Annotated in this window: 47 protein-coding genes, 1 tRNA gene and 1 pseudogene (1 of these 49 cut by a window edge); 24 read left to right on the top strand and 25 right to left on the bottom strand. The window is 62.4% G+C overall.

From position 1 onward, the window contains the following. Positions 1 to 328: 328 nt before the first annotated feature. Both M2367_RS08050 and M2367_RS08045 read left to right on the top strand, forming a co-directional pair. Entirely contained in the window at positions 329 to 1894 is a 1566-nt protein-coding gene (locus tag M2367_RS08050) for an ATP-binding cassette domain-containing protein (RefSeq protein ID WP_259236377.1), read from the top strand. A gap of 97 nt (positions 1895 to 1991) precedes the next feature. Then, a complete protein-coding gene (locus M2367_RS08045; RefSeq protein WP_259236376.1) occupies positions 1992 to 2423 on the top strand; it encodes a hypothetical protein in 432 nt (143 codons plus the stop codon). A 661-nt stretch (positions 2424 to 3084) separates the two neighbouring features. On the opposite strand, the gene M2367_RS08040 is transcribed toward M2367_RS08045, so the two are convergent. Then, the gene (locus M2367_RS08040) at positions 3085 to 5109 is read right to left on the bottom strand and encodes a BCCT family transporter (RefSeq protein WP_259236375.1); all 2025 of its coding nucleotides are present in this window, start codon (positions 5107 to 5109) and stop codon (positions 3085 to 3087) included. A 228-nt stretch (positions 5110 to 5337) separates the two neighbouring features. Beyond that, the gene (locus tag M2367_RS08035) at positions 5338 to 6228 is read right to left on the bottom strand and encodes a LysR substrate-binding domain-containing protein (protein WP_259236374.1); all 891 of its coding nucleotides are present in this window, start codon (positions 6226 to 6228) and stop codon (positions 5338 to 5340) included. 103 nt (positions 6229 to 6331) lie between these two features. Between M2367_RS08035 and M2367_RS08030 the strand changes: the two genes are divergently transcribed. Both M2367_RS08030 and M2367_RS08025 read left to right on the top strand, forming a co-directional pair. Then, entirely contained in the window at positions 6332 to 7312 is a 981-nt protein-coding gene (locus M2367_RS08030; protein WP_259236373.1) for a TDT family transporter, read from the top strand. Between the two features lie 310 nt (positions 7313 to 7622). Beyond that, positions 7623 to 8003, top strand: a pseudogene (locus M2367_RS08025) (hypothetical protein); the annotation flags it as partial. A 244-nt stretch (positions 8004 to 8247) separates the two neighbouring features. On the opposite strand, the gene M2367_RS08020 reads toward M2367_RS08025, so the two are convergent. Both M2367_RS08020 and M2367_RS08015 read right to left on the bottom strand, forming a co-directional pair. Then, complete coding sequence (locus M2367_RS08020; RefSeq protein ID WP_259236372.1) at positions 8248 to 9255, bottom strand: DUF481 domain-containing protein; 1008 nt, start codon at positions 9253 to 9255, stop codon at positions 8248 to 8250. 20 nt (positions 9256 to 9275) lie between these two features. Further along, positions 9276 to 10187, bottom strand: coding sequence for a L,D-transpeptidase family protein (locus tag M2367_RS08015; protein ID WP_259236371.1), 912 nt, complete (start codon positions 10185 to 10187; stop codon positions 9276 to 9278). 277 nt (positions 10188 to 10464) lie between these two features. On the opposite strand from M2367_RS08015, the gene M2367_RS08010 reads away from it, so the two are divergent. After that, positions 10465 to 10554: transfer RNA gene (locus M2367_RS08010), tRNA-Ser, on the top strand. Between the two features lie 463 nt (positions 10555 to 11017). Then, entirely contained in the window at positions 11018 to 11260 is a 243-nt protein-coding gene (locus M2367_RS08005) for a DUF6719 family protein (protein WP_224432480.1), read from the top strand. 140 nt (positions 11261 to 11400) lie between these two features. Here M2367_RS08005 and prpF read toward each other — a convergent pair whose 3' ends face one another. The 6 genes from prpF to prpB all read right to left on the bottom strand — a co-directional run bounded on the left by prpF (position 11401) and on the right by prpB (position 17968). Further along, positions 11401 to 12603, bottom strand: a complete 1203-nt coding sequence (gene prpF, locus M2367_RS08000; RefSeq protein WP_224432481.1) for a 2-methylaconitate cis-trans isomerase PrpF — start codon at positions 12601 to 12603, stop codon at positions 11401 to 11403. A 155-nt stretch (positions 12604 to 12758) separates the two neighbouring features. Then, positions 12759 to 15389, bottom strand: a complete 2631-nt coding sequence (acnD, locus tag M2367_RS07995) for a Fe/S-dependent 2-methylisocitrate dehydratase AcnD (protein ID WP_259236370.1) — start codon at positions 15387 to 15389, stop codon at positions 12759 to 12761. Continuing rightward, positions 15389 to 15541, bottom strand: coding sequence for a hypothetical protein (locus M2367_RS07990; protein WP_259236369.1), 153 nt, complete (start codon positions 15539 to 15541; stop codon positions 15389 to 15391). The genes acnD and M2367_RS07990 overlap by 1 nt, the downstream gene beginning before the upstream one ends. A 150-nt stretch (positions 15542 to 15691) precedes the next feature. Next, positions 15692 to 15844: a hypothetical protein gene (locus M2367_RS07985; protein ID WP_259236368.1), complete on the bottom strand. Its 153-nt coding sequence runs from the start codon at positions 15842 to 15844 to the stop codon at positions 15692 to 15694. Next, the gene (prpC, locus tag M2367_RS07980; RefSeq protein ID WP_042042694.1) at positions 15844 to 17004 is read right to left on the bottom strand and encodes a 2-methylcitrate synthase; all 1161 of its coding nucleotides are present in this window, start codon (positions 17002 to 17004) and stop codon (positions 15844 to 15846) included. Before prpC ends, M2367_RS07985 begins: the two co-directional genes overlap by 1 nt. 64 nt (positions 17005 to 17068) lie before the next feature. Then, positions 17069 to 17968 carry a methylisocitrate lyase gene (gene prpB / locus M2367_RS07975; RefSeq protein WP_259236367.1) on the bottom strand — a complete coding sequence of 300 codons (900 nt, stop codon included), beginning with the start codon at positions 17966 to 17968 and terminating at the stop codon, positions 17069 to 17071. A 426-nt stretch (positions 17969 to 18394) separates the two neighbouring features. Here prpB and M2367_RS07970 point away from each other — a divergent pair, with 426 nt between their 5' ends. After that, entirely contained in the window at positions 18395 to 18736 is a 342-nt protein-coding gene (locus M2367_RS07970; protein ID WP_259236366.1) for a hypothetical protein, read from the top strand. 85 nt (positions 18737 to 18821) lie between these two features. Here M2367_RS07970 and M2367_RS07965 read toward each other — a convergent pair whose 3' ends face one another. From M2367_RS07965 to recN, 5 genes are all read right to left on the bottom strand, one after another. Beyond that, positions 18822 to 20219: an efflux transporter outer membrane subunit gene (locus M2367_RS07965; protein WP_259236365.1), complete on the bottom strand. Its 1398-nt coding sequence runs from the start codon at positions 20217 to 20219 to the stop codon at positions 18822 to 18824. Positions 20220 to 20230: 11 nt separating this feature from the next. Further along, positions 20231 to 22189, bottom strand: coding sequence for a MacB family efflux pump subunit (locus M2367_RS07960; protein ID WP_157014027.1), 1959 nt, complete (start codon positions 22187 to 22189; stop codon positions 20231 to 20233). Continuing rightward, positions 22189 to 23352 carry an efflux RND transporter periplasmic adaptor subunit gene (locus tag M2367_RS07955; protein WP_259236364.1) on the bottom strand — a complete coding sequence of 388 codons (1164 nt, stop codon included), beginning with the start codon at positions 23350 to 23352 and terminating at the stop codon, positions 22189 to 22191. Before M2367_RS07955 ends, M2367_RS07960 begins: the two co-directional genes overlap by 1 nt. A gap of 279 nt (positions 23353 to 23631) precedes the next feature. Continuing rightward, positions 23632 to 24528, bottom strand: a complete 897-nt coding sequence (locus M2367_RS07950) for a DHHA2 domain-containing protein (protein ID WP_224432487.1) — start codon at positions 24526 to 24528, stop codon at positions 23632 to 23634. A gap of 405 nt (positions 24529 to 24933) precedes the next feature. Next, positions 24934 to 26598 (bottom strand): DNA repair protein RecN, encoded by a 1665-nt coding sequence (recN, locus tag M2367_RS07945; protein WP_042042687.1) that lies wholly within the window; start codon positions 26596 to 26598, stop codon positions 24934 to 24936. Between the two features lie 295 nt (positions 26599 to 26893). Between recN and M2367_RS07940 the strand changes: the two genes are divergently transcribed. Then, positions 26894 to 28069, top strand: coding sequence for a diguanylate cyclase (locus M2367_RS07940; RefSeq protein ID WP_224432488.1), 1176 nt, complete (start codon positions 26894 to 26896; stop codon positions 28067 to 28069). A gap of 39 nt (positions 28070 to 28108) precedes the next feature. On the opposite strand, the gene nadK is transcribed toward M2367_RS07940, so the two are convergent. Then, a complete protein-coding gene (nadK, locus tag M2367_RS07935; protein WP_042042704.1) occupies positions 28109 to 28993 on the bottom strand; it encodes an NAD(+) kinase in 885 nt (294 codons plus the stop codon). 393 nt (positions 28994 to 29386) lie between these two features. Between nadK and grpE the strand changes: the two genes are divergently transcribed. The 11 genes from grpE (at position 29387) to M2367_RS07880 (ending at position 42541) form a co-directional block, all read left to right on the top strand. After that, complete coding sequence (gene grpE / locus M2367_RS07930) at positions 29387 to 29962, top strand: nucleotide exchange factor GrpE (protein WP_042042685.1); 576 nt, start codon at positions 29387 to 29389, stop codon at positions 29960 to 29962. A 270-nt stretch (positions 29963 to 30232) separates the two neighbouring features. After that, positions 30233 to 32158: a molecular chaperone DnaK gene (dnaK, locus tag M2367_RS07925; protein ID WP_259236363.1), complete on the top strand. Its 1926-nt coding sequence runs from the start codon at positions 30233 to 30235 to the stop codon at positions 32156 to 32158. Positions 32159 to 32271: 113 nt separating this feature from the next. Beyond that, complete coding sequence (gene dnaJ, locus M2367_RS07920) at positions 32272 to 33414, top strand: molecular chaperone DnaJ (RefSeq protein WP_042042683.1); 1143 nt, start codon at positions 32272 to 32274, stop codon at positions 33412 to 33414. A 265-nt stretch (positions 33415 to 33679) separates the two neighbouring features. Next, positions 33680 to 35170, top strand: a complete 1491-nt coding sequence (locus M2367_RS07915; RefSeq protein ID WP_259236362.1) for a carbohydrate porin — start codon at positions 33680 to 33682, stop codon at positions 35168 to 35170. A gap of 115 nt (positions 35171 to 35285) precedes the next feature. Continuing rightward, positions 35286 to 36242 (top strand): aminoimidazole riboside kinase, encoded by a 957-nt coding sequence (locus M2367_RS07910; protein WP_259236361.1) that lies wholly within the window; start codon positions 35286 to 35288, stop codon positions 36240 to 36242. An 82-nt stretch (positions 36243 to 36324) separates the two neighbouring features. Then, complete coding sequence (locus M2367_RS07905) at positions 36325 to 37689, top strand: sucrose-specific PTS transporter subunit IIBC (RefSeq protein WP_224432491.1); 1365 nt, start codon at positions 36325 to 36327, stop codon at positions 37687 to 37689. After that, a complete protein-coding gene (locus M2367_RS07900) occupies positions 37689 to 39104 on the top strand; it encodes a sucrose-6-phosphate hydrolase (protein WP_259236360.1) in 1416 nt (471 codons plus the stop codon). The genes M2367_RS07905 and M2367_RS07900 overlap by 1 nt, the downstream gene beginning before the upstream one ends. A gap of 27 nt (positions 39105 to 39131) precedes the next feature. Beyond that, positions 39132 to 40142: a substrate-binding domain-containing protein gene (locus M2367_RS07895; RefSeq protein WP_259236359.1), complete on the top strand. Its 1011-nt coding sequence runs from the start codon at positions 39132 to 39134 to the stop codon at positions 40140 to 40142. A gap of 423 nt (positions 40143 to 40565) precedes the next feature. Then, positions 40566 to 40979, top strand: a complete 414-nt coding sequence (locus M2367_RS07890; protein WP_259236358.1) for a YeeE/YedE family protein — start codon at positions 40566 to 40568, stop codon at positions 40977 to 40979. Between the two features lie 12 nt (positions 40980 to 40991). Beyond that, positions 40992 to 41426 carry a DUF6691 family protein gene (locus M2367_RS07885; protein WP_259236357.1) on the top strand — a complete coding sequence of 145 codons (435 nt, stop codon included), beginning with the start codon at positions 40992 to 40994 and terminating at the stop codon, positions 41424 to 41426. A gap of 101 nt (positions 41427 to 41527) precedes the next feature. Beyond that, positions 41528 to 42541 carry a lipoate--protein ligase gene (locus tag M2367_RS07880; protein WP_259236356.1) on the top strand — a complete coding sequence of 338 codons (1014 nt, stop codon included), beginning with the start codon at positions 41528 to 41530 and terminating at the stop codon, positions 42539 to 42541. 171 nt (positions 42542 to 42712) lie between these two features. On the opposite strand, the gene M2367_RS07875 is transcribed toward M2367_RS07880, so the two are convergent. From M2367_RS07875 to M2367_RS07845, 7 genes are all read right to left on the bottom strand, one after another. Further along, positions 42713 to 43075: a copper-binding protein gene (locus M2367_RS07875; RefSeq protein ID WP_259236355.1), complete on the bottom strand. Its 363-nt coding sequence runs from the start codon at positions 43073 to 43075 to the stop codon at positions 42713 to 42715. 17 nt (positions 43076 to 43092) lie between these two features. Then, the gene (locus M2367_RS07870; protein ID WP_259236354.1) at positions 43093 to 46239 is read right to left on the bottom strand and encodes an efflux RND transporter permease subunit; all 3147 of its coding nucleotides are present in this window, start codon (positions 46237 to 46239) and stop codon (positions 43093 to 43095) included. Between the two features lie 153 nt (positions 46240 to 46392). Further along, positions 46393 to 47919 (bottom strand): efflux RND transporter periplasmic adaptor subunit, encoded by a 1527-nt coding sequence (locus M2367_RS07865; protein WP_259236353.1) that lies wholly within the window; start codon positions 47917 to 47919, stop codon positions 46393 to 46395. Between the two features lie 264 nt (positions 47920 to 48183). Next, a complete protein-coding gene (locus tag M2367_RS07860; protein WP_259236352.1) occupies positions 48184 to 48666 on the bottom strand; it encodes a hypothetical protein in 483 nt (160 codons plus the stop codon). Between the two features lie 184 nt (positions 48667 to 48850). Then, positions 48851 to 49657: an exodeoxyribonuclease III gene (gene xthA / locus M2367_RS07855; RefSeq protein ID WP_259236351.1), complete on the bottom strand. Its 807-nt coding sequence runs from the start codon at positions 49655 to 49657 to the stop codon at positions 48851 to 48853. Positions 49658 to 49736: 79 nt separating this feature from the next. Further along, positions 49737 to 51401, bottom strand: a complete 1665-nt coding sequence (locus M2367_RS07850; protein ID WP_259236350.1) for a tetratricopeptide repeat-containing response regulator — start codon at positions 51399 to 51401, stop codon at positions 49737 to 49739. 122 nt (positions 51402 to 51523) lie between these two features. Then, positions 51524 to 52564, bottom strand: coding sequence for an FAD:protein FMN transferase (locus tag M2367_RS07845; protein WP_259236349.1), 1041 nt, complete (start codon positions 52562 to 52564; stop codon positions 51524 to 51526). Positions 52565 to 52869: 305 nt separating this feature from the next. Between M2367_RS07845 and azu the strand changes: the two genes are divergently transcribed. Then, the gene (gene azu, locus M2367_RS07840; protein ID WP_259236348.1) at positions 52870 to 53310 is read left to right on the top strand and encodes an azurin; all 441 of its coding nucleotides are present in this window, start codon (positions 52870 to 52872) and stop codon (positions 53308 to 53310) included. 186 nt (positions 53311 to 53496) lie between these two features. After that, positions 53497 to 53700, top strand: a complete 204-nt coding sequence (locus M2367_RS07835; protein WP_224432503.1) for a hypothetical protein — start codon at positions 53497 to 53499, stop codon at positions 53698 to 53700. A gap of 15 nt (positions 53701 to 53715) precedes the next feature. On the opposite strand, the gene M2367_RS07830 is transcribed toward M2367_RS07835, so the two are convergent. Continuing rightward, on the bottom strand, positions 53716 to 54240 hold the full coding sequence (locus M2367_RS07830) for a HutD family protein (RefSeq protein ID WP_396021395.1): 525 nt from the start codon (positions 54238 to 54240) through the stop codon (positions 53716 to 53718). Between the two features lie 352 nt (positions 54241 to 54592). Between M2367_RS07830 and M2367_RS07825 the strand changes: the two genes are divergently transcribed. Next, positions 54593 to 54925 (top strand): DUF3634 family protein, encoded by a 333-nt coding sequence (locus M2367_RS07825; protein WP_224432505.1) that lies wholly within the window; start codon positions 54593 to 54595, stop codon positions 54923 to 54925. A gap of 157 nt (positions 54926 to 55082) precedes the next feature. On the opposite strand, the gene M2367_RS07820 is transcribed toward M2367_RS07825, so the two are convergent. Next, entirely contained in the window at positions 55083 to 56180 is a 1098-nt protein-coding gene (locus M2367_RS07820; protein ID WP_259236346.1) for an ElyC/SanA/YdcF family protein, read from the bottom strand. A 229-nt stretch (positions 56181 to 56409) separates the two neighbouring features. Between M2367_RS07820 and M2367_RS07815 the strand changes: the two genes are divergently transcribed. Both M2367_RS07815 and M2367_RS07810 read left to right on the top strand, forming a co-directional pair. Further along, a complete protein-coding gene (locus M2367_RS07815; RefSeq protein ID WP_042040273.1) occupies positions 56410 to 57381 on the top strand; it encodes a nucleoside hydrolase in 972 nt (323 codons plus the stop codon). A 52-nt stretch (positions 57382 to 57433) separates the two neighbouring features. After that, positions 57434 to 57671 carry the 5' portion of a DUF805 domain-containing protein gene (locus tag M2367_RS07810; RefSeq protein ID WP_259236345.1) on the top strand. The gene runs 131 nt beyond the window's last position, so 238 of the gene's 369 nt are visible here — the first part of the coding sequence; its start codon is at positions 57434 to 57436; the stop codon falls past the right edge of the window.

The following is a 57671-nucleotide window of genomic DNA, read 5'->3' as shown; positions in this document are numbered from 1 at the left end:
ATCCTTGACTCGTTCGCGCCCATAGCTAGCCCTTGGATCGGGGGCTCCGGCTCGCGCTCCAGGCTAGTCGCCGTGGCGCACGGGTTGATCTTGTTGGGGCATTTGGTTACCGTTACCGCTCTTCTGATCCCAAGAGTACTTCCTCCGATGCGCATTTAACCTGTCCGCACCCTCCAGTTTTCTGCCCCTCTTCATTGAGGCCGGGTGCGTCTTTACCGTGACAGGTTGATGTTGATCCCTCATTGCATTTCTTGTTTGCAGGCGCTGCGTCCCTGTCATTTGGCTTCACTCTCGGCTCGTTGCTCCAGCATCGGCCTCAGGAGTTCAGATGACCCAACTCTCATGTCATATCAAACAGTTGCAACTGCCCTATCTGCCAGGCATTGCACCCCTCACGTTTTCCCTGCCACGGGCACCCTGCGCCCTGATAGGTCGTAACGGCATAGGCAAGAGTCTGCTGCTGGAACTGCTGGCGGGCCAGCGTGCCCCAGCTTCGGGCAAGATAGAGTGGGCCCAGCCCGTCGCCTGGTTACCCCAGTTTGTCCCCGCGAGCGATAGCTCTGTGGCTGACTTCATTGGTTGGGGGGAGGCTCTGGGGGCACTTGGGCGCATCGAGCAGGGCAGTATCGACAGCCGGGACTTCGACCTGCTGGCCGATCGCTGGACATTGCGAGACGATCTCGCCGCCCTCTTGGCCGAGGCGGGGCTCAGGGTCGATGCCAAGCAGCCTCTCAACCAGTTGAGCGGCGGCCAGCTCACCCGACTAAGGCTGCTGGCACTCTTTGCCGAGCCCGAACACTTCCTGTTGCTGGATGAACCGGACAATCACCTCGATGGCGCGGGGATAGCGTGGCTGGCGCGGCGACTGGCCAACCATAGCGGCGGCTACCTGCTGGTGAGCCACGACCGGCGCTTGCTCAATCAGGCCAAGCAACTGCTTGAGTTAAGCGAGCAGGGGCTGCAAAGCGCCCAGCTCTCGTTTCAGGCCTTCTTGCAACAGCAGGCACAGGAGCAGGCCGCCAGAAGTGCGCGCCTGACGCAGGCGGTACGCAATGAGAAGGCGGCCGCTCTGGCGCTGCAGAGGGCGCGCGAACAAGCTGCGCAGCGCGCCAGTCAGGGCCGCCGGGATCGCGGCTCTCAGGCCAAAATCCTGTTGGATTTCAACAAGGATCAGGCGGGGAAATCCCTCGGCAAGGTATTGGATCGCCATGAGCGCGGTCATAAGCAGCAACTGGGGCTTAAGGAGGATGCGGCCGCCGCATTGGCGGCGGTACAGCCCCTGCGGTTGCAGTGGCAGGGGAGGGGCGAACCCGGCAAACAGGGCAGTGCCCAGCCCCTGGTGATCATGGCAGCCAGCCATCCTCGCTGGCACCGCCAGCGGGTCAGCTTGGTGCTGCAGCGGGGGGATCGCTGTCTGCTCAGCGGCCGCAATGGGGCGGGCAAATCCAGCCTGCTCAAGATGCTGCGCGGGGAGCTGGCGCCCGAGTCGGGTGCTTTCAGGCTAACTGGCCCCATGGCTTGTCTGGATCAGGGCTTGAGCCTGATTGCGCGGGATCTCAGCCCCCTTGCCAACCTGTTGGCAGTGGCGCCTGGGCTGGCCGAAAGCGATGCGAGAACACGGCTGGCGGGCATAGCCCTTCGCGGGGAGCGCGCCCTGCAACCGACCCACCAGTTGAGCGGTGGTGAGCGGCTGAAGCTGGGCCTCTTGATGGTATTGGCACAGCAACCTGAGCTGCTGCTCCTCGATGAGCCGGACAGTCACCTGGATAACGCCTCTCGCCAACTACTCACTCAGGTGCTGGCCGATTATCCGGGCACATTGCTGCTTGTCTCCCACGATCCCGAGTTTGTGGCCGGGGTGGGGATTGGGCGGACATATATGTTGGGTGGATAGGGAAAGAGGTAGGTGTACAAGGAGAATCTCATTTAATCTAGATGGTGGGGTTAAATGACTCCTCGTCAAAAGCCTAAATTTCAAGTGAGATAATACTATGCCTTATGTTGCACTGGAGTTTGATCACAAGATTGCTCAGCCCGCGATTCAGTGGATTGTGGTGAAGTGTTCGGGAGTCGGTGAAAAGTGTGGTGGCCCCATCGCATTATCACCCCGCCATGATGTTGCGTACTTTATGGATCCAGTTACAGCGAGCCGGGATGCGAAATTATTTGCTGATTACAAAAATACCGCACTAATAGTGAATGACATATTGCAGGCTATTGAGGAACGGCGTCAGCCGATGAGGCACTATGCCTATCAGTGGGATCATCAGATTTTTTCATCGACATTGAAATGGGGTGTGCTGGAATGGTCTGGTGATGAGACACAAAAATCTTCAAGGATAGACGTTGCTTATTTCGTTGACCTAGATAGCGCAGAGCCTGACTCTAAAGTATTTGCATTTTTACGTGACCAAAATGGATGACGATTTTCAGAATATTCGTCTTTATCTGACACTGGCTCTTGGCCGGTGTCAGACAATAAATAAGGAAAACACGAATAAGTCATTGATGGGATTTCATTAGCATATCTTGGCATCAGGGACGAGTTCTATAGTGAGTCACCCGCTGATATTTGTTGACGGTTAATTACAAGGACCACGCCGTCAGGCCGACAAAGAAATTTCCTATCTCGCATGGTACAGTAACTACTCTGGTCTAGGATGCTGGCCGCCATTGAATTTATTTAACCCAAGTTTGAAACGATAGGCGCCCCTGCCCGTTAGATACCATGTCGCGTATTCATTGAATTTTGCCAAGGGGAACAGTGACAGTAATCAGCAGTTGAAAATACATCGCCAAGAGAGAACATATCCCATGAATATATTGTCATCCTGTTTGGTGCGCTCAGCTCTGGCAACCCTGTTGGTTCACGTAAATAGCTCGGTATTGACTGGCTTGGCGTGGAGTTCATCGGCAAGGCGCCATGCTGTGTGATGAAAGCCCAGCAATAAACATCCCCCTTGATGGGGGATGTTTATTGCTCAAGTGTGGTGCCAATTAAATCAGTGTCACCCGTTCAACAGGCCTTCAAGGTGACAGGCGTTGCCACACTTTCCAACCAATTTTTTCACTGAGCCAGAATCATCAGCCCCCTGACTCTGGCGGGCTGTGCTCCGGTGCCGCGCTCAGCAGATCCTGTCCTTCGTCCTGACTCAGCATCAGATAGCGTTCGTACTGACGCAGCACATCGGCGCTCAGCTCGTCCCGGGTCAGGTACTGAATGTCGTAACCGGCACGGCCATCGGCAAAGAAGGTGATGGGCTCGAAGATGCGGGCCTCGGGGTCGTGGTTGTGGGTCGCCTCCAGGGGGTTGAAGGCGGGGGCGGGCCTGGCCTCGATGCGCACCCCGTAACAGAAGTCGCGTCTACCTTCTTGAGGGACCAGCAGGTGGCACTGCTCCGGATCATCCTGCACGACCCGGCTGGTGAGCCCGCGGGCATTGAACTCGCTGCACAGGGTGGTCAGGGCGGGCAGGGCGACTTCGCCGAGGAAGTTGCGGGCCTCCTTCTCGCTGGAGGGGCGCAGCAGGTGATCCATGCGGGTGCGCCACTGTTTGCCATTCCAAAAATCGGTGGCAGGGGAGAGGCGCCGCGCCGAGTGCTCTTTATCCGCGATGAGACCGCGCACCAGGCCAAGGCAGAGCAGTACGATGATGAAGGCAAACGGCAGGGCGGCGATCAGCGTCATGGATTGCAGCGCCGCCAGCCCCCCGGTTGCCATCAGGGTACCGGCGGTGACCCCGAGCAGCAGGGCCCAGAACAGGCGTTGCCAGATGGGGGAGCGCTCCTTGCCCTGGGTGGCGATGTTGTCGATGACGAAGGCCCCCGAGTCGGCGGAGGTGACGAAGAAGACGCTGATCAGGATCACCGCCAGGGCCGAGGTGATGTCGGCGCCCGGCAGCAGATCGAAGAAGTTGAACAGCAGGGTATCGACGTTGCCGACCGAGTCGATGAGAGCCTGGCCCCCCTCCTGCTGACTGGCCCAGATGGCAGCGTTGCCGAATATCGTCATCCACAGCAGGTTGAAGGCGGTGGGCACGAACAGCACACCGAGGATGAACTCGCGCAGGGTACGGCCGCGGGAGATGCGGGCGATGAACAGGCCGACGAAAGGAGACCAGGAGATCCACCAGGCCCAGTAGAGCAGGGTCCAGTTGCCGAACCAGCCCGCCTGGTTGGGCTCGCTGTAGGTGAAGGTGCGGAAGGTGAGCTGGGTCAGGGAGGAGACATAGTTGCCAATATTCTCGGAGAGGGCCCCCAACAGGTACTGGGTGGGACCGGCCACCAGCACGAACAGCAGCAGCACGATGGCGAGGAACAGGTTCAGCTCGGAGAGGCGCTTGACCCCCTTGTCGAGGCCGGTGACCGCAGACAGACCGGCCAGGGCGATGACGATCCCGATGAGGCCAAAGCGGAACAGATCCCCCGAGGTGTCCATCCCGGTGAGCCGGGCGATCCCCGCCGACAGCTGCAGTACCCCGTAACCGAGGGTGGTGGCGATACCGAAGATGGTGCCCACCAGGGCGAAGACGTCTACCGTATGGCCGAGCGGCCCGTGGATCTTCTCCTTGAAGATGGGGTAGAGGCCGGAGCGGATGGTCAGCGGCAAATTATAGCGAAAGCCGAAATAGGCCAGTACCAGGCCGACGATGGCGTAGATGGCCCAGGCGTGAAAGCCCCAGTGGAAGAAGGTGGTGACCATGGCCTCGCGGGCGGCGCCCGGCGTGAGCGGGGTCGCCTGGGGTGGGGAGACGAAGTGGGTCATGGGTTCGCCCACCCCGAAATACATGAGCCCTATCCCCATACCGGCGGCAAACAGCATGGCGAGCCAGGAGGTGAAGCTGAACTCGGGACGGGCGTCGTCAGGCCCGAGCCGGATGTTGCCGTAGCTGCTGAAGGCCAGCACCAGCAGCAGGATCAGGAACATGCCGACCACCAGCACGTAGAACCAGCTGAAGTGCTCGGCTATCCAGCGCTGACCGTCACCGAAGAAGCGGGCGGCAGATTCGGGGGCCAGGGAGCAGACCGCCAGCAGTGCCACGATAAACAGCAGGCTGGGGATGAAAATAGGCCACGACAGGGTACAACGGGGTGGACGGGGTGCGTTCATGGGAGACCTTTGGGTAGAGGGACTCAGATACTATAAAGCCATTGTTCACTTAAGAGACAAATTTAAAGCGAGGCATGCCGGGCAGCTTGGGCCCGGATCCCCGGTTTTTCCGACCGGGAGCTGTGCTGGCTGGCGTCGCCCCTGTGCCTCGCTGTCTCTGCAATCCGCACGCATCACGACGCGGCCTCACGGACAATCCCCGCGTTGCCTATGGTGCGCTTGCCCGACTCAGGGAGCGGGCAGGGTCTGGGCGCGGCAGAAGGCGAGGAAGCGGCGCAGGGCCGCGGAGTGGAACTTCTGCTTGTGCCAGACGAGGGAGAGCTGGCGAGGGAAGGTCTGGCTCGGGGTGAGCGCCACCAGGCGGCCGCTGTGCAGGCGATCGGAGACAGCGAGGCGGGAGATAAAGGAGATGCCGAGCCCCTTCTCCACCGCCAGCATCACCGCCTCCAGGGTGTTGAGCTCGAGCCCCGCCTGCCAGCGCGGCAGCCTGGGCAGGATCTGCTGCTCGAACTGCTCGCGGCTCCCTGACTGGGGCTCGCGCAGTACCCAGGTTTCGCCTGCGAGCAGGCGAAGAGGCAGCTCCAGCTGCCCGGCCAGGGGGTGCTGGGGCGGGGCTATGATCAGCATCTCGTCTTCGAGCCAGGGCCCGCTCACCAGATCCGGGTGATGGTTCTCCCCCTCGATGAGGGCCAGATCCAGCTCGAAGTGGGCGAGGGAGTGGCACAACAGGTGGGTGTTGGCGATGGTCACCCTGGGGGCGGATCCCAGCTCCTGGGCACCCCCCGCCAGCAGGCTGGGCAGCAGGTAGTTGCCTATGGTCTGGCTGGCCCCCAGGCGCAGCTGGCCGCTCGGCTCGGCGTCCGGGCCAAACAGCTGCTCTATCTCCTGCATCCGGGTCAGCAGCTCCTCGGCGGCCGGTTGCAGCAGGCGCCCCTCGTTGTTGAGCTGAAGCCTCGGATGCACCCGATCGAACAGCGGGGTGGCGAGCTGGCGCTCCAGCTCCTGCAACGACTGGGAGACGGCCCCCTTGCTGAGGCAGAGCTCGCTGGCCGCGCCCCCCAGGTTGCCGTGGCGGGCTATGGTGGCGAACACCTTGAGTTGTTGCAGGGTCAGCTTCATGTCGTTTAATTTTCCTAAACGCTTAGTTCAATTCATTTAGATATCGTAAACGATAGACCCTCTTTATCCTATGTACATCGTCATCAACAAGAGGGTACCAGTCATGATCGCACGCACCCGTCGCTCCCTTGCCGCCGCCCCGACCCCCATGGCCGGGCTGGCACTCGGGATCGCCAGCCTCGGCTGGTGTTGGGAAAATGCCGGTCAGTTCGATGGCCGCCTGCAACTGCTGGGGGCCGCCATTGCCGCCGTGCTGCTCCTCATCCTCACCTTCAAGTTCCTGCTGCACCCGCGTCTGCTGTGGCAGGATCTCGCCCACCCCGTGGTGGGCAGCGTGGTGCCCACCTATGCCATGGGGACCATGGTGGTCTCCAAGGCGGTGGGGCTGCTGGCCCCGACCCTGGGCCAGGGGCTCTGGCTGTTTGCGGTGATCATTCACCTGCTGTTCCTCGCCACCTTCGTCTGGCACAGGGCCAAGGCGTTTGAAATTCACCACATGGTGCCGAGCTGGTTCGTGCCACCGGTGGGGATCATCGTGGCCGACGTCGCCTACCCGGGTGGCCCCTTCGCCGCCCTGGCCAATGGCCTGCTCTGGTTCGGCATGGCCTGCTACGCCCTGATGCTGCCGCTGATGCTCTATCGCCTCATCTTCAGCCACGAGGTGCCGGATGCCGCCAAGCCCACCATCGCCATCCTGGCGGCGCCTGCCAGCCTCTCCTTGGCCGGCTACCTCACCGTGAGCCAGGATCCGTCGCTGCTGCTGGTGGCCGTGCTGCTGGGGATAGCCCTGCTGATGACTGGCATCATCTACCTGGCCTTCATCAAGCTGCTGCGTCTGCCGTTCTCGCCGGGCTATGCCGCCTTCACCTTCCCCCTGGTGATAGGCGCCACCGCCCTGTTCAAGGTGGGTCACCTGCTGTCGCAGTGGCCAGAGGCTGCCCACTATGCGGCGCAGATCAACCAGCTGGCCTATCTGGAACTCGGTGCGGCGACCCTGATCGTCGGTTATGTGGCGCTGCGCTACCTGATGTTCTTCCTGCCCCTCGGTCAGACTGGGGGCTTGGGTCACCCCGTGCGCCGCTAAGCGTCCGGCTCGCCTGCCAGCAACAGACCCCGCTCCGCGGGGTCTGCTTCATTCTGGGGCCTGCACGACGTCAGCGCCCTTGATGGGGTGCCAGGTATTTTCCCCACGTGAGTATGTTTTCGATCCCTGGCGAGATAAGGCGGCCTCTTGTCGCACGGCGTGTCCGGCTTTCGTTGAGCAAGGCAGTTGACCATGACGGCTTTGGTTGTAATGCGGCGGGGCGACTATAGTGCACCCTGATGAGGGTGCCTCGTTTGGCCCGCTCGAAGAGGTAAAAACCATATTGGGATCAACAGTAGGAGGTTGTCATATGAAAGGTATTGCCATCCTGGTGACGGTGTTTTTGATGGGGGTGGGGGTCGCGCACAGCGCCACCATGACGGCGCAGCAGCTGTGCGAGAGTCAGGCTGCCGAGAAGAAGTTGAGCGGCGCGGCCAAGACCAGCTTCGTCGGCAAGTGCGTCAAGACAGCCCCGGCCACTGATAGCGCCAAGGCGAGTCAGTGCGAGAAAGCGGCGGCCGACAAGAAGCTGGCCGGTGCGGCCAAGAACAGCTTTATCCAAAAATGCGTGAAAACCGATGCCACAGCCGACAAGGCAAGCCAATGTGAGAAAGCGGCGGCCGACAAGAAGCTGGCCGGTGCGGCCAAGAACAGCTTTATCCAGAAATGCGTGAAAACAGATGCCACGGCCGACAAGGCAAGCCAATGCGAGAAAGCGGCGGCCGACAAGAAGCTGGCGGGGGCGGCCAAGAACAGCTTTATCCAAAAATGCGTCAAGACCGGCTAAGGGTGTGCAAGCGGGGCGCTCCCTGGGGTGCCAGCTAATACCGATGTGTGATGTTCAGGGGGCCCATGGCCCCCTGCTTTATTCGCCGTCATTCGCAGCCTCAGGGATTGTTGTCTCCGTTGGGGCTGGCGTGCTCGCCCGCAGGGGCCTAGAAGCTGGCCCCCAGGCTGATGTATTGGCGCCACTCCTTGCCATCTATGGTGATGCGCCCATCCGGGGTATTGAACCAGGCATCGTCCCAGTCCAGCTCGCTCGACCAGGAGAGGCGGACGTTGTCGTTGAAGTAGTAGCGCATGCCGATGCTGCCATTGACGCTCTGGTTGAGGGTAAAGAGGGGAGAGTCCTGATCCAGGTACTTGATGTAGGTGCCCTTGCTAAACAGCTCTATCCGCTCCTCCCAGACAGGCTGACGATAGTCCCAGCCGAGGCTGGCGAAGGGGTAGGAGGCATGGGGGGAACCGAACAGCTCCTCTACGACCTCGTTGCCATCGCGCCAGTAGGCGTAGCGCACGCCGCCCTGGGTGATGAGTTCGAGGCGGCGCTTCTTATCATTCCAGAACCGGTAGCCGGGGCCCGAACCCAAGTCGAGGGAGAGATAGTCGGTCTCTATCATGTCGTACTCGTAGTCCACCGAGCTGCGCCAGAACCAGCTCTGATCGAAGAAGATATCGACAATGGGTTTGAGTTGGTAGTCGTGGCTGTCGGTCTTGCCATCGGTGGTTTCGTAGTTGTACTCCCCCTCCAGGGTGTAACGCCAATCCATGTTGGCGAGCTCGAATGCGCCCTTGAGGTTGACGTCATTGCTCTGGCTGGTGTTGCTCTTGAGCTTGATGTTGACGTCGCCGTTGCCCGTCATATGCCAGGCATTTTCGGCAATGCCGAGGGGGTTGAAGTCGATGCCCCCCTTGGCGGTGGGTTTGGGTTTGTAGGGCTTGTCGAGCCGCCAGCGCATGATGGCGCTGCGCGCTATGGTCAGCGGTTCACCATAGGGCAGTTTGATGCGCACCATCTTGTCGGTCATCTCCTCTATCTTGCCGCTCAGCCGATCGCCGTTGTGCATCCAGAGAATATCGGCGGCCCAGAGTGGCGCCGCGGCCAGCAGGGCGCAGAGGCAGAGCAGGCGCGGCAAGGCGCGCAGGAAAGAGCAGGGGTTCATCATGGTGTCCTATCTGGCACTTAACCGCCGACGAGCAGGGGCATGCCGCTTTTACGCTCCAGCGCCAGGCTGGCTTGACCCGCATCCACCTCGGGGGCATCGATAAAGCCTTTGACCGCCGGGCTCAGCACCAGGGGGGCACCTTGCTCAAGCTCTTGCTCGGTGCGGGACAGGGGGGAGTGCACCTCCAGCCAGCGGCTGCCATCTGGCTCTATGGCGGTCTTGACCGGTTGATTGATGACCCTGACCTGGGTGCCCAACGGCACCTGCTTGAACAGGGATTCGATGTCGGCGGGTCGCAGCCGGATACAGCCGGCACTGACCCTCAGCCCGACGCCGAAATCCTTGTTGGTGCCGTGGATCAGGTAGTCCTGCTTGCCATAACCGAGCCGCATGGCGAACTTGCCCAACGGATTGTCCGGGCCCGGCGGCACCACGGCGGGCAAGTCGATGCCCTTTTGCTCCAGCCAGGATTTGCGCACCATGGGCCCCGGCGTCCAGGTTGGATTGGGGTTCTTGGCAATGACGGTGGTGGTCATCTCCGGGGTCTCGCGGCCTATGTCACCTATGCCAATGGGCAGTACCACCACGTCATCCGCACCCTTGGGGAAGTAATAGAGGCGCAGCTCCGGCAAATTGATGACGATGCCCTCTCGCGGCACATCCGGCAGCAGTATCTGAGTGGGCAGGATCAAACGGGTACCCGGTTTGGGCAGGTAGGGATCGACCCCGGGATTGGCCTCAAGCAGTGCCAGGAAGCCAATCTGAGTGTGAGCCCCGATCAGTTCCAGGTGTTCACCCTGCTGCACTATGTAGTCTTCGGGGGCGCCAATGAGGCGGCTGTTGGCCGCAGGCAGCGGATAACTGGTGGCCAGTGCTGAGCCCGCCCAGCAAGTGGTGAGGAGCGGTAGCAGAATACGCAAGTTGAACATGAGCAATCCAGGTCGTCGAAACGGATCCCCTCAGGGAGGGCGAAAGAGGCGAAATTGTTAACCAATCGGCCCGGGAATACCAGCCCGGCGGCAGCGACGCACCGATCTTCATCCGCCGGGATAAACAACAGGGAGCCAGGCGGAGCAAGAAAGCAACAGGGGAGGAGACCCATGATGAGGCCCGTCATGATGCTTGATGGATTTCTATACAGTCAGTTGATATTTAAAGAGATTGAGATTGATTTCCTGGGTGGGGCTGAGTCAGAATAGCCCCTATGGAGAGATGCCGGAGTGGCCGAACGGGATTGACTCGAAATCAATTGTGGTAGCAATACCACCCAGGGTTCGAATCCCTGTTTCTCCGCCATCTATCAAGCCCAACCTACTCAGTAGGTTGGGCTTTTCGTTATCTGTCTCTGCGCAGATGCCATCCAGATGAACGGCGCTGGACAGCTCATCGCCCCGTGTATCCTGTTGAGGGTGCTCGGTAATTTGGACATATCTGAACCCATGACATACAGGGCCCTGAAACGGCGCATCAACAATGCAAGTGGCTGGCTAATGGGTGGCAATTCAAGGTGACCGAGCCAGCTCGAGTGGACGAGCCTGTGTGAAGACTGCGACTGTTTATCGGGATCATCTATCCAGCAAGACGCCCAGTTTGCTCATCAAGGCGATGGAGCCAAGGATGCGCCTCCCTGTGTCTGAAATCGTCGGAGCGGCGCCGGGAGCGGGTTTCGATCTATGGGCTCCGGTGGCTACACTGCCTGAGTGCATGGGGCCTGTGCGTGAGTTGGCGCAGGGCCGGGATCACACAGAGGGAGCGACAGATGGTAATGAGATGGCAGAGCGCGGGGTTGCTGATGGTGAGCCTGATGTCGGGTTGTACCACCCTTGTCCCAGCCCCCATCGAGTATCTGAAACAGGATCCTCCTCCTGGCGGCGTGCCGCCTGGGAAGCTGGTCTATGTGGACGATGGCAAGTGTCCGGATGGCCAGGTCAAAAAGCTTCGCGGCGGCGATGGGAGCAAGAATCTTCCTCGCCACGTCGAGTGTGTGCCGCGCCCGCAGTAGCCAGTACGCTGGCTATGGATCAACAGGGGAAAGCCTTGTCAGCAGTCATCGGCCATCGGCATATAAGTTGATGGGATCAATCCCCAATGAAAAGGCCCAGGCAACTGCCCGGGCCTTTTTGTATTTATAGGGGCAGGGCGCTAGAAGGCATCGCCCGGCACCCGCACCCAGCCCTCCATCAGGATGCGGGCTGAGCGCGACATCACCGCCTTGGTGACCGTCCACTCGCCATTCACCTGCCGCGCCTCTGCCCCCACCCGCAGGGTGCCTGAAGGGTGGCCGAAGCGCACCGCCTCACGCTCACCGCCACCGGCGACCAGGTTCACCAGGGTGCCGGGAATGGCCGCCGCTGTGCCGATGGCCACGGCGCAGGTGCCCATCATGGCGTGGTGCAGCTTGCCCATGGAGAGTGCCCGCACCAGCAGGTCGATCTCGCCAGCCATCACCGTCTTGCCACTGGAGGAGAGGTACTCCTTCGATTTGGCGACGAAGGCCACCTTGGGGGTGTGCTGGCGGGTGGCCGCCTCCTCCGGCGTCTTGATGAGCCCCATGCGCAGGGCGCCGGCGATACGGATGGCCTCGAAGCGCGCCAGCGCCTCGGGATCGCCGTTGATCGCCTCGCGCAGCTCGGTGCCCTGATAACCGATCTCCTCGGCATTGACGAACACTGTCGGAATGCCGGCGCTGATCATTGTGGCCTTGATGTTTCCTATGCCGGGCACCTCGAGATCGTCGATGAGGTTGCCGGTGGGGAAGAGGGCGCCGCCCTCCTCGCCATCCTCGGAGGGGTCGAGAAACTCCAGCACGATTTCGGCGGCGGGGAAGCTGACCCCATCCAGCTCGAAGTCACCGGTCTCCTGCACCTGGCCGTTGCTCACCGGTACATGGGCCATGATGCTCTTGCCGATATTGGCCTGCCAGACTCGCACCACGCAGGTGCCGTCTTGGGGAATGCGGGCCGGATCCACCAGCCCCGCATGGATGGCGAAGGCGCCGGCGGCGGTGGAGAGGTTGCCGCAGTTGCCGCTCCAGTCCACGAACGGCTTGTCGATGGCAACCTGGCCGTAGAGGTAGTCCACGTCGTGATCGGGCTGCTGGCTCTTGGCGAGGATCACGCACTTGGAGGTGGAGGAGGTGGCGCCCCCCATGCCGTCCATGTGGGCAGAGTAGGGATCGGGGCTGCCGATCACGCGCATGAAGAGCGCGTCGCGGGCCGGGCCTGGCACCTGGCAGCGCTCGGGCAGATCGCTTAAGCGGAAGAAGACGCCCTTGCTGGTGCCGCCGCGCATATAGGTGGCCGGGATCCTGACTTGAGGTGTGTGAGTCGAAGAGAGTGGGGCCATGAATCTTGTCCTGAAAAGAGTGACGGATCCTTCTTCCTCGGGGAGAAGGTGCCCTAAGGGCGGATGAGGGGAGATCCCCTCACCCCAACCCTCTCCCAAAGGGAGAGGGAGCACATCATGCCTCTCCCGGTGAAGGGGAGGGGGAATACCATCTATCAGCTGGCGGCCTTGTGGGTGGTCGCTTCCAGGAAGTCCTGGGCGAAGCGCTGCAGCACGCCGCCGGCCTCATAGACCGAGACCTCCTCGGCGGTGTCGAGACGGCAGGTCATGGGCACCTCGACCGTCTCGCCGTTGCGCCTGTGAATGACCAGCACGAGATCGGTGCGCGGGGTGCGTGCCCCCTTGACGTCATAGGTCTCGGTGCCGTCCAGCCCCAAGGTCAAACGGCTGGTGCCCGGCTTGAACTCCAGGGGCAGCACCCCCATGCCGATCAGGTTGGTGCGGTGAATGCGCTCGAAGCCTTCCGCCGCTATCACCTCCACCCCCGCCAGCCGTACGCCTTTGGCCGCCCAGTCACGGGACGAGCCCTGGCCGTAGTCGGCGCCCGCCACTATGATCAGCGGCTGCTTGCGGGCCATGTAGGTTTCGATGGCTTCCCACATCCGCATGACCTGCCCCTCCGGCTCGACCCGGGTCAGCGACCCCTTCTTCACTGCGCCGTTCACCACCGCCATCTCGTTCACCAGCTGGGGGTTGGCGAAGGTGGCGCGCTGGGCGGTCAGGTGATCGCCGCGGTGGGTGGCGTAGGAGTTGAAGTCCTCCTCCGGCAGGCCCATCTTGTGCAGGTATTCACCGGCCGCGCTGCTGCGCATGATGGCGTTGGACGGCGACAGGTGATCGGTGGTGATGTTGTCCGGCAACAGCGCCAGCGGCCTCATGCCCTTGAGGGTTCGTTCCCCCGCCAGCGCCCCTTCCCCCTCTTTATCCCAATAAGGCGGGCGGCGGATATAGGTGCTCTGCGGACGCCAGTCGTACAAAGGCGCCACCTTGGGGCCATGGTCTTCCTCTATGGTGAACATGGGGATATAGACCTGGCGGAACTGCTCCGGCTTCACCGAGGCCCTGACCACGGCATCTATCTCGTCATCCGACGGCCAGATATCTTTCAGGCGAATTTCCTTACCGTTCACCACTCCCAGCACATCCTTCTCGATGTCGAAGCGGATGGTGCCCGCGATGGCGTAGGCCACCACCAGCGGCGGCGAGGCGAGGAAGGCCTGTTTGGCATAGGGGTGGATGCGACCGTCGAAGTTGCGGTTGCCCGACAGCACGGCGGTGGCGTAGAGATCACGATCGATGATCTCCTGCTGGATAGCCGGATCCAGGGCGCCGGACATGCCGTTGCAGGTGGTGCAGGCGAAGGCCACTATGCCAAAGCCCAGCCGCTCCAGCTCGCTGTCCAGTCCCGCCTCTTCCAGGTACAAGGCCACCGTCTTGGAGCCCGGCGCCAGGGACGACTTGACCCAGGGTTTGCGCACCAGCCCGAGCTGGTTGGCGTTGCGCGCCAAGAGCCCCGCCGCAATCACGTTGCGCGGGTTGCTGGTGTTGGTGCAGCTGGTGATGGCGGCGATGATCACGGCCCCATCCGGCAGCAGGCCGTCGGCCTCCTGGGCGCGGGCCTTGTCCAGATCCACCGCTATGCCGCGGGCGGCCAGATCGGCCACCGGCAGGCGGCGGTGCGGGTTGGAGGGGCCCGCCAGGGTGCGCACCACGGTGGAGAGATCGAAGTGCAGCACGCGCTCGTACTGGGCACTCGCCAGGCAGTCGGCCCAGAGGCCCGCCTCCTTGGCATAGGTCTCCACCAGCTTGACCTGCTCACTATCACGGCCGGTGAGGCGCAGGTAGTCGATGGTCTGCTGGTCGATGAAGAACATGGCCGCGGTGGCGCCGTATTCAGGTGCCATGTTGGAGATGGTGGCGCGATCGCCCAGGGTGAGGGCGGCGGCACCTTCCCCATGAAACTCCAGGTAGGCGCCGACCACTTTCTGCTGACGCAGGAACTCGGTCAGCGACAGCACCAGATCCGTGGCGGTAATGCCGGCTTGCGGCTTGCCAGACAGCTCCACGCCAACGATCTCAGGCAGGCGCATCCAGGAGGCGCGCCCCAGCATCACGTTCTCCGCTTCCAGCCCACCCACCCCCACCGCTATCACCCCGAGGGCGTCAACGTGGGGGGTGTGGCTGTCGGTGCCGACACAGGTGTCCGGGTAGGCCACGCCGCGATCGTTGTGAATGACCGGCGACATCTTCTCCAGGTTGATCTGGTGCATGATGCCGTTGCCCGGCTGGATCACCTCTATGTTCTTGAACGCCTGCTTGGTCCAATTGATGAAGTGGAAGCGATCCTCGTTGCGGCGATCCTCGATGGCGCGGTTCTTGGCAAAGGCATCCGGATCGAAGCCGCCGCACTCCACGGCCAGGGAGTGATCGACGATGAGCTGCACCGGTACCACAGGGTTGACCTGGGCAGGATCTCCCCCCTGATCGGCGATGGCATCGCGCAGACCGGCCAAGTCCACCAGGGCGGTCTGGCCCAGGATGTCGTGGCATACCACCCGGGCCGGGAACCAGGGGAAGTCGCGATCGCGCTTATTCAAGGCGATCTGGCCGAGGCACTCGCCGAGGATGGCCGGATCGCACTTGCGAACCAGGTTTTCGGCGTGGACGCGGGCTGTGTAGGAGAGCCTGTCCCAGGCGCCGGGGGCGATGGCGTTCACCGCTTCCCGGGCGTCGAAGTAGTCGAGCTGAGTGCCAGGCAGGGGCTTGCGATATTGAGTGTTAATCATCACTTGCGCTCCTGATTCTGCTCGGCATGGACGCGGGCTGTGTAGGAGAGCCTGTCCCAGGCGCCGGGGGCGATGGCGTTTACCGCCTCCCGGGCGTCGAAGTAGTCAAGCTGAGTGCCGGGCAGGGGCTTGCGATATTGAGTGTTAATCATCACTTGCGCTCCTGATTTTGCTCGGCATGGACGCGGGCTGTGTAGGAGAGTCTGTCCCAGGCGCCGGGGCGATGGCGTTCACCGCTTCCCGGGCGTCGAAGTAGTCAAGCTGAGTGCCGGGCAGGGGCTTGCGGTATTGTGCGTTGGTCATCACTTGCGCTCCTGATTCTGCTCGGCGTGGACGCGGTCTGTGTAGGAGAGTTTGTTCCAGGCACCGGGCTGGATGGCCTCGGCCGCCTCCCGGGCGTCGAAGTAGTCGAGCTGAGTGCCGGGCAGGGGCTTGCGATATTGAATATTGCTCATCACTTGCGCTCCTTGAGCGGCACGAAGGTCAGATCCTCCGGGCCCGTGTAGTTGGCGCTCGGGCGGATGATCTTGCCGTCGATGCGCTGCTCGATGACATGGGCCGACCAGCCGGAGGTGCGGGCGATCACGAACAGCGGGGTGAACATGGCGGTGGGCACCCCCATCATGTGGTAGCTGACGGCGCTGAACCAGTCGAGGTTGGGGAACATCTTCTTGGCTTCCCACATGGTGGACTCCAGCCGCTCGGCGATGTCGAACATCTTGCTGTTGTGCTGCTCCAGGCTGAGCTCGCGAGCCACCTCTTTAATCACCTTGTTGCGGGGATCCGAGACGGTGTAGACCGGGTGGCCGAAGCCGATCACCACTTCTTTCTTCTCGACCCGGGCGCGGATGTCAGCCTCGGCCTCATCCGGATTCTCATAGCGCTTCTGGATCTCGAAGGCCACCTCGTTGGCGCCGCCGTGCTTGGGCCCGCGCAGGGCACCGATGGCGCCGGTGATGCAGGAGTACATGTCGGAGCCGGTGCCCGCGATGACGCGGCCTGCGAAGGTGGAGGCGTTGAACTCATGCTCTGCGTAGAGGATCAGCGAGGTGTGCATGGCGCGCACCCAGGAGGCACGTGGCTTCTCTCCGTGTAGCAGGTGCAGGAAGTGGCCGCCGATGGAGTCATCATCGGTCTCCACTTCGATGCGCTTGCCGTTGTGGCTGAAGTGGTACCAGTAAAGCAGCACCGAGCCTAAGCAAGCCATCAGCTTGTCGGCGATGTCCCGGGCGCCCGGGTGATTGTGATCGTCCTTCTCCGGCGACACGCAGCCCAGCACCGAGACGGCGCTGCGCATCACGTCCATCGGGTGGGCGGAGGGGGGCAGCTGCTCCAGGGCGGTCTTGACGCCGGAGGGCAGGCCGCGCAGGGCCTTGAGCTTGGCCTTGTAGGCGGCCAGCTCGGCGATGTTGGGCAGATGGCCGTGCACCAGCAGGTGGGCGATCTCCTCGAATTCACAGCTGGTGGCGACATCGAGGATGTCATAGCCACGGTAGTGCAGGTCGTTGCCGGAGAGGCCGACGGTGCACAGGGCGGTATTGCCGGCGGCGGTGCCGGAGAGGGCGACGGATTTCTTCGGTTTGAAGCCGGGGGTGGTCTCCACAAGTGCGCTCATCACAGGTTTCCTCATTCAGTCCGTTGAAGCGCCGGCCGCCAGCATGAGGCGGCCGGTCGGCGTGTTATTCCTTGGTAGACAGATCCTTGGTGAACAGCCTGTCCAGGGTCTGCTCGTAGTGGTGGTAGCCGAGGAAGTCATAGAGGGACTCTCGGGTCTGCATGGTGTCGACCACGGCACGCTGGTGACCATCCTGGCGAAGCTGCTGATAGACGTTGAGGGCGGCCTGGTTGGCGGCGCGGGCGGCGCTCAGGGGGTAGAGCACCATGTCAACGCCGTGGGCAGCGAGGGCCTCCTTGTCAAACAGCTCGGTCTGGCCGAATTCGGTCATGTTGGCGAGGATGGGGACGCCAGCCGCCTGCTTGAAGCGGTCGTACTGATCCAGCTCGGTGACCGCCTCGGCGAAGATCATGTCGGCCCCGGCGGCGGCGTAGGCCGCGGCGCGCTCCAGGGCCGAACCCAGCCCTTCCACCGCCAGGGCGTCGGTGCGGGCCATGATGACGAAGTGCTCATCGGTGCGGGCGTCGACCGCCGCCTTGATCCTGTCCACCATCTCGGCGATGGAGACCACGGCCTTGTTGGGTCTGTGACCGCAGCGCTTCTGGGCAACCTGATCCTCCATGTGGACGGCGGCGACACCACCGCGTTCGAAGGCGCGGACGGTGCGGGCGATGTTGAAGGCGCCGCCCCAGCCGGTGTCGATGTCGACCAGCAGTGGCACTTGAGTCGCGGCGGTGATGCGCTCGGCATCGATCAGCACGTCGTTCATGGAGGTCATGCCGAGATCCGGCAGGCCATAGGAGGCGTTGGCCACCCCGGCACCGGACAGATAAAGCGCCTTGAAACCGCTGCGCTCGGCCATCAGCGCCATGTAGGCGTTGATGGTACCGACGATCTGCAGGGGTTTTTCATTGGCCAGCGCGCTGCGAAAGCGGGCTCCGGCCGACGGGGACAAGGTAGACATACAGACTCCTTTCATGCTGTTCATGGTTTTCCGTGAATAGAACTATCTCACACTACGTTGACGTCAACGTCAACATTACTTAAGTCCAAGGGGCATCGCATCGGCGCGCCAGCCACCGGGTCTGGATGACGCCATCTCCTCCAGTCAGATGGCGCTCATCCCATGGTGTAAGCGGCTTTTGGCGTGTTGCCGCCAGGCTGGACAGGACAGCTTCTGTCGTCTTCCCCGAGGGTAGGCAACGCATTCTAAGGGGGTCATGAGATGAAAAGTGGCTGTCGCCCGATGAGAAGGGTCATTCACCCAACCCCCTGGATTCAATCCGGACGATGCATTTCATTCACGAACGGATTGGAGGAGTGAGATGGCCAACGCCATAGGCTTTTATGAAACCGGGGCCCGGACGTGCGGCGCGACGAAGAGGTGGCGGTGGGGGTCTGCGTCGGCACCGCTTCCGGCCCCATCGAGGGCTTCAACCTGCGGCTGCTGGCCATGAAGGGCTCCCTCTATCTGGCCCGTCCGGCGCTCGCCGACTACATCGCCGATCCCGCCGAGAAGGAGGCCCTGGCGACGAGCTGTTCGGTCACGGGGCCAGCGGGCGGATCAAGAGAGAGCAACCAGGGTTACGCGCAGCAGGACGCAGCGCAGGTTCACCGCTCTCTCGAGTCGCGCCAGATCCGGGTCGTGCAAGGGGTCCCGAAGACCTGCGGCGGCAAGGTCAACAAGACGCTGATCCGGGAGCAAGAAATGGGCGCCATGAGCAAATCCTGAGCACAGTGGCGCTCACCCGGCAGGCACTTTGCCTTGCTCAGCGGGTGAGGGGTCAGGGTCAGGGGAAAAGGCACGGCCCTGGTTATCATCCCCCGGGGCGCAGTGCGGGCGGGGTGGGCATGGTCTCGCGCCCGGTGGCATCGCTGCCGCCCAGGGCGAGATAGAGACTGGCCATGGTGTTGAGCTGAGTCTGCTGCTGGCTGAGCAGGGCCAGCTCGGCATCCCAGCGTCGGTTCTGCTCATCGAGCCAATCTTGCACCGGACTGCTACCCGCCTCGACGCGCACCCGGGCGAGCCGGTCCGCGTCGATGGCATAGTCTTGCTGCAGGGCGAGGCTGGCCAGCTGCTGCTCGCCAAAGCGGCGGGCGGCGAGGGCGTTTTCCACCTCGAACAGCGCATCGAACAGCTGCTGGCGAAACTCGGCCTGGGCTATCTGGTAGTCGTTCTGGCTGCCGGCGACGGCGAGTCGATTGCTGTTGTACTCGAGGAAGGGCAGGGTCAAGGCGGCCCCCAGGCTGCCCACCGGATTTTCCAGCACCTGCGCCAGGGTATCCGATGCGGTGCTGGCCCCCCCGGTCAGGGTGAGCGCCGGGTAGAAGCTGGTGCGCACCTCGTCACTGCGCGCCAGCGTCTTGCGCAGGCGCAGCTCGGCGGCTCTCACATCCGGGCGTCTGGCCAGCAGATCGGCCGGCAGGCCGGCGGCGATGTCAGGGATGGGGCTTTGGGTGAGGCTCTGCGGCTCGAAGGGGAGAGGTCCTCGACTGCGGCCGAGCAGTTGCAGCAGCGCATTGCTCGCCGCGACCCTCTGATTGCGCAGGTTAGCCTGGGCGGCACGCTTGCCGGCGAGCTGCCCGCTGGCTTGCACCAGATCGAGGCGAGGAATGGCCCCTGCCTCATATTTGACTCGGGTCAGGCTCTGGATCTCGGTGAGGTTGGCCAGTTGGCGCTCCCCCAGGGTGATGGCGCTGTTGAGATAGCCGAGTTGCCAATATTGCTGCAGGGTCTGGCTGATCAGGCTCTGGCGGGTGGCGGCGAGATCCTCGGCGCTGGCGGCGGCCTCCCAGCTTGCCTGATCCCGCACCGCCGCCAGCTTGCCCCACAGATCCACTTCATAACTGATGGCGAGGGTCGGTCCCAGACTGTGGGTGCTGGCGCCACTCTTGATCTCCTTGGTGCCGCTGGCCCCCAGGCTGGCATTGACCCCTGGGGTCAGGTTGGTGTCGGCCTGATCCGCTGCGATCCTCGCGCCCTTGAGCCGGAGTCCGGCCACATAAAGATTGGTATTGGCGGCGAGTACCGCCTCGACCAGGGCGTCGAGTCGGGGGTCATGAAAGCCCTGCCACCAGGAGCCGGTTTGCACGGACAGAGCAGGCACATCCCCCTCTTGCCACTGGTCTGGCAGCGCCAGGTCGGCTCTGTGGTAGCTGCTCTGTTGGGAGCAGGCGCCGAGGGCGAGGCAGAGCCCCAGCCAGGATATCTTCATGGGTTTCATCTTCACTCTCTGGCCAGCGCGACCACAGGGTCGAGCCGGGCGGCATTGCGGGCGGGCAGATAACCAAACAGCACCCCGATCAGGGTGGAACAGGCAAACGCCATCAGGATGGAGAAGAGGGAGAACTGCATCTGCATCGCATCGACCAGGGAGGAGAACAGCAGGCCGATCAGCAAGGCGATGCCGACCCCGAGCACACCCCCGAGCAGGCTGACCATCACGGCTTCAATCAGGAACTGCTGCAAGATGTCGGACTGACGGGCGCCCACCGCGATGCGAATGCCAATCTCCCGGGTGCGCTCCACCACGGAGACCAGCATGATGTTCATGACGCCAACGCCGCCGACGATCAGCGAAATCACCGCGATAGCCGAGACCAGCAGGGTCAGGGTTGCTGTGGTTTTCTCTACGGATTTCAATATCTTGTCGCTACTGAAGGTGAAGAAATCCTTGCTGCCATGGCGTTGGCGCAGCAGGGCAATGACCTCTCGCTCTGCCAGGGCGGGCTGGATGCCATCCCTGACCCTCAGGGTTATCTGATTGAAATGGTTCTGGGAGATGAGACGACTCATCACGGCGCGATAGGGCAACCAGACGCTCACCGACTGGCTCGGTTGGCGAAAGCCGGTCTCCTCCTTGATGAGACCGATGATCCGCACCGGCAGGGTACCGATGAGCAGCACCTTGCCGATGGGGTCTTCATCGCCGAGCAAGCCCTTGATGGTGTCGGCATCGACCACGGCCAGGGGTGCCCTGTCCAGGCTGTCGCGCTCGCTGAACAGGCGGCCACTGACGAGTGTCATGCCCTTGACCCGGAAGAAGTCGCTGCTGACGCCGTTGACGGTGCCGCTCTTGGTCTGATTGCGATAGCGCAGCTGCACCGAGGTGGAGAGCTGGGGGCTGGCCCCCTCCAGATAGGGTTGTCCCTGCAGTGCGCGCAAGTCGCCCTCGTTGAGGGTGCGTATGCTGGCAGCCTGCTCATCTCCCCAATCCTTGCCGGGGAAGACGTCTATGGTGTTGGTGCCCATGGCGTTGATCTCGCCTATCACCTTGGCGCGGGCGCCCTGACCCAGGGCCACCACGCTCACCACGGCGGCGATGCCGATGATGATGCCGAGCATGGTGAGAAAGGTGCGCATTCGGTGAGCCATCATGGCATGCAGGGCCATGCGGGCGGCTTCGCGGTAACGATCCAGCCCCTGATTGCCCAAGGCCTGGGGCATGGCCTTCAGGGCAGAGGCCGTCTGCTGCGGGCTGCCGCTGTCGCTCTGCACCTGGCCATCCTTGAGGGTGATGATGCGATCCGCATGGTCCGCCACCGCCATGTCATGGGTCACCAGTATGATGGTGTGACCCAGGGCATGGAGCTCCTTGAGGATGGCCATCACCTCCTTGCCGCTCTGGCTGTCCAGTGCACCGGTCGGTTCGTCGGCCAGGATCACCTCGCCGCCATTGGCCAGGGCGCGGGCGATACTGACCCGCTGCTGCTGTCCGCCGGAGAGTTGGCCCGGAGTGTGATGGCTGCGATCGGCCAGCCCCAGCCGGGTGAGCAGCGCCTTGGAGCGAGCATGGCGATCCCCCTTGGCCATGCCGGCATAGACGGCGGGGATCTCGACGTTGGCGGCGGCGTCCAGATGTGGCAGCAGGTGATAGCGCTGGAAGATGAAGCCGAAGTGATGGCAGCGCAGCCGGGCCAGGGCCAGGGCGTCCAAGTCCGCTGTCTCCTGACCGCGAAACAGATAGCGCCCCTCGCTGGGTCTGTCGAGGCAGCCGAGCAGGTTCATCAGGGTGGATTTTCCCGACCCCGAGGCGCCGACAATGGCCACCATCTCCCCGGCGTGGATGGACAAGTCCAGCGGGTGCAGCACTGTCACCTCCTGCTCCCCGCTCAGGTAGCGGCGACTGACGCCTCGCAGTTCAATAAGCGGAGCGTCGCCGGGGGCCTCATTGCGGGAGGCCATCATGACATCTCATCCTCTTCCTCATGGCCCTCATCCCCGGTTGCCTTGGGGGCCTCGCCAATCACCACCTTGTCATGCTCGGTGAGCCCCTCCAGCACCTCGACCTTGATATCATCCTTGAGCCCGGTCTTGATGGTACGGGGCTCGGGGGTGTCACCGCTTAACAGCTGTACTTGATACTCGCCCGGCGCCAACTGTTTGCCGAGGGCGGTTCTGGGAATGGTCAACACGCCCTTGCGCTCGCCAAGCACTATGGTGACCTGGGTGGTCATGGCGACCCGCAGGGCATGGTCGGGGTTGGGCACATCGAACAGGGCATAGTAGTAGACGGCAACATTGGTGCTGCTGGTGCTGGTCGTTGCATCGTTGACATTGGTTGGTGCCAGTTCAACGGTGCGCAGCTTGGCCCGGTAGCGGGTATCGGGATCGCCAATCAGGGTGAAGTAGACCGGCATGCCGGCGCGCACCTTGCTGACATCGGCCTCGGAGATCTGCGCCTTGACCGTCATGATATCCAGATTGGCGAGCTTGAGCAGGGTGGGCACCGTCTGGGTGGCCGCCAGGGTCTGGCCCTGACGGGTGACGATGGAGACGACGGTGCCATCCATGGGGGCCTGGATCCGGGTATAGCCGAGCTGGGTGCGGGAGCGCTCGACCTTGATGGCGGCACTGTCGATGTTGGCCTGGGCGTTTTGCAGCTCGGCCCGGGTCACGGCGAGCTGGGCCTCGGCGTTTTCGAGGTCGGCCTTTGAACTCGCCTGCTGGCCAAACATCTGCTGCTGGCGGCGATAGGCGAGTTCGTACTGCTTGAGCTGTGCCTGCTTGATCCTGAGCTGCGCCTGGCTACTGGCGAGCTCGGCCTGGGCCGTCTTGAGATCGTTCTGGGCGATCAGCGGGTCTATCTCGGCCAACAGATCCCCCTGTTTGACCTGCTGACCATTCTCGACCAGCAGCCGGGTGACCTGACCCGAGACCTGGGCACCCACATCGACCTGTTCCACCGCCTCCAGGGCGCCACTGGCGAGCACGGCATCTTCGATGTCCTGGCGGGTGACCGATGCACTCAACAAGGGTTCGGCAGCCTTGCCCGGCCATAGCAGCCAGATGGAGAGAGCGACCAGCAGGGCGGCCATCAGCCAGCGCAGCGGGGGAGTGAGGGGCATCTTCATCGTGAATCTGGCATCCATGAACGCGGGGGAGACAAAAGGAGACATCCTGCCGCAAAAGGCGGACAAAAGACAACTGGGATCCTGTAACAAAGCTTGTCAACTCAGGGCGCAGGAGGAGAAGCCTCCCGTGGGGAGGCGCTCTTCATGGGGCAGGGATGGCGAAGCGCGCCAGCCTGATATGGCTGACCCGCTGGGTGCGGGTCAGCGCCGGGTAGCAGGGCACTTCGCCTGAAGAGTGGGGGGCCGTCAGCTGGGTTGGCTGAGGCTGGTCAATCAGCCTTGGCTTAGTTGGGCGGTGAGCCAGGGGAGCCCTTGCTTCTTGCGGCTCACCACCCCTGGCAGAGTCACGGTGTGTTGCGGCAGCTGCGGCAATGCCCTTTGCGGGTGAGGACAGGCGCTGATCCGGCTCGCCCCTTCGCCGAGATCCGTCACCATCAGCACATAGGCATCCAGGTCATCGGTGGTCACTCGTTGCGCCATTTCGGCCTCGAGCTCCGCCATCAGTGGGGTTATCTGAGCCTGACTGCCGACCTCTATCTGGCTCATCACCAGATTGACCCCTGCCACCTGATAACCCTTCTCGTCCTGACGCAGCAACTGGGCGGCGCTGAGTCCGCTGAGATCCGTCTTGGCCACCAGCAACTGCTGGCCAAACTCGGCCAGGCTCAACCCGGCAAGGGGAGCCAGTCGCTGACAGGCTGCCTCATCCTGGGGGGTGGTCGTCGGGGAGGTGAGGCAGAGGGTGTCGCTCATGATGGCACCAAGCAAGAGACGGGCCTGGGGGCGGGTCACCTGGTCGAGCAGGCTCAACACTATGGTGGCCGAGCAGCCTACGGCGCGGATCCAGGCATCGAAGGGGGCCTCGGTGCGCAGGGAGCCGAGTCTGTGGTGATCCACCAGACCGATGATGTTGGCGCGGGCCAGGCTCTCGGGCCCCTGCTCGAAGTCGCTGAAATCCACCAGCCAGACATCCAGACCGTCCAGCTCCTGGGTCAGCAGGGCAGGGCTCTTTATGCCGGCGCACTCCAGAATGAAGCGGGTCTCGGTGCGCAAGGAGCCCAGGCGCCAGGGAGTGGCGGGACGCCCCTGGCCGTTGAGCCAGTCTGCCAGTACCAGGGCACTGCAGATGCTGTCACTGTCGGGATTGCGATGGCCGAATACATGGATCATGAAAACCTCGGGCTGGATGCGCTTAAACAAGATAGGCCATCAGCATATCATCCCGGCGCTGTGACGGGGATGGATCCTGATGCGGGATGATGCGCGCAGGAGAGGGGTCTGCTTGGAGACCTGGACTTTCCCTTGCAAAGAGGCAGCAGAGGATCCCGCGTCGCGCTGCATCAAAGGAGTTGGCTATCGAAGGAACCAGCAATCAAAGGAGCCAGCTGTCGAAGGAGAAAGAGGCATTGCGTTGCTTGCCGGAATGGCTGGTGCTGAACGCCAGCACGGAAAAGAGTGGGGCTGGCCTGATCCACCCCAGGGTGAAACAGGACAGGCCATGGAGAGGTCCGCTCTGCTTTCATCTTGGAGGGATAGGTGGCTAGCCCCAGGCTAGCCGGTTGGCAGGTTGCAGGATCAGGCCTGCAGCAGCTCGCGGGCGTTGGCCAGGGTGTTGTCGGTGATCTGATCCCCCCCAAGCAGGCGGGCCAGTTCGTTGAGGCGGGCCTTGTTGTCGAGGGCGCTCATCCTGGTCTCAGTGGTTTTGCCGTCGGTGTGCTTGCTCACCACCATGTGCTGATGGCCATTGCCTGCCACCTGGGGCAAGTGAGTGACCACCATCACCTGGGTAGATTCGCCAAGCTGGCGCAGCAGGCGACCCACCACGGCGGCGGTAGGGCCGCTTATCCCCACGTCCACCTCATCAAAGATCAGGGTAGGGGTGGCGACCTTGCGGGCACTGATCACCACAATGGCGAGGCTGATGCGCGACAGTTCTCCCCCCGATGCGACCTTGCCGAGCGGCTGCATAGGCTGGCCCGGGTTGGTACTCACCACGAACTCGACCCTGTCTATCCCCAAGGGGGAGAGGCTGGCGTTGGCATCGGGCTTGATCTCGATGGCGAAACGGCCATCGGTCATGGAGAGCTCCTGCATGCTGGCCGTGACCTGGGTGGCCAGCTCGGCACCATAGCGCTGGCGGCTCTGGCTCAGGGCATCGGCAGCTTGCAAGAAGGCGAGGCGGGCCTCGGCCAGTTCAGCCTCCATCCCCTCGAGGCGTTGTTCATCCGAGTTGAGCCGTGCCAGATCACTGGCCAACTCCTGATGGTAATGGGCCAGCTCGGCGGGTTTGACATGATGTTTGCGGGCCAGATTGATCGCCTTGGAGAGGCGCGCTTCCAGTTCATTGAAGCGCTCGGGATCCAGCTCCAGCTTGTCCAGATAACCACGCAGCTCGCTATGACTCTCCTGTACGCCGATGAGCGCCTCATTGAGCATGCCGAGCACAGGGGCGAGTCGGGCATCCATGTTGACCAGACCCTCTGCTCTGTCTACCGCGATCTGCAGCAGGCCGGCGATGGTGGTCTCCTCGTTGTCATAGAGCAGATCCAGACAGAAGCCGCACTCCTGCATCAGCTCGGTGCCGTTGGCGAGGCGCTGGTGCTCCTCCTCGATCGCCTCGAACTCTCCGGATTGCAGGGCGAACTCATCGAGCTCCTGCACCTGATACTCGATGAGCTGGCGACGAGCCTCCCGCTGTTGTTGCTCGGCCTTGAGGCGATTGAGCTCGTTTTGCAGTTGACGCCAATGCTGGTAGTGGTGGCGAACGTCCGCCAGCAGCAGATGGTGACCGGCATAGCCGTCGAGCAGGGCGAGCTGGTAGTCGGGTTTGACCAGCAACTGATGAGCATGCTGGCCGTGTACGTTGACCAACAGTTGCCCCAGGCTGCGCAGCTGGGTCAGGGGCACGGGCACACCATTGACATAGCTGCGTGAACGCCCCTCGGCCGAGACCACCCGTCGCACTATGCACTCACCCTCGCTCTCCAGCTCATTGCCAGCCAGCCAGGCACGGGCCTGGGGGTTACCCTCCAGCAGGAAGCGGGCGCTGACTTCGGTCTTGTCATTGCCGGGGCGCACCATGGCCGCCTCGGCACGCTCGCCGAGACAGAGCCCCAGGGCATCGATGGCGATGGATTTGCCCGCCCCCGTCTCCCCCGTGATGCAGGTCATGCCGGGTTGCAGATCGAGCTCGAGAAACTTGACGATGGCGAAGTTGTTGACGGTCAGTTGGGTCAGCATGGTCTCATCCTGTCTGGGCCAATATTACTGTGTATGCATCCAGTATATACTGGTCTTATATACAGTAAAGAGGGGTGGCGGATTTTTCGTCCCCAGGGCTAATCCAGGCGGTGAGGCTGTCATGCCAAGAGGGGGGGATCGCCTCCTTTCCTCCATCCTTCATCACTTCTTGAAAAAGGCGCTTGTCGCGCCGGGATCGCTCGGACACACTCATTGACATGCTTGGTCCCTGTGGGGGCTGGGGCGCCAGGACTGCTGACCAAGGATGGGCAGCGATCCTCATCAAGGATGACTCATGACAATCCACACCCCGACGCTACTGATCATCTCTCTGGCAATCAACCTGATGGCCGCTCTGCTCATGCTGTTCATCCATCGACTCAAGCCGGGGCGGGGCAACTTCCTGCTCTGGTCCCTGTCGGCGTTTCTGTTCTCCTTTTCGATACTGCTGCTCTGCCTGGGAAGCATGACGGGTTATGTGGCACTGGGGCTGTTCTGGGGCGGCTTTACGTCTCTGATCTGTGTGCTGCTGTTGCTTGCAGGCTTCTACGCCCTGTATGACAAACCCTTGGATACGAGGAGCGTCCGGGGTTTTGTTGCCCTCTTCCTGTTCAGTTATCTGGTGCTGGCGAGCCAGTTTGATGTGCGCTTGGTGCTGGCTCTTATCGAATCCGTGATCTATCTGTGGTGCGCCTGTCTCATCTTCTCCCTGAGTCAGACCCAGAAGCGGGTGCTGCATACCGTTTCCTTCATCTATTTGATCCATTTCGTGATCCTGTTGAGCCAGGGGATAGCCCTGCTCGCTCAGGCATTCGGCCCGGATCAGCACGCCAAACAGTGGCTGCTCGACACCATCTTCTTCATGCACATGGTCTTGACCATAGGGTCTGTGCTGCTGTTGCCCCTGGTGGCCTACGTCCAGACCGAACAGGAGCTGCTGGCACTCTCCGAACGGGACCCCCTGACCGGTGTGCTGAATCGACGGGGTCTGTTCAAGCTGGGAGAGCGCCATTGTGCGAGTCAGCCGGATGGGGTGCTCTGCGTGGCGGTGCTCGATATCGATCACTTCAAGCAGGTCAACGACAAGTTCGGCCATGGCTGTGGCGATCATGTGATCCGCTTCGTGGCTCAGACATTGATGGCCGAGATGCGCAAGGATGATCTGGTGGGGCGGATTGGCGGCGAGGAGTTTGCCATCATAATGCGGGGAGTGAACGGTCGAGACGCCTTTTCCATCTGCGATCGCATTCGTAGTCAGATAGCGCTTGGCGCCAGTCAGGGGCGCTGTCTGCCTTGCGACGCAGTGACCGTGAGCCTGGGCGGGGTATGCGCCCATGGTGAGGTGGATTTGGCGCAGTTATTGGACCGGGCCGATGAGGCCATGTACAGGGTCAAGTTGGCGGGACGCAATGGCGTATTTTTTCAGCCGGAGACAGAGCCGCTCAGGCTGGTCGAGTCTGGCGAGGGATAGTGCGGCTCAGGGCCATGGGGCCTTGAGCCAGCTTTCTCTCTAGAACAGCTTGCTGCCCCAGCCGAGTTTGTTGCGCAGCACGTGGAAATAGCTGTAATCCAGCGGATGGACCAGATGCAGCTTGTGGCTGCTCTTCTTGATGAGGATCTCGTCCCCCGGTTGCACCGCCAGGGTCACCTGGCCATCGCAGCTCACCTGCATGGCATCGTCCTGGTTGTCGGGGGAGACCAGCAGCCGCACCTCGCTGTCGGCATCCAGGACTATGGGGCGGCTGCTCAGGGTATGGGGGAACATGGGGACCAGGGTGATGGCGTTGATCTTGGGAGTGAGAATAGGGCCCCCTGCCGAGAGGGAGTAAGCGGTGGAGCCGGTCGGGGTCGCGACTATGATGCCATCGGCGCGCTGGCTGTACATAAAGCTGCCATCGATATAGACCTCGAACTCTATCATGTGGGCTATCTTGCCCGGGTGCAGTACGGCCTCGTTGACCGCCAGATTGGCAGACTTGCGCTCCCCATGGCGATAGACGGCTGCTTCCAGCAAGAAGCGGTGCTCGCTCTTGAAGTGGCCCGAGAGCACCTGCTCCAGCGGCACCAGATAGTCCTGAGGCGAGAGGTCGGTGAGAAAGCCGAGATTGCCCCGATTGACCCCAATCACCGCCACGTCGAAACGCGACAATACCCGGGCCGCCCCCAGCATGTTGCCATCTCCGCCCACGACGATGGCGAGATCCGCCTGCTCGCCGAGCTGCACCAGATCCATGACGCTGTCATCCACTATGCCGAGGGTCTGGGCCACCCGGCTCTCGATCAGCACTCGAAAGCCGCGCATGCTGAGATACTGGTGCAGGCCGCTCAGGGTCTGGTTGGCGCCTTCGTGATGAGGCTTGCCGATGAGGGCGATGGTGTTGAAGGGGGAGTCCATCATAGGGTCGGGTGCTGAGTGGATTTGGCTGCAGTATACCTTGATTTGCTTCCCTTTTGTCTGCCCGCACGCAAGATGCTCCCGGCTCGTCATGGTCAAGCCAGCGGCTGGACAGCCGGTCAATAGCCCGTCTGTGGGCAGAGAGTCGCCCTGTTTGCCCGAGGCAAGTCCGGCTGGGGGCCATGCCGCCGGGCCTGGGAGCGAACCTGTCTGGCGCGCTTGCCGTATGGGCGCCCTGCCAGCAAGAGGGATGATGCGCGCTGCCCGGTTCGGTCGATTTCGGCCACAGGCAGGGTCTGTAAAGGTCAGATGATCGCGTTTACCCCTTGAAAGCGGGGGATGCATCCCCATAATAAGCGGCAATGAACGAAGTAACCCTTAATTGGAGATGTCATGAACCACGAAGAACAAAAGGTTGAAGCGATGGAGCAAGTCGACACCCAGCCAGTCGAGCCGACCGATGTAGACAGTGAAGTGACAGCCGAGCAGGTGCGTATCGCCGAGCTGGAGGCCCGACTGGCCACCCTCGAAGCGGCCGCAACCGACGAGCGTGAGCGCGCCATTCGTGCCGTCGCCGAGATGGAAAACCTGCGTCGCCGTGCCGCCCTGGACGTCGAGAAGGCCCATAAATTTGCCCTGGAGAAATTCGCCACCGAGCTGCTGCCGGTGCTCGATAACCTGGAGCGTGCCATCGATCTTGCCGACAAAGAGAACGAGGCGCTGGCGCCGATGATCGAAGGGGTCGACCTGACCCTGAAGTCCATGCAGAGCTCGGTGGCCAAATTCGGCCTGGTGGCACTGGATCCCACCAACCAGCCGTTCGACCCCAATGCCCATCAGGCGATGAGCATGATCGAGAATGCCGAGCTGGCGCCAAACACAGTGATGGCCGTGATGCAAAAAGGCTACGAGCTCAATGGTCGCGTCATTCGTCCGGCCATGGTGATGGTCTCCAAGGCCCCTGCCTGATCCCCGCGCCATTGCCGAGCCCGCCGCGAGGCGGGCTTTTTGTTGGCTGGCGGCCAGCCAAGGGGGGTCGGTTGCATGAGAAAAGCCGCTGGTTTTTTACATTCAGCCCTTGAAGCTGAACGACCAGACCCCATATAGGTGACAAGGTACGGCGGTAGCAAGAATTTGCTACCGGGAGCTTGAAAGCACATTGCTTAGCCCCCACCTAGCCGTTAACGCATTAAGGCGAGCGCTTCGCCTGTTTAATCTAAGTATTTGGAGATTCGTCAAATGGGTAAAATCATCGGTATTGACCTGGGTACTACCAACTCCTGCGTCGCCATTCTGGATGGCGACACTGCTCGCGTGATCGAGAACGCAGAAGGCGATCGTACTACTCCGTCCATCATTGCCTATGCCGATGATGGCGAGATCCTGGTTGGTCAGCCGGCCAAGCGTCAGGCCATCACCAACCCGAAGAACACCCTGTTCGCCATCAAGCGTCTGATCGGTCGCCGTTTCGAAGATGAAGAAGTGCAGCGTGACCTGAAGATCATGCCGTACGCCATCGCCAAGGCTGACAACGGTGACGCCTGGGTAGAAGTGAAAGGCAAGAAAATGGCACCGCCGCAGATCTCTGCCGAAGTGCTGAAGAAAATGAAGAAAACTGCCGAGGATTACCTGGGCGAGCCAGTGACCGAAGCCGTTATCACAGTACCGGCCTACTTCAACGACGCCCAGCGTCAGGCTACCAAGGATGCCGGTCGCATCGCCGGTCTGGACGTCAAGCGCATCATCAACGAACCGACCGCTGCGGCATTTGCCTACGGCGTGAACAAGGTCAAGGGTGAGCGCAAGGTTGCCGTCTATGACTTAGGGGGCGGTACCTTCGATATCTCCATCATCGAGATCGACGAAGTGGAAGGGGAAACCACCTTCGAAGTGCTGGCGACCAACGGTAACACCCACCTGGGTGGTGAAGATTTCGACAACCGTGTCATCAACTATCTGGTAGACGAGTTCAAGCGTGAGCAGGGCATCGACCTGCGCAACGACCAGCTGGCCCTGCAGCGTCTGAAAGATGCCGCCGAGAAAGCCAAGATTGAGCTCTCTTCCGCCCAGCAGACCGACGTGAATCTGCCGTACATCACCGCAGATGCCACAGGTCCGAAACACATGAACATCAAGGTGACCCGCGCCAAGCTGGAATCCCTGGTGGAAGACATGGTGAAAGACTCCCTGGAGCCGGTTCGCACCGCCCTGAAAGACTCCGGTCTGGCGGTTGGCGAGATCGACGACGTCATCCTGGTGGGTGGTCAGACTCGTATGCCTATGGTGCAGAAGACTGTGGCTGACTTCTTCGGCAAAGAGCCGCGCAAAGACGTCAACCCGGACGAAGCCGTGGCCATGGGTGCTGCCATTCAGGGCGCGGTACTGTCCGGTGAGAAGACCGACGTGCTGCTGCTGGACGTCACCCCGCTCTCTCTGGGTATCGAGACCATGGGTAGCGTGATGACGGCGCTGATCGAGAAGAACACCACCATTCCGACCAAGAAGTCCCAGGTGTTCTCCACTGCCGAAGACAACCAGTCTGCCGTGACCATTCACGTGCTGCAGGGTGAGCGCAAACGCGCCAGCGACAACAAGTCTCTGGGCCAGTTCAACCTGGAAGGCATCCGTCCGGCGCAGCGCGGTCTGCCGCAGATCGAAGTGACCTTCGACATCGATGCCAACGGTATCCTGCACGTCTCTGCCAAGGACAAAGAGACCAACAAGGAGCAGAAGATCACCATCCAGGCTTCTTCCGGTCTGTCCGACGAAGAGATCGAACGCATGGTACGCGAGGCGGAAGCCAACGCGGCAGAAGACAAGAAGTTTGAAGAGCTGGTGCAGACTCGCAACCAGGCTGACGGTCTGGTCCACTCGGTCCGCAAGCAGGTCACCGAAGCCGGTGAGGCTCTGCCCGCCGACGACAAGACCAAGATCGAAACTGCACTCTCCGAACTGGAAGCCGTCATCAAGGGTGACGACAAAGCGGAAATCGAAGCCAAGCAACAGGCTCTGATGGAAGCGTCCCAGAAGCTGATGGAGATTGCCCAGCAGCAGGCCCAGGCGCAAGGCGCCGGTGCCGATGCCGGTCACTCTTCCTCTTCTGCCAAGGCCGACGATGACGTGGTCGATGCCGAGTTCGAAGAAGTGAAAGACGACAAGAAATAAGCCACACCCAGATGGGCAGAGCCCGCTCTGCCCATCGGCTTAATCATTGAATTTACGGGCGTTGGGTGACCAACGCCCGTCTGCATAACTGCTGACAACGCAATAGGATGAGTATGTCAAAGCGCGATTTCTATGAAGTGCTCGGGGTGGCCAAGGGTGCCGACGAGCGCGAGATCAAGAAGGCGTACAAGCGTCTGGCGATGAAGTTTCACCCGGACCGCAATCAGGGTGATGCCGCATCCGAAGAGAAGTTCAAAGAGGTCAAGGAAGCCTATGAGATCCTGACCGACGAAAATCTGCGGGCCCGCTATGACCAGTACGGTCATGCCGGCGTGGATCAGAGCCAGGGTGGCGGTGGCCACGGCGGCTTTGGCGGCGGTGCCGATTTCGGCGATGCTTTCGGCGATATCTTTGGCGACATCTTCGGTGGTCGCAGTGGCGGTGGCCGTCGTGGCCCGGCCCGGGGTTCTGACTTGCGTTACACCATGGAGCTGACCCTGGAAGAGGCGGTGCGTGGCGTCTCCAAGGAGATCAAGGTGCCGACTCAGGTGCACTGCGAGGTCTGTAACGGATCCGGTGCCCACACCGGCAGCCATGCCCAGACCTGTCCGACCTGTCATGGTGCGGGCCAGGTGCAGATGCGCCAGGGCTTCTTCGCGGTACAACAAGCCTGTCCGCACTGTCATGGCCGCGGCAAGATCATCAAGGATCCGTGCCGCAAGTGCCATGGGGAAGGGCGCTATCAGAAGACCAAGACCCTGTCGGTCAAGATCCCGGCTGGGGTCGATACCGGTGACCGCATCCGTCTCTCCGGCGAAGGGGAAGCGGGAGAGTCCGGCGCACCGGCCGGGGATCTCTACGTGCAGGTGCATGTCAAAGAGCACGGCATCTTCGTGCGCGATGGCAACGACCTCTACTGCGAAGTGCCTATCAGCTTCACCGCCGCCGCCCTGGGGGGTGAAATTGAAGTGCCGACCCTGGATGGCCGAGTCAAGCTGAAGGTGACCTCAGAGACCCAGACCGGCAAGATGTTCCGGCTGCGCGGCAAGGGCGTCAAGTCCGTGCGCTCCGGTCAGGTCGGCGATCTGATGTGCAAGGTAGTGGTCGAGACCCCGGTCAAGCTGACCGAGTCTCAGAAAGAGCTGCTGCGTCAGCTGGACGAGTCGTTCAGCGGCGCCGCCGCCAAGACCCACAAGCCGAGATCGGAAGGCTTCTTCGAAGGGGTGAAACGCTTCTTCGACGACCTGACCCGCTGAGTTCAGCCCCGTTGACAAAAAGAGCCGGCCCTTGTGCCGGCTCTTTTTTTGCCCGCGTTTCGCCTCGGATCCGCCCTATTGAGTGGATCCCGATGAGGGATCCACTTCACAACTCCCGCCAATTCATTCTGTACAAATGTTATCCCGCTCACACTGCAGCTGAAACGGTTTAGCTGGCATATTGAGTTAGCTAAAGCGGTTTAGCTATGCTCTGCTCGTCCATAACAACAGCGCCCGGACGGGCGGCAGATGACAGGTGAGGAAGATGACGATGTTCAAGAGCAAATTGGCGTTGGCAGTGGCGCTGGGATTGGGGATGAGCGGCCCGCTGTGGGCGGCCGAGGGCGGTATAGAGGCCCGGCTGGCGGCGCTGGAGGCGCGGGTGCAGGCGGCAGAGTCCCGCGCCGCCGCTGCCGAAGCGCGGGCTGACCAGGCCAAGAGCAAGGCGAGCGAGGCCCGGGAGACAGCCGTGGTGGCCAAGGCCCAGAGCGAGAAGGTGGACAAGCAGACCGCCGGCGCCCAGGGCTTCGAGTTTCACGGCTACGCCCGCTCTGGTCTGCTGGCCAACAGCAACGGCAACGGCGGGCGCGGCGGCCCTTATGTGACGCCGGCTGGCTCTGTGGGCGGGGCCGTGGGTCGCCTTGGCAATGAAGACGACACCTACATGGAGGCGAACCTGCTCAAGACCCAGACCTTCGCCGATGGCAGCTGGGCCCGCTACAAGCTGATGCTGGCGGACGGGGTGGAGACCAGCAACGACTGGACCGCCAGCGATTCCAACCTCAACACCCGCCAGGTGTTTGCCGAAATCGGCAATCTGGCGAGCTTCAGCGGCCCCTTCCAGCACTCGGTGCTCTGGGCGGGCAAGCGCTTCGATCGGGACAACTTCGACATCCACTGGCTCGACTCCGACGTGGTCTTCCTGGCCGGGACAGGGGGCGGCGTCTACGACGTGCAGCTGGCCGACAGCTGGAAGGCGAACTTCTCCCTCTACGGCCGCGACTACGGCGACATCAGCGCCAGCGATCTCTCGGACATCGAGAGTTACATCCTCACCATGAACAACAGGTTCGGCAACTGGCAGTGGATGCTCAGCGGTCTCTCGGCCAATGACAACGAGGCGCGCATCAATGACGGTGGCAAGGGAAGCGAGGCGGCCGACAAGGGGGCGCACACCCTGCTGGCCTACCACGCCGACAGCTTCTTTGGCATCAATCCCGGCTTCTCCAAGGCCGCCGTGCTCTACGGCCATGGCCTGGGGGCCGAGCTCAAGGGACTGGGCTCCGACAGCGAGCTGCTGTCGGATGCCGACGCGGTGCGGGTGGCGGTCTTTGGTGCCACCGATCTCAACCCGCGCTGGCGTTTTGCTCCGGCCCTGCTGGCGGAGCAGAGCCAGGATCGCTACGTGAAGGGGGACGAGTATCAGTGGCTGACCCTCAACACCCGGGTGGCCCAGGTGCTGAGCCAGAACGTCGAGCTGGTCTACGAGGCCGCCTGGCAGTACATGGACTTGGATCCCAAGGGCTACAAGGGACGCCAGGCGGTGAGCGGCAACTTCACCAAGCTCACCTTCGCCCCCACCTTCAAGGCCCAGACCGCCGGCTTCTTCGAGCGGCCCGAGCTGCGGGTATTCGCCACCTGGATGGACTGGTCCTCCGAGCTCGACAACTACGCCAGCGACGACGCCATGGGCCAGAGCGACTTCACCGCCGGTGGTGAGTGGAACTTCGGCATACAGATGGAAACCTGGTTCTAGTTCGTTATCCCGATCACAAAAATGGCAGACGGCGCCGGGATCTGTTGGTTAGCTAAAGCGGTTTAGCTGATAATGCCGATCAAGAGAACAGAGCCCGGCTCTGGCAGTGGATCCGATGCAGCAGTGGAGTAGCAAGGTGGGGAATCGTGTGTGGGTAATGGGGGATGCGGTGGTGGATCTTATCCCGGAAGGTGAGTTGCACTACCTCAAGTGTCCGGGCGGTGCCCCCGCCAACGTGGCGGTGGGAGTGGCGCGGCTCGGCGGTGAATCGGCCTTTATCGGCCGGGTCGGTGCCGATCCCTTCGGCCGCTTTATGGCCGATACCCTGGTGGCAGAGGGCGTCGATATCCGTCATCTGACTCAGGATCCGGCCCACCGAACCTCCACGGTGCTGGTGGCGCTCGATGAAGAGGGGGAGCGCAGCTTCACCTTCATGGTGTGCCCCAGTGCCGACCAGTTCCTCGAACCGGCTGACTTGCCCCGCTTTGAGGCCGGTCAGTGGCTGCTCAGCTGCTCCATTGCGCTCGCCAACGAACCTGTGCGCAGCAGTTGCCTGCAGGCCATGGCCGCCATCAAGGAGGCGGGAGGACGGGTCTGCTTCGACCCCAACCTGCGCCCCGAAGTGTGGGGCAACCCCGCCGAGATGCTGCCGCAGGTTAGCGCGGCCATCGCCCTGGCGGACGTGGTCAAGCTCTCGGTGGAGGAGCTGCAACTGCTGAGCGGCGAGGATGATCTGGCCGCGGGACTCGCCACCCTCTCGGGCCCGGACCTGGTGCTGGTGACCCGGGGGGCGGCCGGTGTGGTGGCCCGCATAGGTGGCGATCTGCTGGAGTGGGTGGGGCAGAAAGTGACCCCGCTCGACACCACGGGGGCGGGAGATGCCTTCGTCGCGGGTCTCTTGGCCGCGCTGGCAGAGGGGGATCGGTTGCCTGCCTTGAGCGAGCTGCCCGCCATCCTGGCTCAGGCTCACGGCTGCGGGGCGCTCGCCACCACCGCCAAGGGGGCCATGACGGCGCTACCCACCCGCACCCAGCTAGATGAATTTTTGCGATCGAGCGCAAGCGGCCGTTGATCTGCGGCTAGAAGCCCGGCTCAACAGCCCCTACTCTCATGTGACAAGGGCCCGCCAGACGGTGGGTCATAAGAGGAAGATTATGAATATCAGTGCGATAGCCAAGGATCTGGTGCCCCTGCTCGGGGGCAAGGAGAACATCGTCAGCGCCGCTCACTGCGCCACCCGGCTGCGGCTGGTGCTGGCGGACGACAGCAAGGTCAACAAGGCCGCCATCGACAAGCTGGACGGGGTCAAGGGGTGCTTCAGCAACGCGGGTCAAATTCAGGTGATCTTCGGCACCGGTCTGGTCAACAAGGTCTACGCCGAGTTTGTCACCCTGACTGGGACCGGCACCGCCAGCAAGGCGGAGCTGACCGACCTGGCGACGGCCAAGCTCAATGTGGCCCAGCGGCTGGCGCGGACCCTCTCCAACATCTTCGTGCCGATCATTCCGGCCATCGTCGCCTCCGGCCTGCTGATGGGGCTGCTCGGCATGGTGCGCACCTACGGCTGGGTCAATGCCGACAGCGCCCTGTTCGTCATGCTGGACATGTTCAGCTCGGCAGCCTTCATCATACTGCCGATCCTGATCGGCTTTACCGCGGCGCGCGAATTTGGCGGCAACCCGTACCTCGGGGCGACCCTAGGGGGCATCCTCACCCACCCGGCACTGACCAACGCCTGGGGCGTGGCGGGGGGCTTCAAGACCATGGACTTCTTCGGGCTGGATGTGGCCATGATCGGCTACCAGGGCACCGTCTTCCCGGTGCTGTTGGCGGTCTGGTTCATGTCGCACCTGGAGAAACAGCTGCGCAAGCGCATCCCGGACGCCCTGGATCTCATCCTCACCCCCTTCTTGACCGTCATCATCACCGGCTTCGTGGCGCTGCTCTTTATCGGCCCGGCGGGGCGGGTGCTGGGGGATGGCATCTCCTTTGGTCTGAGCGCCCTCTATGAGCAGGCTGGCTGGCTGGCGGGTCTGGTATTCGGCGGGACTTATTCCCTTATCGTCATCACCGGCATCCATCACAGCTTCCACGCCATCGAGGCGGGGCTGCTCACCAACCCGGCCATAGGCGTCAACTTCCTGCTGCCCATCTGGGCCATGGCCAACGTGGCCCAGGGCGGCGCTTGCCTCGCGGTCTACTTCAAGACCCGGGATGTGAAGATCAAGGCCATTGCCGTGCCGGCCGCCATGTCCTGCCTGCTCGGCATCACCGAGGCGGCCATCTTCGGCGTCAACCTGCGCTACATCAAACCCTTCCTGGCCGGTCTGTTCGGCGGTGCCTGCGGCGGCGCCTACGTGGTGGCGGCCAAGGTGGGGATGACGGCGGTGGGCCTGACCGGCATTCCGGGCATGGCAATCGTCCAGCCCATGAGCCTCATCCACTACATCATCGGACTGGTGATCGCCTTCGGTGCCGCCTTCGCCGCCTCCTACCTGCTCAAGTACAAGGTGGAGTGATGAAGGACGCTTATCTCCTCAACCAGATTGTCCGGTCCCTGCTGGCCGGACAGCTCAAGGCGGCGGCCGATCCCCATAGGCCCCGCTGGCATCTGGCAGCCCCTGTGGGGCTGCTCAACGACCCCAACGGTTTCATCGAGCACGACGGGCGCTACCACCTCTTCTACCAGTGGAATCCGCTCGGCTGCGAGCACAGCAACAAGGGCTGGGGCCACGTCACCTCGACCGATCTGCTGCACTGGCAGCACGAGCCGGTGGCGCTCTTGCCCACCGAGGCCTATGAGAGCCACGGCTGCTATTCTGGCTCGGCGGTGAGCGACGAGCAGGGGCGGCTGACCCTCGTCTACACAGGCAACGTCAAATACCCGGATGGCAGCCGCACCGCCTTCCAGTGCCTGGCCCGCGCCGACGGTGAGGGCGGTTTCGACAAGCTGGGCCCCGTGCTCGATCTGCCCCAAGGCTACAGCGGCCATGTGCGCGACCCCAAGGTGTGGCACGACGGCAAGCAGTGGCTCATGGTGCTGGGGGCCCGCACCCTGGACGACAAAGGTGAGGTGCTGCTCTATCGCGGCGACGCGCTTGATGCCTGGACGCTGGTGGGCCCCATCGCCGGCAGCGGGCGCGGTGGCCTCGGCGACTTTGGCTATATGTGGGAGTGCCCGGACCTCTTCCCCCTGGGGGATCAGCATGTGCTGATCTGCTGCCCCCAGGGGATTGCCCCGGTGGGGGAGTATTACCGCAACCTCTATCAGTGCGGCTGGCTGGCGGGGGATTTCGACGGCGAGCAGTTCGAGCACGGGGCCTTCCACGAGCTGGACAGGGGCTTCGAGTTTTATGCCCCTCAGAGCACCCTGGACAGCCAGGGGCGGCGCCTGCTGTTCGGCTGGCTGGGACTGCCGGAGGAGAACGAGATGAGCCAGCCCACTGTCGCTCACGGCTGGATCCATCAGATGAGCTGCCCGCGGGAGCTGTTCTGGCAGGATGAGTGGCTCTGCCAGCGGCCGGTAGGGGAGCTCGCGGCATTGAAGGGGGAGCTGACCCGCTTCGAGGGGACGCTCGGTGAATTTCCGGGGCTGGCCATCGACTCGGCCTGGCTTGATCTGGCGCTTGGCGGTGAGGGCAGCCTCTGGTTCGGCGCCGTGGCCGAGCTGGTGTGGCAGCCGGGGCGCATCACACTGCGGCGCCAGAACTGGCAGAGCGGGGCCTGGGAAGAGAGGGCCACCCCCTGGCTGGGTGGGCGGATCACAGTGCTGTGCGACAGCTCCAGCCTGGAGTGTTTCATCGATGGCGGCCGCCACAGCCTGTCAGCGCGCTACTTCCCCGGGGAAAAGCCGCAGCTATCGGCAGGGAATGCGGGCGGGGGCTGCAAAATTTGCCTCGATCACTGGCCGCTGGCGGCTTGCCTAGTACAATAGCCCGTTGCTAGTCAGCCGGGAGGCCAGGTGGAGAAGAAGAAACGGATCACGATTGCCCAGATAGCCGAACTGGCGGGGGTATCCAAGGCCACCGCCAGTCTGGTGCTCAACGGCAAGAGTGCGGAGTACAGGATTGCCGACGATACCCGCAAGCGGATCCAGGCGGTGGCGGATGAGTGTCACTACCAGCCGAGCTTTCATGCCCGCTCCCTGCGCGAGACCCGCAGCTACACCTGGGGGCTGGTGATCCCCGATCTCACCAACTTCGGGTTCGCCAGCATAGCGCGCGCCCTCGAGGCCCACTGCCGGGAGTCGGGGATCCAGCTGCTCATTGCCTGCTCCGAGGATGATCCCACCCTGGAGCAGCGGGTGGTGGACAACCTCATCAGCCGTCAGGTGGATGGCCTCATCGTCGCCTCCAGCGGCCACAGCGACGACATCTATGCCCGCATTCACGACCGCCTGCCGGTGGTGCAGCTCGACCGCCATATCGGCCAGTCGCGTCTGCCCATGGTCATTTCGGATGCCTGCAAGGCGACCGCCGAGCTGGTGCAGGACATGGCCCGCGAATGCGGGGAGGAGATCTACTACTTCGGCGGCCTGCTGGATCTCTCCCCCAGCCGCCACCGGCTGGCGGGCTATGAGCTGGGCCTGCACCGCGCCGGGCTGGAGGCGCCACAGAGCCAGGTGCGCCATCGCGACTATCAGCCGCGCTCCGGTTATCAGCTGATGGCCGAGCTGGTGGCCGAGCTGGGGGCGCCCCCCCGCGGGCTCTTTACCGCCTCCTTCACCCTGCTGGAGGGGGTGCTGCGCTACCTCAACGAGGCGGGGCTGATGGAGACGGGCATGCGGCTCTGCACCTTCGACGATCACGATCTGCTCGACTGCATTCCCATGCGCATCGACTCCGTGGCCCAGGATTGTCCGGCCCTGGCCCGGGCCGCCTTCGAGCTGATGCAGCAGCTGATCGCGGGCAATCCCCCCCCACAGACCGCCCAGGTGATCCTCCCCAGGGTGCGCTGGCGCAGCCGCCGATAACCCGTCCTGGGTTTCAAGCCTGATGGTTCTCAACGTCCCCTGCGCTGCCGTGCAGGGGACGTTCTATTTTGAGCATCCTCCCTTCAGTGCCAATTGATCTCGTATGAGGCTTTTCAGCCGGTCCGACATGGATGGGCCGCCTCTCTGGCTCCGTCATGCGTGGATCTTCTCCTTTGCACATCAACCAAATGCGCCATTAAATCAGGTATTGCTAATTTAATGGCTGACGCTAAAATGCCCTTAACATTAGTAAATTCTAATTTAACGACCAAGCATTGCATGCAGGATGAGCGCGGCAAGGCGTTAATTGAGGCGAGCAAGGTTCATTGGGTTGTGTGGCCACGCTAGACAGTGGGGCCGTGAGGAGAGAGCAGTCCGGTGGACGCTATGCTTCGCGTCATCGGTTCAGGATGAGGAGTTGAAATGATGGCAAACCCGTGGTGGTTATCCCTGGCCGGAGGCATGCTGATTGGCCTCTCCGCTCTGCTGTTGCTGCTGTTCAATGGCCGTATCGCGGGGATCAGCGGCATCTTCGCCACCGCCCTGCAGAGCCGGCAAGCCTGGCGCTGGCTGTTCTTGCTGGGGCTCATGCTGGGAGGGCCTCTCGCCGCCATGCTGGGGCTGGCCCGCTTGCCCGATTTTGCCGCCTTGCCAGCCTGGCCTCTGGTGCTGTTGGCGGGTCTGCTGGTGGGGGTGGGCACCCGGCTCGGCAATGGCTGCACCAGCGGTCATGGGATCTGCGGTCTGGGGCGGTTATCGATGCGCTCCCTGGTCGCGACCCTCACCTTCATGGCGAGCGGCATTGTTACCCTGTTCGTCACCCTGCATCTGTTGTGAGGAGTCGATGAGATGAGCAATCTGATCAGTCTGTTATCCGGTCTGCTGTTTGGGCTGGGGCTCGTTGTCTCCGGCATGGTGGATCCGGCCAGGGTCATGGGTTTCCTCGACCTGTTCGGTCAGTGGGATCCCAGCCTTGCCTTCGTGATGGGGGGCGCCTTGCTGGTGTTTGCGCCCGGTTATGCCTGGCTTGTCAAACCCCGCCGCCAGAGCCTCTCTGGCATGCAATTGCCCGCGCCTCCCGCGGGACGAGTCGATGCCCGTCTGGTTGGAGGGGCGGCGTTGTTCGGGGTTGGCTGGGGTCTGCTCGGCATCTGTCCAGGCCCCGGCCTTGCCCTGCTCGGCGTGACAATGCTGGGCACGGAACAGCCTCTCATCGCCCTGTTCGTGCTGGCCATGGCCGTGGGCTTGCTCGGCGTCGATCGTCTCCTGGCGGCTGGTGCCTGATCCCTGTCGCAACCAGCTCCTTCATCACTTGCTGAGCCCGGTCGCCCCAGACGGCACCGGGCTGTTATCATGGCTCCTCGACTGACAGAGAGGATACCCTCATGCCCCTTCGCTTGCTTATTTCTGACTCTTTCGATCCCTGGTTCAACCTCGCGGTGGAGGAGTGCATCTTTCGCCAGATGGATGCGGGCCAGCGGGTGCTCTTCCTGTGGCGCAACCAGGATACCGTGGTGATCGGCCGTGGCCAGAATCCCTGGAAGGAGTGCAACACCCGCCGCATGGCGCGAGACGGCATCAAGCTAGCCAGGCGCAGCAGCGGAGGCGGTGCCGTCTTCCATGATCTTGGCAACAGCTGTTTCACCTTCATGGCGGGCAAGCCCGAGTACGATAAGAGCATCTCCACCGCCATCGTGCTGGCGGGATTGGCGTCTCTGGGCATAGAGGCATTCGCCTCGGGGCGCAATGACCTGCTGGTCTCGACCCCGGAGGGAGATCGCAAGATATCGGGCTCGGCCTACAGAGAGACTCAGGATCGCGGCTTTCACCACGGTACTGTGCTGCGCAGCGCCGATCTGGGCCGCCTTGCCGACTACCTCAACCCCGACCCCAAGAAGCTGGCTGCCAAGGGGATAAGCTCGGTGCGAGGCCGGGTCGCCAACCTGAGTGAACTCGGCGCAGAGATCACTCATGAGCAGTTGGTGGAGGCGCTGAGCGAGGCCTTTTTTGACCACTATGGCACTCGGGTGTTGCCGGAGTTTATCTCCCCGAGCCAGCTGCCGGATCTGCCCGGTTTCCCGTCGCAATTTGCCCATCAGGGGAGCTGGGAGTGGAATTTTGGCAAGGCGCCAGCCTTCAGCCATACCCTGAGCGAGCGCTTTGTCTGGGGCGGGGTCGAGTTGCATTTCGATGTGACGCAGGGGCAGATCAGCGGGGTGCAACTGTTCAGCGACAGCCTGGATCTGGCGCCTCTGGAAGCCCTGGCGCAGGGCCTGCAAGGGAGCGTTTATCGGCCAGAGGCCTTGGCTCTTCTCGGGCAGAGGCTAGTGGCCGAGTATCCTCATGCAGAGCCGATGCTCAGGGAGCTGATGGCCTGGCTGGTGCAACAAGTCCGTTAATCTGGTTGATACGAGCGACGCACCGGCTTTACTCGATGGCCTAGCAGGCCTGCCAAGGCCTGCCCGGCAGGATAAACCGGCAAGTTTAACGAAACCCGCTGGGCACTAGCCCCGGTTGATAAAACAAGACGGCGGGCACATGGCCCGCCGTCTTGGTCTCTGTTCGCCGGTTTATTGTTTGCGTAGCCGAGTCAGGATCAGTTTGCCCCCTTGTTGTTCTGCGTGAAAGCTGACCGTATCGCCGACGGTGAGCCCCTGGAGCTGCGCGGGATCGGCCAGGGTAAACACCATGGTCATGGGCGGCATCTTGAGGTTGGTGATGGCCTCATGTTTGATCCCCACCTTGTGATTGGCCGCATCGATGCGGCTGATGACCCCCTTGGTCATCACCCTCTCCGTCATCTCGTTCATGTCCTGCATGTCGCTCATCTGGCTCATGTCATGACCCTCATGGCTCATCATCTCTTCGGCTTGCAGACCGGTGTGGGTGGCAAGGCCGAGCAGCAATGTCAGGGTCAGCGTCTGGTAGTTCATGATCTTGTCCTCGTCGTTTATTCGCGAAAGTCTGAATTGATCGGTGCGGAGGGGGGCAGCCGGTCAAGGCTGCGGCTGCGCCACAGGTAATAGGCGGCGGGCAGTACCAGCAGGGTCAGCACCAGTGCGCTCACCATGCCGCCTATCATGGGGGCGGCGATGCGCTGCATCACCTCCGAGCCGGTACCCTGGCTCCACATGATGGGCAGGAGGCCGGCGATGATGGTGACCACCGTCATCATCTTGGGACGCAGGCGCAGGGCCGCGCCCTGGATGACGGCCCTGTGCAGCCCGGCTCTGTCCGGCTTGCCTTGGGCAACCAGCTCATCCCAGGCGTGGTTGAGGTAGACCAGCATCAGCACCCCGGTCTCCACCGCCACCCCGGCCAGGGCAATAAAGCCCACACCCACCGCCACCGAGAGGTTGAAGTCGAGCAGCCAGAGGGTCCAGATACCGCCGACCACGGCGAGTGGCAGGGTGATGAGGATGAGCAACACCTCCTGGATGCGGCGAAATGCCAGATAGAGCAGCAGCACTATGATGGCGACCGTGAGCGGCACCACATAGGTGAGGCGTGCCTTGGCCCGCTCCATGTACTCATATTGCCCGGACCAGTTGAGGGAGTAGCCGGGGGGCAACACCAGCTCCTCGGCGACTTGCGCCTTGGCATCGGCCACGAAGGAGCCGATGTCCCGGTTTCTGATGTCGATATAGACCCAGCCACCGAGTCGCGCGTTTTCGCTTCTGAGCATGGGGGCCTCGTCACTGATGTAGATCCGGGCCAGGTCTGCCAGGGCGATGCGCTCCCCCTTGGGGGTCACCAGGGGCAGCAGCGACAGACTGGCCACCGAATCGCGATAGCTCTGGGGATAGCGCAGGTTGATGGGGTAGCGCTCGCGCCCCTCAATGGTTTCACCCACCTCCATGCCGCCGACTGCGGTGGCGAGCACCCCCTGCACCTCGGCGATACTGAGGCCATAGCGAGCGGCCTTCTGCCGGTCGATGTCGACCTTGACGTAGCGGCCCCCCGCCACCCGCTCGGCGTAGACGGAGGCGGCCCCTTCTACCTTGCCGACTATCTGCTCAAGCTGCTGGCCGAGTTGCTGGATCACCTTGAGATCGGGCCCGGCTATCTTGATGCCGACCGGGGTCTTGATACCGGTGGCCAGCATGTCGATGCGAGTCTTGATGGGCGGCACCCAGGCGTTGGTGAGACCGGGGAAGCGGATCAGCGCGTCGAGCTCTTCTTTCAGCTTTTCCGGGGTCATGCCGGGGCGCCACTGATCCCGGGGCTTGAGCTGGACGCTGGTCTCCATCATCACCAGATCTGCGGGATCGGTGGCGGTGTCGGCGCGTCCCGCTTTGCCAAACACATTCTGTACTTCGGGCACGGTGCGAATGAGCTTGTCGGTCTGCTGCAAAATCTCCCGCGCCTTGCCCACCGAGATATTGGCCGCGGTGGTGGGCATATACATGATGTCCCCCTCATCCAGGGGCGGTATGAACTCCGAGCCGAGATAGTTGAGCGGCCAGAAGCCCGCCACCGTTACCGCTGCCGCTACCATCAGGGTGGTTTTCGGGCGCGCCAGCACGGCACCCAGCAGCGGAATATAGCCCCGGGTCAGGGCGCGGTTGAGGGGGTTGGCCTGCTCCGGCAGCACCTTGCCGCGAATGAAGTAACCCATCATCACGGGAACGAGGGTGATGGCCAGCGCCGCCGCCGCCGCCATGGCATAGGTCTTGGTGTAGGCCAGCGGATGGAACATGCGCCCTTCCTGGGCCTCCAGGGCAAACACCGGCAAGAAGCTCATGGTGATGATGAGCAGGGAGAAGAAGATGGCTGGCCCCACCTCTATGCTCGCCTGGGCTATCACCTGCCAGCGGTTCTGGTCGGTGAGCCGGGTCTTCTCCAGGTGCTTGTGGACGTTCTCTATCATGACGATGGCACCATCCACCATGGCGCCGATGGCGATGGCGATGCCCCCGAGCGACATGATATTGGCGTTGATCCCCTGCAAGTGCATGATGATGAAGGCCACCAGTATGGCGATGGGCAGGGTGATCACCACCACCAGCGAGGATCTCAGGTGGAACAGGAAGGCGAGACAGACCAGCACCACCACGGCGAACTCTTCCAGCAGCTTGCCGGAGAGGTTGTCGATGGCCCGCGCGATAAGATCGGATCTGTCATAGACGGTGACCACTTCCACCCCGGCGGGCAGGCTCTTCTTCAGATCGGCGAGCCTCGCCTTGACCCCGTCGATGGTGTGCTGGGCATTCTCGCCGTAGCGCATCACCACTATGCCCCCCACCACTTCTCCTTCGCCATTGAGTTCGGCAATGCCGCGTCGCATCTGCGGACCGATGACCACATCCGCCACATCCCCCAGCAGCAGCGGGGCGCCACGCACCAGGGTGCCGAGCGGGATCTGCTTGAGATCGGCCACGCCCTGGATGTAACCACTGGCGCGCACCATGTATTCGGCCTCGGCCATCTCGATGACGGAGGCCCCCGTCTCCTGGTTGCCCTGCTCGATGGCGGTCTTGATGAGGGAGAGGGGAATGCCGTAGGCCCGCAGCTTGTCCGGGTCGACCCGCACCTGATACTGGCGCACCATGCCGCCGACCGTGGCTATCTCGGCGACGCCGGGCACGGTTTGCAGCTCGTACTTGAGAAACCAGTTCTGCAAGGAGGTGAGCTGGGCCAGGTCATGCTGGCCGCTCTTGTCTTGCAGGGCGTACTGATAGACCCAACCCACCCCGGTGGCATCCGGGCCTAGCTGTGGTTTGGCCGAGGGGGGCAGCGTGGCCGTCACCTGACTCAAATACTCCAGTACTCGGGCGCGGGCCCAGTAGAGATCCGTCTTGTCATCGAACAGCACATAGACAAAGGAGTCGCCGAAGAAGGAGTAGCCGCGCACCGTGGTGGCCCCCGGTACCGAGAGCAGGGCCGTAGTGAGCGGATAGGTGACCTGATCCTCCACCACCTGGGGCGCCTGACCCGGGTAGGGGGTCTTGATGATCACCTGGACGTCGGAGAGATCCGGCAAGGCATCGACCGGGGTCTGCTTGACTGACCAGAGCCCCCAGGCGGTGAGCATGGCGGTGAGCAGCAGCACCAGGAAGCGGTTGCCGATGGACCAGCGAATAATGGAAGGGATCATGGCCTGGCTCCTCCCTTATGGCGTGCAGGCAGCAGAGCATGGGGGTTGGCAAAGCAGCGAATAATGGAAGGGATCATGGCCTGGCTCCTCCCTCTTGGCGTGGCGTGAATGGCAGGGCATGGTGGCTAGTAAAGCGGCAAGGGATCGACGGGATCATGGCTTGGCCCCCATATCATGCTGGCTGTGATCCATCCCTTCCATCCCATCCTTGGGGGCACTGCTGACCTTTGGCGCTGGCTGGTCGGTCGAGGGGGCCGTGGTGGATTTCTCCGGATCTATGGTGGTGATGCGGTACTGGTCCCCCTCCTGCTCCACTTGCAGGTGCAGGGTCTGACCCTGGCCAAGCTGGCTGATGTCGACCCCCTCCGCCACGGCGAAATCCATCTCCATGGCGGGCCACTGCCACTCGGGGATAGGCTGGTGGGCGACCCCCAGGGTGCGGTTGGCAAGGTCGATGCTCTGCACCTCACCCTGAGTCCAAACCTGGCTGGGACGCAGCGCCGTCATGCGCTGGAAGTCTGAATCTATGCTCGATTCCGAGTCGAGCAGGAACTGCGCCGAGCGGACTATGCTGTCCCCGGCCTCGACCCCGTCGATGATGGCCAGCTGGTCGCCAAACTGGGCCCCCAGGGTGACCGCCACCGACTTGAAGCGCCCTTCGCCCAGCGCCAAGACCAGTCGGTCCTGGCTGCCGGTGCGGATCACCGCTTCGCTTGGCACCAATAGACGGGGCCGACCATGGCCGCTGCGAATGCTCACCTTGGCAAACATGTTCGGCTTCAAGAACTCGTCTTTATTGTCAAACCGCAGTCGCGCCTTGAGGGTGCGGCTGCCCGCGTCCAGGGTGGGGTAGAGGTAATCCACCCGGCCCTGCCAGCGGCGGCCCGGGGCGTAATCCAGGCTCATGGTGACGGGATCGCCCACCTTGAGCTGGCCCGCCTGACGCTCGAACACCTCGGCGCTGACCCAGACCTGACTCAGGGTACCGAGGCTGAACAGGGCGGCGGCGGGCTCCACGTATTGACCCTCGCGCACCTTGAGATCCGAGACATAACCGCTGCTCGGGGCATAGATGCGGATGGTCTCGCTCACCTTGCGGCTGCGCCTGAGCTGCTCAATCTGCTCGAGGGGGACCTGCAGGGCCTTGAGTTTGCCTGTGGCGGCGCGCAGCAGCAGAGGGTTGTTGCTGCCCATGGCCAGCAGGTACTCATGCTGGGCATTGACCAGGTCCGGGGCATAGATCTCGTAGAGCAGACTGCCTTTGGCCACTTTCTGCCCCTCGCTCTTGATGGTCAGGGTGCGGATCCAGCCTGCCATGCGGGCGTTGATGGCCTCTAGCCTCTCCTCGTCATATCCCACATAACCCACAGTCTCTATCTGCTGATAGGCGGGGGCCAACTCGACCTTGGCCAGCCTGACCCCCAGATTTTGCTGGATCTCCGGGCTGATGGTGAGGGTGCCGGGAGAGCCATCTTGGCGCTCCTCATAGACCGGCAGGAAGTCCATGCCCATGTTGTCCTTGGCGGGGCCATCGCGCTTGTCGCGGGGATCCATGGGATTGACCCAGTAGAGCGGTGCCTTCTCTGTGGCCCCACTGTCCGTGCTCTGTTTGGCGGCCCAGTAACCCCCACCGGCGCCGAGGGCGAGCAGCAGCAGGGATAGCGGCAGTGTCTTGGTCATGACAAGCCTCCGGCACAGGAGGCGGGGGCGCAGGGGCGCAGGGCAATATTGGTTGCTGACATGATACTTCTTCTCTCTGGTCGAGCCGCGCGGCCAAGGCGCATCCGGGTCGGCAACCCCCAGGGCGGGTTGCTTGTGTCAGGAGTGCAGCGATAGCGTTGGGCGGCAAAGGGGCGTCAGAGACCGGGGTCCTTGACGCACAGCACGTCGTGCAAGGTCGGCCGAGGGCACCTCTTGCACAAAACAGGCAGGGAGAAAGTGTGGTTAGTGGCGCAGCACCGACAGCATCAGGTGGCGGCGAGGCCAGGAGGGAGGGTGGCAGCGTTGTTCCCAGAGGAAGGGATTGCGCAGCCAGAGACCGAGGCGCTGGGGCAGCGCTCGTTGGCCAAACCAGAGCAGCAAGGGCAGGGCCAGCAGGGGCAACAGAGCCAGCAACAGCGAGAGGGTGGCCCCCACCACGGACTGCAGCTGGCACTCATCATGGGGGCTCTGATCGCCGCTGACGGCATGGCAGCCGAGGGAGGGAGCAGGGTGGTTGGCATCGGCCATCAGGGTACTTGAATGAGAAGGGGCGCCATGGTCGGCCCCCGTGAATCCATGGTTCATGGCGTCATGGCTCATCTGAAGTGCGGCTGGCTGCGCGATGGGGGCTGCGTGCCAGCTGATGCAGAGAGTCAGATTGCAGACGAGCAAGAGCCCCAGCAACAGCCGGGCAATGCGCTCTGTGGGCAATCTCGATGACAGCATGGGACTTTCCTGACGAGGGATGGCTTCACTATAAAGCTTGCCGTCAGAGTAAGGTCAAGGCGAAGCCTGGGGTTTGATGACAAGCATCAACAATGCAAACAAGCAGGGCAGGGTACAGGCGGGGGAGGCATGAGCCCCAGGTCGAACCTGGGGCCAGGCAAGAGGCCGGGAAGGGGCCTCCTTATCAGGCGAAGCAGGCCCAGATGGGGGCATGATCCGAGGGTTTCTCGATGCCGCGCAGCTCGTAGTCGATACCGGTCTCGGTCACTGTGTCCTTGAGGGCATTGGACGCCATGATGAGGTCGATGCGCAGACCGCGGTTTTCGTCAAAGCCCTTGGAGCGGTAGTCAAACCAGGAGAAGCGTTCGCACTCGGTGGGGTTGGCGGCGCGGAAGGTGTCGGTCAGGCCGAAGCCTTTGAGGCGTTCCATCCACTCGCGCTCCACCGGCAGGAAGGAGCACTTGCCGTCGCGCAGCCAGCGCTTGCGATTGGCCTCGCCGATGCCGATGTCGAGATCCGTGGGGGAGATGTTCACATCGCCGATCAGCACCAGCTGATCATCCGGGCTGTGGTGGGTCTCCAGGTAGTGTTGCAAGTCCTCGTAGAACTTCTTCTTGGCCGGGAACTTGGTCTCGTGATCCTGGCTCTCGCCCTGGGGGAAGTAGCCGTTCATGACGGTGATGATGGAGCCGTCTTCGCGCTGGAAGTTCGCCATGATCATCCGGCGCTGGGCATCTTCGGCGTCGGTCGGAAAGCCCTTTTGCACGGAGAGAGGCTTCTGCTTGCTCATCATGGCCACCCCGTAGTGGCCCTTCTGGCCATGGAATGCCACGTGATAGCCCATGGCTTCCACGTCGGCCACCGGGAAGGCGTCGTCGTGGACCTTGATCTCCTGCAGGCCGATCACGTCCGGCTGATGCTTGTCGATGATGGCTTGCAACTGATGAAGACGGGCGCGAAGGCCATTGATATTGAAAGAGATGATCTTCATGTCGATGTGCTCATGTCGTTTTTATAGGTGACTATTGGACTAGGAATCCCGGGCCGATGCAAGCCCGAAGCCTGGCCCCTCATTGACTCTGGCTGAACTCCTGACGCAGCTTGCGGAATCTCTCCTGCTGGGCGGGATTGAGGGGGATGCCATCCAGCATGGCCAGGGTCTCCTTGCATTCGCTCGGAAATTCAGGGCTCTTGCGGTGCTTCTCGATGAGCTTGAGCAGCACCTGTATCTTGTTGAGCGCGGCCCCGGTATTGGCGGGAGCGCGGCGCAGCGCCTCACGAAAGTGGGTCAGGGCCTGCTCGAACTCACCCCCTTGATAGGCCTTGATGCCGAGATCATTGAGCTGTTGGTAACGTTGACGCCGCTCCTGCACCGTCTTGTCATTGCGAGTGGCCTGGATGCAGATGGTGAGCAGCCGGTCCTCGTCTTCGGCCAGGAGGTCTTGCAGGCTCTCGGCGTACTCGAACTCGCCGAGTTGATAGAGTGCAAGCACCGTCTCGCCGAGCAGGGCGACCGGCATGCTGGCCGGTTGATCCAGCCAATGCTGGTTGGCGCGATAGAGCATCTTCTTGCCCTTGATGAGCTGGCCGAGGGCCACCTGTACCCGGGCCTGGCAGATCTGCTCGAACACCGGGTAGTTGAATTCGCTCACCATCAGGGAGTCGCGGATGCGTGACAGGGCCGAGTTGACCTGCTTTTGCAGATTGGCGATGTGATAGCCGTCATTGCTGTTGAGGGCATAGAGGGTCAGGCACTGGATGTAGGCCCCCAGATAGTGAGGGGTTCTGTGGATGGAGTTGCGGGACAGGTCGATGAGGGTGAGCAGCACATCCCGGGCCTGGGCATAGTCGTGACGCTGCAGGCAGATTTCGGCCAGGCGGCGCGACAGCAGCACGGACTGGGGGGATATCTCCACCGCCCGCTTGAGCTCGCGCTGGGCACTCTCCTCCTCCCCCAGAGCAAGCTGCGCCTCGGCCAGCCAGCGATAGGCTTCCACCATCAGGGGATGGTGTTTGAGGGTCGCCTGCAGATGGCTCACCGCCTCCTCATTGAGCCCCAGGGTATGGCATGCCTTGCCGAGGGTGAGCCGGGCCCAGCCATTCTCCTGACCCGCCAGCAGTTGGCGCATCAGGCTGCGCGCCTCCTTGGCCTGGCCCAGCCTGAGCTGGGTATCGGCCTGCAGGCAGCGGCAGAAGTTGGCAAATCGTGGAATGGCATCGGCCCGCTCGGCGCAGGCTCGGATCAACTGTTCGGGTTTGTCCTCGGCCAGCGCCCGGAACACGCTCTCCAGCGCCTGACGGCGCGCCAGTGCCCGGCGCAGCCGAAACTTGAACTGCTCCTGGGAGAAGGGCTTCATCAGGTAGTCATCGGGCTCGACCTCGAGGGCGCTCAGCACCATGGCCCTGGAGTTGTCGCTGCTGACCATGATCACCACACTCTGGGGCGGGATCAGCCCCTTGTCGCGCAGACTCTCCAGCAGCTGGCGGCCATTCTCCCCACCCCCGAGATCGTAATCGAACAGATAGACATCGAAGCTCTCTTTCTGGCAGCGGCGCCGCGCCTCTTCGGCACTGTTGGCAAAGTTGATGCGATTGATGCCGATGTTCTGCAGCATGGCCTTCATCATCACCTGGAAGGCGCGCTGATCGTCGACCAACAGCAGCCGCAGGGGCTTGACGGGGGCAGGCTTGGGCGGCGCATCGCCAGCGGAGAGGTCGGGGTCCTGGATCGGCATGGCTCTGGGTCTTGAGGCTGGGATAGGTCAGTGTGCCACCAAAGTTCGGGATCAGGCAATTGGCAAAGGTGGGGGAGTTGCCAGGCCCGTGACGGGCCCGGCATCTTGCTTAGTCGGCAGGGCTACTTGACCAGATAGGGAGCAAACTGCGGGCTGTAATCGGCCTTGAAGCCCTCATCCGTCTTGATGATGAGATAGACCGCCAGCTGGTGCGCCTTGGCAAAGGCCATGGCTTGCTCCGGGCCCATCACCACCAGGGCGGTATCCAGGGCGTCCGCCTCGAGGGCATCTTGGGTGATGACGCTGGCCGACACCAATCGATGGGTCACAGGGCGGCCGGTGGCGGGATCGATGATGTGGGAGTAGCGCACGCCGTCTTGCTCGTAGTAGTTGCGATAGCTGCCTGCCGTGCTTACCGCCATCCCCTGGGGCATGACGATGTCAGAGAAGGCCCCGGGCTTGTCCGAGGGCTCGACGATGGCTATGCGCCAGGGTTGGCCCTTGCCATTGACCCCCTTGCTGCGCACCGCGCCCGCCACCTCGATGAGATAATCCTCGATGCCCTTGTCATCGAACAGCCGGGCGATGGCATCGGCGGCGGCCCCTTCTCCCAGGGTGGAGAGATCCAGATAGAGATCCGGGATCGACTTGCGAAGCAGGTACTTCTCCCCTTGCCGGGTCAGGCTCAGCTTGTCGATACCGACCCGCTGGCGGGCGGCGGCAATCTGGGCCTCGCTCGGCGTCTTGACTGGTCGCTTGTCCGGGCCAAAGCCCCACAGATTGACCAGGGGCCCTATGGTGACATCCAGTTTGCCCTGGGTGAGCTGGCCCGCGTCTATGCCTTGCTGGACGATGCGCGCCATCTCGGCCGGTATCTCAGTGGCAGGTTCCACCGGCCCTCGATTGAAACGGGAGATGAGGGCGTCCGGATCGTAGGTGGAGATCTCCTTGTTTATGCGGCCCAGCAGGGTTTCGATATCCTGCTTGAGGGCGGGATCGCCGCCTGGGTAGCCCCCGGGCAGCGTCAGGCCGTAGTAGGTCCCCATGGTTTGGCCTTGCAGGCGGGTTGCCGTTGGGGGCTTGGGCTGGCAAGCGGTCAGCAGCATACCGAATAACGAGACCAATAGCAGGCCGAAACCGGGCCGCAAGGCAGGAACTAACATCAACACCTCTCTCATCCGGGGCCCGGCAGAGGAGCCGGGGCATGAAGGGGCAGAGCTTAAGGCAAGGCAAGGGGGGATGCGAGCCCGGCGCCTGGTTCGGGGGCAGTAAAATTAAGCATTGCTGAGCTTGGGGGAAAAGGACGAGGCGTCAGGCGGTGATCTGGCCCGCAGCTTTGGGACTAAACCCTGGTTGATTGGAACCCAATGAGTACAATAAGGCCGATTCAGACAGCATCTTTGTCTGCCAAGGCCTGAGCTGGCCAGGCAATTCTGTTGCTATCGTCTGCCAACCAAAGGAGAGGATGATGAAAAAGGTAATTCCCCTGTTGCTGCTGAGTGCCCTGGCGGCGCCCGCCTTTGCCGATGAGTGCACCCTGGCGGTGGAAGCCAACGATGCCATGCAGTTCAACACCAAGGCGCTGAGCGTACCGGCAACCTGTAAAGAGGTGACCATCAACCTGATGCACACCGGCAAGCTGCCGATCACGGCCATGGGACACAACTGGGCGCTGACTACCACGGCTGACTTCCAGGACGTGGCGACCGCTGGCATGAGTGCGGGGCCGGACAATAACTACCTGCCCAAGGATGATGCCCGTGTGCTGGCGCACACCAAGCTGATTGGTGGCGGTGAAACCACCAGCGTCACCTTCCCGACCGAGGGGATGGCGGGCAAGGATCTCACCTTCTTCTGCTCCTTCCCCGGCCACTGGGCCATGATGAAAGGCAGTTTCAAGGTCGGTTGATTGCGAGGCTCAAGATGAGAGAAGCCGGGCTTGCCCGGCTTTTTTATGCTGCTGATGTTGCAAGCGAACGGATTGCATAAACGGCCCTGTATCGTGACCCCGCGAGCAGTTCCCGCCGCACTGGAGGGATAGAATAAGTGGCAAACGGGGCCATGTCCTCAGTGGCGAGACAGGTAAATAGCGGTAATGAGAGCAGTAAAATGGGTGATCAGCGGTTGTTTGATGTTGCTATGCACCATAGCGTTGGCCGCAGAGCCCCCGGTCAAGAAGAGCCGCAATGGCATCTGCCATCCCAAGGGCGGTACCTACTACAGCCGCACCAAGCACTACCAACCCTATGACACCATGCAGGCCTGCCTCGACAGCGGGGGACGCGCGCCAAAACGCTGAGCTTGGGATGAGGAGTTATTGCCGTTGCCGCAGGGTAAAGAAGGCAATAGTGGCCTTCTTGCTGCACTCGAGCATGATGCTCTCTTGTGCGCTGACCAGCAGGGTATCCCCCTTGGCGAGGTCATGTTCCGCCACCTTGAGGCTTCCCTCCAGCAGGGTGACCAGATAGGTATGGGCAGACTCCAGGGTCAGGGGCACGGAGAAGGGCAGGGTCAGCACCCGCACATTGGCATCCAACTTGGTTGCGTCATAGATGAGCCCGAGATCCGTCACCTCTTTTTTTAGCAAGGCGCAGTGGGTCTCATCGTCGCCGCTAAAATGGGCCGCCTCGAAGGTGGCATAGGGGTGGCCGTTGAGCACGAAACCGGCGCCGCTGATGGGCAGCAGGATGCGGGCATAACCAGGGAAGGGGGAGAAGGGGCCGGCTTCCTTGATGGGGGCCGTGCTCAGCCGGTAATCGAAATCGAGTTTGGCCAGGGAGCTGCCCGCCGGGGCTATCACTATTTCGGCAGTGCTGCCCTTGCCATTTTTCCAGGGCATCTTGCGCTGCTGGGCCACTGTGATCAGTTGGTACAAGGTTTTCCCCTCATCATGAGTCTGGCCCCAGAGATACCATCCCGACACGGGTGCCGACAAGCCTGCCCGGTGCGAGTGCGGTTTTTTCCAGCGTTTGTCAGGATGCCGCCATCGGCACACACGCCGCGGCAGCCCGAGATGAACATCTGTCTGAGCGGGATCGCTCCCCCTTCCCTGGCGACCAAGAGCCGTAGGGGCCGCGCAAGGTAGCGTGGTCATGGTCACCGTTGTCCGCAACGTCATGCGTTGAGGGTTTATCTGCGGGCGATATAAGGATTATGCTGAGTCAAGTTCATGGTGCTTAAGGAGAGGCAAGATGGCTTGGATATCCTTGATAGTGGGCTTGGCCCTCATCTGGTGGCTGCTCAAACTGGGCCGCGGCCCCCTGTTTGACCTCAGGTTGGCTCATGGCAAGTTGACGATGCAAAAGGGCAAGGTGCCGCCTGCCTTCATCACGCAACTCGAGCAGATCCTGAAACGAGAGTCGCTGCGGGGTCGCATTCGGGGTGTGCGCGATGGCGACGGGGTGCGCCTTGTCTTCTCCCGCTCCATCCCCGAGCCCATCGCACAGCGGGTGCGCAATGTGTTCCCCTACGGGGATTACCGCAGCCCGTTGCCCAAGCAGCCTTCGGGTCACAAGCGCCACTGAGCGAAGTCGCTTATTTCACAGGGCGCTCGACGTGATATGAGAGAGGCCCCACTGCCAGCAGTGGGGCCTTCGTTGTTATGTGGCTGAGCCACAGAGATGGCCGCGCGGCGTGGGTGCAAGCGAACCCTCATCATCGGCCGACAAGGGCCATGCCGCATCAGCGCTCCAGCAGGGGCGCCGAGCGATAGCTCCACATGCCATAGGTGCGCAAGGCGTCGCGGTAGATGCCAAGCAGCTCGCTCTCTTCCACCTTGGCGAGGCTGGAGATGGGCTTGTCCGGGTAGCTGACGCTGTCGATGCGGATCTTGGCCGGGCCGGTTTGCCAGCAGGCTATCTCGAGCAGGGTCTGGCCACGACGCACATGGCTGGCGGAGCTGACCAGGGTCGCGCTGTCTATCTGATGGCGGGCCAGCACCCAGGCGCTGTAGAGGGCATTTTCCACCGTGCTGGTGGCATAATTCTCCTCGATGATGCGCGAGCGACTGATCCCCTTGCTCACCAGCCAGTCGGCCATCTGCTTGCCCTCGGTCTGACGATTCTGGGGCACGCCGCCGCTCACTATGATGAGGGCCTGGGGGTCGGCCTTGGCCAGGGCGCGGGTGGTGTCGAGGCGGCCGAGCAGTATGTCGTTCATGCTGCCATCGGGGTTGAGGGCATAGCCCAGGGTGACGATGGCACGCCGTCCACTCTTGTCCTGATCCCGCGCGGCCCGCTCCTTGAGCGGGGTCTTGACCACCTTGTCTATGGTGGCAAAGATGCGCTGCAAGTCGGCCTCGCGCCCCGGGTTACGTGCCGTCAGCTGGCCGAGGTAGGTATTGGCGCGTTCGGTATTGCCCTTGAAGCGCTGCCAGACCGCGAGGTAGGAGAGCAAGTCCACATCATCCGGGGCCGCGACCAGGGCCTGTTCAAACAGGGCGATGGCGCGGTCAATCTTGCCGTTGTAAATCTGGGCGTTGGCCGCCGAGATGAGCAGGTCGGTGCGATAGGGTTCGAGTTGGTAGGCTTCGAGCAGCCGGTTGGTGATGAGCTCCATGTTGCTCGGCATCTTGGCGGTGAAGCCCGCATCCGAGACCCGGGCCGGGGAGTCGAAGATCTGTTTGGCCTCGCCGAGCAGTTGATCAACCACCTGACGCTTGCTGATGATCTGGCCGTAATCCTGATCGGATTGCAGGCTGCGTACCGGCACGGCCCAGGCCGCCGTCGGGGTGAGCAGACTGAGCGTGAGCAGGGCGGCGAGGGAGAGTCGGTTGTCCATAAGCTGTCCACCTGGTTGGGAGAGGAGAGACCGGCCAGGAGCCGGACAGGGCGCATCAGCATGGCGAGACGCCGTACCCGGACGACTATAACAGGCCGGGCGCCATAAAAACGGGGCAGGGCCGTCAAATCGGCCAGACACGGCTTTTCAGAAGGACAAGTGTGAGCGGGCCCCGGACAGAATGGAAGGGACTCGCTACACTGGGATCCTTTTCCAGCTGGAGCCTATCATGACCACCAAGATCATCCTGGACACGGATCCCGGCATCGACGATGCCATGGCCATCCTCTTTGCCGAGGCTCATCCCGCCATCGAGCTGGTGGGGATCACCACCGTCTTTGGCAATGCCACCATCGCCGATGGCACCCGCAACGCCCTCTGGCTCAAGGAGCAATTCGCCATGAAGGCCGATGTGGCCCAAGGCGCTGCCGCGCCGCTGGTGCGCCCCCCGGTGGGGGCGACCACAGTGGTGCACGGGCTCCATGGTTTCGGTGATGTCGAGGCGGGTGAGCCGAGCCTGAGCGCGGATCCCCGTCCCGCCTGGCAGTACATCGTCGAACAGCTCAAGGCCGCCCCTGGCGAAATCACCCTGGTGACCATAGGCCCGCTCACCAATCTGGCCCTGGCCCTTGAAAAGGCCCCCGAGATTGTGAGCCTGGTCAAGCAGGTGGTGGTGATGGGGGGCGCCTTCGGCGTCAACGGTCACCGCGGCAACGTGACCCCCTATGCCGAGGCCAATATCCACGACGATCCCGAGGCGGCCGACCTTGTCTTCACCGCCGACTGGCCCCTGGTCATCATAGGGCTGGACGTCACTCAGCAGAGCCTGTTCAGTGGGGCTTATCTGGATGCCCTGCGCGATGAGGCCGGAATGGCGGGCCGCTTCATCTGGGACGTCAGTCGCTTCTACCTGCGCTTCTATGCCGAGCGGATCGGCATGGATGGCTGTCATGTGCACGATCCCTCGGCCATCGCCTATGTCATCAATCCGGCGCTCTTTACCCTGCGCCGGGGGCCGGTGCGGGTCATCACTTCGGGGCCAGCCATCGGCCACACCCTGCAGAAGTTTGATGACAGGCGTCATCCCCATGACGACTGGGCGCGCTTCCGGGCTCAGGACGTCGGGGTGGCCGTCGATGCGAAGGCGCTGCTCGCCCTCTATCGCAAGACGCTGATCGACTGGAGCAAGCAGTGGGACTAGGCTAGGGAAGCCAAGTGTAAACCGTTCATTTTGTTCATCATCTGGAGGTGTTATGGAGTGGTATCTGACCGTCATGAAGAAATACGCCGTCTTTAGTGGACGGGCGAGGCGCAAGGAGTACTGGATGTTTGTGCTCTGCAACCTGGGGATAGCCCTGGTGCTGAGTCTGCTCGGCCAGTTGATTGGCCTCAAGGAGCAGATTGCCAACCTCTACTCCCTGGTGGTATTGCTGCCGAGTCTGGCGGTCGGGGTGCGTCGCTTGCATGACACGGACCGCTGTGGCTGGTGGC

The sequence above is a fragment of the Aeromonas sp. BIGb0445 genome (genome assembly GCF_024809075.1).
In the GTDB taxonomy this organism is placed as follows: domain Bacteria; phylum Pseudomonadota; class Gammaproteobacteria; order Enterobacterales; family Aeromonadaceae; genus Aeromonas; species Aeromonas rivuli.
Note: the sequence above shows the minus strand (reverse complement) of the source record. Positions and strands in the feature narration are given on the sequence as shown.

Coding starts and splice junctions, on each gene's coding strand:
- M2367_RS08045 (WP_259236376.1), top strand. CDS start 1,992: ATGCCTTATGTTGCACTGGAGTTTGATCACAAGATTGCTCAGCCCGCG.
- M2367_RS08050 (WP_259236377.1), top strand. CDS start 329: ATGACCCAACTCTCATGTCATATCAAACAGTTGCAACTGCCCTATCTG.
- M2367_RS08015 (WP_259236371.1), bottom strand. CDS start 10,187: ATGTTCAACTTGCGTATTCTGCTACCGCTCCTCACCACTTGCTGGGCG.
- dnaJ (WP_042042683.1), top strand. CDS start 32,272: ATGTCAAAGCGCGATTTCTATGAAGTGCTCGGGGTGGCCAAGGGTGCC.
- M2367_RS07950 (WP_224432487.1), bottom strand. CDS start 24,528: ATGATCCATGTATTCGGCCATCGCAATCCCGACAGTGACAGCATCTGC.
- M2367_RS07890 (WP_259236358.1), top strand. CDS start 40,566: ATGATGGCAAACCCGTGGTGGTTATCCCTGGCCGGAGGCATGCTGATT.
- M2367_RS07990 (WP_259236369.1), bottom strand. CDS start 15,541: ATGATTAACACTCAATATCGCAAGCCCCTGCCCGGCACTCAGCTTGAC.
- M2367_RS07905 (WP_224432491.1), top strand. CDS start 36,325: ATGAATATCAGTGCGATAGCCAAGGATCTGGTGCCCCTGCTCGGGGGC.
- prpC (WP_042042694.1), bottom strand. CDS start 17,004: ATGAGCGCACTTGTGGAGACCACCCCCGGCTTCAAACCGAAGAAATCC.
- M2367_RS08040 (WP_259236375.1), bottom strand. CDS start 5,109: ATGAACGCACCCCGTCCACCCCGTTGTACCCTGTCGTGGCCTATTTTC.
- M2367_RS07870 (WP_259236354.1), bottom strand. CDS start 46,239: ATGATCCCTTCCATTATTCGCTGGTCCATCGGCAACCGCTTCCTGGTG.
- M2367_RS07985 (WP_259236368.1), bottom strand. CDS start 15,844: ATGAGCAATATTCAATATCGCAAGCCCCTGCCCGGCACTCAGCTCGAC.
- M2367_RS07825 (WP_224432505.1), top strand. CDS start 54,593: ATGGCTTGGATATCCTTGATAGTGGGCTTGGCCCTCATCTGGTGGCTG.
- M2367_RS08035 (WP_259236374.1), bottom strand. CDS start 6,228: ATGAAGCTGACCCTGCAACAACTCAAGGTGTTCGCCACCATAGCCCGC.
- acnD (WP_259236370.1), bottom strand. CDS start 15,389: ATGATTAACACTCAATATCGCAAGCCCCTGCCTGGCACTCAGCTCGAC.
- M2367_RS07880 (WP_259236356.1), top strand. CDS start 41,528: ATGCCCCTTCGCTTGCTTATTTCTGACTCTTTCGATCCCTGGTTCAAC.
- M2367_RS08005 (WP_224432480.1), top strand. CDS start 11,018: ATGGTAATGAGATGGCAGAGCGCGGGGTTGCTGATGGTGAGCCTGATG.
- M2367_RS08020 (WP_259236372.1), bottom strand. CDS start 9,255: ATGAACCCCTGCTCTTTCCTGCGCGCCTTGCCGCGCCTGCTCTGCCTC.
- M2367_RS07830 (WP_396021395.1), bottom strand. CDS start 54,240: ATGCCCTGGAAAAATGGCAAGGGCAGCACTGCCGAAATAGTGATAGCC.
- M2367_RS07885 (WP_259236357.1), top strand. CDS start 40,992: ATGAGCAATCTGATCAGTCTGTTATCCGGTCTGCTGTTTGGGCTGGGG.
- grpE (WP_042042685.1), top strand. CDS start 29,387: ATGAACCACGAAGAACAAAAGGTTGAAGCGATGGAGCAAGTCGACACC.
- M2367_RS07820 (WP_259236346.1), bottom strand. CDS start 56,180: ATGGACAACCGACTCTCCCTCGCCGCCCTGCTCACGCTCAGTCTGCTC.
- M2367_RS07845 (WP_259236349.1), bottom strand. CDS start 52,564: ATGTTAGTTCCTGCCTTGCGGCCCGGTTTCGGCCTGCTATTGGTCTCG.
- M2367_RS07900 (WP_259236360.1), top strand. CDS start 37,689: ATGAAGGACGCTTATCTCCTCAACCAGATTGTCCGGTCCCTGCTGGCC.
- M2367_RS07955 (WP_259236364.1), bottom strand. CDS start 23,352: ATGCCCCTCACTCCCCCGCTGCGCTGGCTGATGGCCGCCCTGCTGGTC.
- nadK (WP_042042704.1), bottom strand. CDS start 28,993: ATGGACTCCCCCTTCAACACCATCGCCCTCATCGGCAAGCCTCATCAC.
- azu (WP_259236348.1), top strand. CDS start 52,870: ATGAAAAAGGTAATTCCCCTGTTGCTGCTGAGTGCCCTGGCGGCGCCC.
- M2367_RS07875 (WP_259236355.1), bottom strand. CDS start 43,075: ATGAACTACCAGACGCTGACCCTGACATTGCTGCTCGGCCTTGCCACC.
- M2367_RS07850 (WP_259236350.1), bottom strand. CDS start 51,401: ATGCCGATCCAGGACCCCGACCTCTCCGCTGGCGATGCGCCGCCCAAG.
- M2367_RS08030 (WP_259236373.1), top strand. CDS start 6,332: ATGATCGCACGCACCCGTCGCTCCCTTGCCGCCGCCCCGACCCCCATG.
- M2367_RS07965 (WP_259236365.1), bottom strand. CDS start 20,219: ATGAAGATATCCTGGCTGGGGCTCTGCCTCGCCCTCGGCGCCTGCTCC.
- M2367_RS07960 (WP_157014027.1), bottom strand. CDS start 22,189: ATGGCCTCCCGCAATGAGGCCCCCGGCGACGCTCCGCTTATTGAACTG.
- dnaK (WP_259236363.1), top strand. CDS start 30,233: ATGGGTAAAATCATCGGTATTGACCTGGGTACTACCAACTCCTGCGTC.
- recN (WP_042042687.1), bottom strand. CDS start 26,598: ATGCTGACCCAACTGACCGTCAACAACTTCGCCATCGTCAAGTTTCTC.
- M2367_RS07915 (WP_259236362.1), top strand. CDS start 33,680: ATGACGATGTTCAAGAGCAAATTGGCGTTGGCAGTGGCGCTGGGATTG.
- M2367_RS07815 (WP_042040273.1), top strand. CDS start 56,410: ATGACCACCAAGATCATCCTGGACACGGATCCCGGCATCGACGATGCC.
- M2367_RS07860 (WP_259236352.1), bottom strand. CDS start 48,666: ATGCTGTCATCGAGATTGCCCACAGAGCGCATTGCCCGGCTGTTGCTG.
- xthA (WP_259236351.1), bottom strand. CDS start 49,657: ATGAAGATCATCTCTTTCAATATCAATGGCCTTCGCGCCCGTCTTCAT.
- M2367_RS07865 (WP_259236353.1), bottom strand. CDS start 47,919: ATGACCAAGACACTGCCGCTATCCCTGCTGCTGCTCGCCCTCGGCGCC.
- M2367_RS07940 (WP_224432488.1), top strand. CDS start 26,894: ATGACAATCCACACCCCGACGCTACTGATCATCTCTCTGGCAATCAAC.
- M2367_RS07910 (WP_259236361.1), top strand. CDS start 35,286: ATGCAGCAGTGGAGTAGCAAGGTGGGGAATCGTGTGTGGGTAATGGGG.
- M2367_RS07835 (WP_224432503.1), top strand. CDS start 53,497: ATGAGAGCAGTAAAATGGGTGATCAGCGGTTGTTTGATGTTGCTATGC.
- prpF (WP_224432481.1), bottom strand. CDS start 12,603: ATGGCCCCACTCTCTTCGACTCACACACCTCAAGTCAGGATCCCGGCC.
- prpB (WP_259236367.1), bottom strand. CDS start 17,968: ATGTCTACCTTGTCCCCGTCGGCCGGAGCCCGCTTTCGCAGCGCGCTG.